The following is a 57,397-nucleotide window of genomic DNA, read 5'->3' as shown; positions in this document are numbered from 1 at the left end:
CACCCGATCCGGCGATGATCGCTGGCCCCTTTACGCTTGCCAAGGGGTGGTCGGCTATCGTGGCCGTGGGCCTGCGGCCCTGCACCGGCGCTCTGGTGGTGCTGGTCTTCGCGCTGGCGCAGGGGCTTCTATGGGCTGGCATAGCCGCGACCTTCGCCATGGCGCTCGGAACGGGGATCACCGTTTCCATCCTCGCCGCCATGGCGGTGGGCGCGAAAGGCGTTGCTCTTCGTCTTTTCGGCAGCGAGGGGCGTGCGGCGGAACGCATCCACCGCTTCGCCGAAAGCCTCGGCGCGATCCTTGTCCTGTTGCTCGGCGCGATCCTGTTTACTGCCGCCGTCGGGTACGGCGCTTGAGGAAACCTCAGGCCGGTTCGACCGGCCTTCCGTCCCGGCCAAGCTCGATCGGTTCGCCATGCGGCGTGGCGAGAGCCGCCCGCTCCCAGGCTTCCTTGCGGGCGACGAGCTTGTCATCGCTGGTCACCTGTTTCGCGGTGACCAGACGCTCAAGCGCGGCCAGCCAGTGCAGGTAATAGGTCTCGCCGAGATCGGGATCGCCTTCGGCCTGGGCCCTCGAAATTTCCGCGCCGAGCGTTTCCGCCCATTCACTCCAGGTGAAAAGACCCTGTTCATTGAGCTTGACGGCGAGGGCGAAGGCGCGCGCTTCCCATGGCTCGCGAAAGACAGCGGTTTCGCCGACCCGGGGCAGGCCAGGCAGTACCGACAGATCGGCTTCAGCGGGCATCGAGATAGGTCTCCCAAAGATCGACGCGCAGCATAAGGCCCGGGTCGCTGTCGGCCCCCCAGATATCCGTGCCCTTGAAAGCGACGGAATAGAGCCATGTCGGCGCTTCGCCCTGGTAGAGGGAATTGCTGTCGGGCAGCACGTGACAGCCATGGATGCGTTCGATAATGCCAGGGCGGCCACGGACATAACGCGGGATGCGCGTATGGCCGGCAGGATGCATGACCTTCGTCACGACGGCATCTCCGACCGCGAAACGGGCCGGCGCCGCGGGTTCCCGTTCGTAGGTACCGTTCTGGCCGAAGACGGGCGCAACAAGATCCTTCGTGATCACCCGCTTTACCGGGCGGCTCTCATGAAGGCTTCTGCCGGCGTCGAGTTCGTCGCGCGTGACGAGGCCGCGATCCTCAAGCAGCCTCTCCAGCCCTCCAAGCCAGATCTGGTAGTAGCTGCTGGCAAGGTAGGTGGCGGGATGCGCGCTTTCGCGGGCGAAGCGCGAACTGTCGATGTTCCATTCGCCGGTGCCGCCCATGGCGACCGTAAGGGCGAAAGCCCGTTCCTCCCATTCGGCGTGGAAGACGGGTTCGTTTTTCTCCGGCTCCACCGGGCCGAAGCCCATCATGCCGCCGAGATCCTGCGCGCCGTTCATTCCGCTGCCTCCTGCAATCCGGCCGGCGACAGGGCGAGGCCCGTTCCGATCATGCTGTCGCGGGTGACGAGTTTCATCAGTTGCTCCTCGCTCCAGCCTTCGGTGCCTTCCGGACGCATCGGAATGACGAGGTAGCGAATCTCGGCGGTTGAATCCCAGACCCGGATCTCGGTCCCTTCCGGCAGGCTCACACCGAAGTCGGACAGCACGCCGCGCGGATCGCGCACCGCCTTGGAGCGGTAGGGTGCGGATTTGTACCAGACCGGCGGCAGACCGAGCACGGGCCAGGGGTAGCAGGAGCAAAGGGTGCAGACGACCATGTTGTGAAGTGTCGGCGTGTTCTCCAGCGCGACCATATGTTCGCCCTGGCGCCCCGTATAGCCGAGGGAATGGATCGCCTCGCTCGCGTTCGTCATCAACCGTTCCCGGAAGGCGGGATCGCTCCAGGCCTTGGCGACCACGTGGGCGCCATTGCGGGGGCCGACCTTCGTCTCGTAGGTCTCGATGAGTTCGTCGAGCGCCGCCGGGTCCACATAGCCTTTCTCGGTCAGCACGGATTCGAGCGCGCGGACCCTGGCTTCGGTGTCGCTGAGATGGGAATGGTCATGCGCGTGGTCATGCCCCGCGCCGTGGTGATGGTCATGGTGTTGGCTCATGGAAGGTCCATCCCTGGATGCGCGCCCGCTGGCGGGGCGCTTTTCGTTCTTGTCTGCATCATTTCCGAAGAGCAGACCCTTCGCAATGCCCGCCTGAAGGCACCCGATCACCAAAACGCGATCCGGATTGCGTCGTTTGCACATAATTTGTGCTGGGTAATTCGCAAAATGCTCGCATGGGGCGGACCCGCGGAAGCGATGCGGTAGCACCATGGTGCAGAAGTGGCGCGTCAGTGCGTCCTAGTTGCTATGGAGATGGCACCTTCCTGACCGGGAACGGCATGGCGGGAAACCTCCGATGCGCGGAAATCGCGTTGCGGGCGCGCGGTTTGTCGCGGAGCGCTGCGCCGGGGGCGCTCAATCCCCGCGCACCGCGGCTGGCGCTACGTAATGTTGTGCCCCGCAGCAATCCGGCGCCGTCCCATCTGCCGCTACGTTCGGGGAAAATTTCCCGGAAACCGACCGGTTCTGCCGCGATTCCCGGCAGTTGCGGAGAATTGCGCAACGCGAAAACCTGCGATATGACCGTTGTCACCAGTTCTGGGCGGGACCGTCGTCAGGCATGTGCCGCCCAAAGCTTCGGTCAAGGTGAGGGGAGCACCTGAGGCGATCGGTCTTCGGGAGGAGGCGAGGAAGCGGAGACGCGCGCCATACGGCGCGGGCACTCCGAGGCAGGCCTTTTCCGATCGATTGGACCGGTTGCTCTAGCACCCTGATAAAGATCGCTAAAACCGTATCGGGAGCGGTGACGCTTCAAACACGGGGCGGTCTAGACATGCTCCGGATTAGGTGCAACTGTCTGCGCCCCGGGGGCAACAGTCCGAATTGGGCAAATCCGTGTTGGGAGGTAAAATACATGGATCGTCGTTCATTCCTTAAAAATGCGGGCATCGGCGTCGGCGCCACTGCGGCGGCCAGCACCCTTGCTGCTCCTGCGATCGCGCAGGGCACCAAGGAGATGGTCATCGTGTCGACCTGGCCGCGCGACATGCCGGGTCTCGGCATCAGCGCGCAGCGCCTTGCCGCCCGCATCGGCGAACTGACCGAAGGCCGCATCAATGTTCAGTATTTCGCCGCCGGCGAGCGCGTCGGCGCGTTCGACTCCTTCGACGAAGTGGCTTCGGGCAACGCCCAGGGCTACATCGGCGCCGACTACTACTGGAAGGGCAAGCACCCGGCCTGGGCTTACTTCACGGCTGTTCCGTTCGGCCTGACCTATGCCGAGTTCGACGCCTGGATAAAGTACGGCGGCGGCCAGGAGCTGTGGGACGAGCTGGCTGACGGCTTCGGCCTGAAGAACTTCAACGCCGGCAACACCGGCGTGCAGATGGGTGGCTGGTTCAACAAGGAAATCGAGACTCCGGACGACCTCAAGGGCCTGAAGATGCGTATTCCGGGCCTCGGCGGCGACGTCATGGCCAAGCTCGGCGCGTCTCCGGTTTCCCTGCCGGGCGGCCAGATCTACGAAAACCTCGTTTCCGGCGCCGTCGACGCGACCGAGTGGGTCGGCCCCTACAACGACTACTTCATGAAGTTCTACGAGGCGGCCAAGTACTACTACTACCCGGGCTTCCATGAGCCGGGTTCGGCCCTCGCGCTCGGCATGAACAAGTCCTGGTTCACCTCGCTTTCGAAGACCGACCAGGCGATCATCGAAGCCGCCTGCAACGAGGAAAACGCCCGCCAGATGGCCGAGACCAACGCCGAAAACGGCCGTTATCTCGACAAGCTGACCAAGGAGCACGGCGTCGTCCTCAAGGAATTCTCGGACGAGGTCTACGAGGCTTTCGGCGAGGCTTCCGAGGAAGTGTTCGAGGAAACCCGCGCCCACAGCGACCTGGCTGGACGCGTCCACGACAGCTTTGCCAACGCCCGGTCCCAGATCGGCCGCTGGATGCTGCTGGCCGACACCGGCTACACGGTCAAGCGCAACCGCGCTCTCGGCATCACCATCTAAGCCGACACCCGCGTTCGCTGGAGGGACGGGGCACCGCCCCGTCCCTCTGGCATATCCAGTTTTACGCCCGAAAGAGGCGCACCCGCGTCCGCCACGAGACACTCGTCCTGACCGGCACAAGGAAGCCGTGATCGGTTCCGGCAAGCTTCGCCCGGGAGCTTGCGGGAGAAGAGCGAGACAGATCGGCGAAGCGCCACGTGCCCTCCAGCCCGGAATGAGAAGCGATGCTAGTTCGCCTGTTCGGTTGGATCATGCTGGCGGTTCTCGCCGCCTTCCTCCTCAACAATTATCTGACGGTCTGGCAGGGCTTGCCCGGCATCGCGCCCGTCTTCGGCACGGGTGGACAGGCGTCTTCCACGGCCTGGCTGCAGCTCGGCATCTATTTCGCCTCGGCGCTAATCGCCGTCTTCTATGTCCGCCGCACGCCCGAACGGTCGCTGCGCTCCGACAGCCAGCGCATTTCCGCCCTCAACGCCTATCTCATCCGCGCTGCCTTCTGGGCAGTGCTGATCGTCGGTCTGGTCGATACGACGATTTCCGCCCTGCGCGTGGAAGGCATGCTCGACCCGCTGGTGGGCTCGCAGCTGGGAGCGGATCTCGGCCGGGCCCAGTTCCGCGGCCCCTACGTGCACATGCCGCTGCTCGTGGTATCGCTGATCGTTGCCGCCTTCACCCGTACGCTCGGCTTTCCCTGGCTTGCGCTGCTGGTCGTCGTCGCCGAGCTCCTGATCGTGGTGGGGCGCTTCATCTTCTCCTACGAGCAGGCCTACATGGCCGACCTGGTGCGCTTCTGGTACGCAGCGCTCTTCCTCTTCGCCAGCGCCTACACGCTGATCGAGGAAGGCCACGTCCGCGTCGACGTGCTCTATTCGAACTTCAAGACGAAAACGAAGGGCTACGTCAATTCGGTCGGTTCGATCCTTCTCGGCATGAGCCTGTGCTGGACCATCCTGATCATCGGCATGGGCGGGCGCAGCAGCATCATCAACGCACCGATCATCAGCTACGAGGTCACGCAGGCCGGCTTCGGCCTTTTCGTGAAATACCTGATGGCCGGCTTCCTGGGCATCTTCGCCATCACGATGCTGATCCAGTTCGTGAGTTACATGCTCGACGCCGTGGCCGACATCCGCGACGAGCCAGGTGGTCGCGACCACAGCTCCTCCGCCGCCCACTAAGAATAAGCACCAGCGAGACCGAAACCGATGGAACTCTTTTTCCTGATCCTTCTCATCGTGCTTATGGCAGCGGCGCTCGGCTCCGGCTATCCGGTCGCCTTCGCATTGCCGGGTTCGGCAATCCTGACCATCGGCATCGCGGCCGCGACGGGCTATTTCCTGACCGGCAACCCGGATGCCTATTTCACCATCGGCGGACCGGCGCAGTGGCTGAGCGCCGGCGTGACGAACTTCCGCGGCATCTACTGGGAGGCGGAACGAGATACGCTCATAGCGATCCCGCTGTTCGTCTTCATGGGCATCATGCTGCAGCGTTCGAAGATCGCCGAGGATCTGCTCGTCACCATGGCGCAGCTCTTCGGTCCGATCCCGGGCGGTCTCGGCATTTCCGTCGTCTTCGTGGGAGCGCTGCTTGCCGCCACGACCGGAATTGTCGGCGCGACCGTGGTGGCGATGGGCCTGATTTCGCTGCCGGCGATGCTGCGCAACAAATATTCCGTGCCACTCGCCACCGGCACGATTGCCGCCTCCGGCACGCTTGGCCAGATCATCCCGCCCTCCATCGTGCTGATCATCCTGGCCGACCAGCTGGCAAGCGCCGTCGACCAGGCGGGCACGCTGCGCCAGAACCTCTACAAGGCCAGCACCGGCGAACTGACCATGCCGTCGGACTTCGCCGTGACATCGACGAGCGCCGGCGAGATGTTCCTCGGCGCCTTCCTGCCGGGCATCGTGCTCGTCGGCCTCTACATGCTCTTCATCATGGGCTTCGCCCTGCTCAAGCCGAGCTCGGCCCCGGCGGTCCATCACGGCGGCAAGTTCGACCGGGCCTTCTTCGTGAAGGTCTTCGTCACGCTCGTTCCGCCGCTTGCCCTGATCTTCCTCGTTCTGGGCTCGATCATCGCCGGCGTGGCGACGGTGAACCAGGCCGGCGCCATCGGTGCCGTCGGCGCCATGGTGATGGCCGGTTATCGCCTGCGCGAGGGCAAGCCGCGCGCCTATATGCCGGTCACCATCGCGGTGCTGGCACTGCTGGCGATCGCGATTGCCGCAAGCTTCTACGATCTCAACATCAAGCGTGTGGCCTCCAGCGAGGAAGCGCTCGGCATCGTGGTGGCCACGATTGCGGTCTCGCTGCTGCTGCTGGCCGTGGTGTGGAGCGGCTGGCGAACGCTCAAGATCGAGGACACGCTGCGCGGCGTGATGGTGGAGACGGCCAAGACCTCGTCACTCGTCTTCATCATTCTGCTGGGCGCGGCCATGCTGACGGCCGCCTTCCGTGCCTTCGGCGGCGAGGATCTGGTGCGCCACTTCCTGCAGGGCCTGCCCGGCGGTTTCTGGACGCAGTTCCTGATCGTGATGCTGGTGATCTTCGTCCTCGGCTTCTTCCTCGACTTCATCGAGATCGCCGTGGTCGTGGTGCCGATCGTGTCGCCGATCCTGCTGGCGGATCCCCAAGCCAACGTGACGGCCGTCTGGCTCGGCGTGATGATCGGCCTCAACATCCAGACGTCGTTCCTGACGCCGCCCTTCGGCTTCGCGCTGTTCTACCTGCGCGGCGTGGCGCCGGCGATCGTCAAGACGCTCGACATCTACAAGGGCGTGATCGCCTTCATCGCCCTGCAGCTTCTGGCACTCGGCATCGTCGGTTTCTATCCGGCCCTGGTGAACTACCTGCCGAACCGCTCGTCGCTGCTGTCGGAGACGGCACCCCCGCCGCAGAACCCGCGCCTGCAATATTGCATCGAGAAATACGTCAACGACGAATTCGCGGAAAACGGCGCGACCATTCTCGATGCGATCAAAACGGCGAAGACGCTGGATCTGAGCTACCTGCCGCAGGACCTTGCCAAGGACCTGACCGAGAGCTTCGACAAGGCCGAGAACGCGATCCCGCTGATGAGCGAGATCGTGGCGGCCGAGCAGGCGGTGGATGCGGCATCCGGCGATTATCGGCCTGTGCATCGTCAGGTTCGCGCACTTGAGCGCGATGCCCGCCGCCTCGATACCGAGATAGAAGACCTGCAGCTGATCGTCTCGCGTTCGGGTCCGAACGGGATCTATTCGGAAGCCCGCGGCGAACGCGCCAGGGCCCGGGTCGAGGAACTGACGGCGGAGCGCGACGCGCTGCTGGCGAATATCCCGGCCGACTGGAAAGACAGATACGCGGCCTTCTCCAAGATCCAGAAGGCGGAGAACACGGCGCGGCTCACCTATCGCCGCAATGTTGACGACGCCTACGAGCCGCTCGGCGAAGCGATCAAGGTGATCGAGGGCTCGGCGGCGCTGGAGGCGCTCGGCGACCAGCTGCGCGGGCTCGACGCGGACCTCGACAGCATGGAACCGGCGGCCTTTGTCGAACGTTCGGCGGAAGTCCGCTCCGCATTCGGCGATGTCGAGGGCTCGTCGGATATCCGCTCGGCTATCGGCGACGCCCGGTCGGCGATGCGCAGCCGTACGCCGGACAAGGATGCCGCGCGCGCCGCGATCGCCAAGGCGGTCGAGGAGTACGAGGCGGGGCTTGCCTGGCGCAAGCGGGCCGAGACCGAGTTGCTGCCGCAGCTGCTGGCCTACGAAGCGGCGATCCGCGACACGATCGGCCTGCGCGGCCAGGTTCGCCTGCCGCGCGAGCAGGCGCTCTATGTCGCAAGCTGCAGCGCCGGCCACCGCGACGTGTCGCTGAGCTTCTGATTGAAAAAACGAAAGCCGCCCCGGTCTGCCGGGGCGGCTTTTTTCACAGCGGTTTCCCAAGCCTGCAAAAAATTTATGCGGCTTGCCATTTTCTCGACACGGGAATCGATCATAGGGCGTTATGCGCCGGATCGATGCCGGCCAAGCTACTGGAGCGGCAAGCGGAATGCGGAACCTGGCACGGCAGATCGATCGCTTCAATATTGCGTTCGGACGTTCCGTATCCTGGCTCCTGCTCGGCCTCGTCCTTGTCCAATTCGCCGTCGTCGTGATGCGCTATGTCTTCGGCGTCGGTTTCATTTGGGCGCAGGAAAGCGTCATCTACCTGCACGCCTTTCTCTTCCTGATTGCAGCCGCCTACGTGCTGGCGATCGACACCCACGTGCGCATCGATATCTTCTACCGAAACCTCCCGATCCGGCGGAAGGCGCTGGTCGATGCCGCCGGGGCGCTGCTCTTCCTGCTGCCGACCTGCGCGGTGATCTTCCAGGAAGCCTGGCCCTATGTCGCCCGCTCCTGGCAGGTGCTGGAAGGCTCGCGGGAAACCTCGGGCATCCCGGCCGTGTTCCTGCTGAAATCCGGGATCCTTCTCTTCGCAGGACTGACCGGCCTGCAGGGACTGTCGCTGCTCGTCCGTTCGGTGGGCACCTATCGCGAAGCGACAGCTTCCTGACACCGCGCCGAAGAGTCTGCTAGAAGGCGGCGAAACACCCGGGTTCGCAAACGCCGCCATGTCCGCCTATCTCGACCTCCTGATGATCGCCGCCGCCTGCCTGTGCCTCCTGGCCGGCTTTCCGGTGGCGTTCACGCTGGCGGGCTGCGCGCTGGTTTTCGCGGCACTTGGGGCCTGGTCCGGCGTTTTCCTGTCGCTCGGCGCGATCCCCTCGCGCATCTACGGGATCATGACCAATCCGGCGCTGCTGGCCGTGCCGCTTTTCGTCTTCATGGGCGTGCTGCTCGAACGCTCGCGCGTCGCCGAGGATCTGCTTGAAGCGCTCGGGCGGCTTGCCGGCCGGCTGCCGGGCGGTCTCGGCCTTGCGGTGACGCTGGTCGGCGCTCTGCTCGCCGCGTCGACCGGCATTGTCGGAGCTACGGTGGCGACAATGGGCCTGATCGCACTGCCGACCATGCTGAGGAACGGTTACGATACGAGGCTCGCCTGCGGCTCGATTGCGGCTGCCGGCACGCTCGGCCAGATCATTCCACCCTCCATCGTGCTGATCGTGCTCGGCGACCAGATTTCGGTTGCCTATCAGGCCGCTCAATTGAAGGCCGGGAACTTCTCGCCCGATGCGGTGACGGTGGCCGACCTTTTCGCCGGCGCGCTTCTGCCCGGACTGCTGCTCGCGGCAAGCTACGCGGCTTATCAACTCGCCCGCTCGCTCATCTCGCCGCAGCTTGCACCGCCCTTGCCGGCCGCAAACGGAGGGCAAAGCCCGGTTGCCGAGATTTCGAAGGCGGTCCTGCCGGCCCTTTTGCTGATCGTCGCCGTCCTCGGGTCCATCCTCGCAGGCCTCGCCACTCCGACGGAAGCGGCCGCCGTCGGTGCAATCGGAGCGCTGCTGCTGGCGGCGGGGAAGGTGGTGGCGAATCGGCGATGGAGTGTGGTTGCGCTCCTTGCCGCATTGGCCGTGATCGTGCTCGCTTCCACCTTCGATCTCAGGATCGCCCGCGACAACGTCACGGTCGGTGAAGGCGTTGCGATGGGCGCGGCGGTCGTTCTGACGATCCTGTTCGGTATCGCCGTTCTGAAGGCGGTCGCCGGACTGCATAGCGCGGATGTCCTGGCGCCTGCCTTGAGAAAGGCAACGGAAGTGACGGCGATGATCTTCACGATCGTCATTGGCGCGACGATCTTCTCACTGGTCTTCCGGGATCTCGGCGGCGAAGAGCGGATCGCTGGCCTTCTATCCGCAATTCCAGGCGGAGCGCCGGGCGCGGTATTCGCCGTCATGGTGGTGATGTTCGCCCTTGGCTTCTTTCTGGATTTTCTGGAGATCGTCTTCGTCGTGGTGCCGATCGTCGCGCCGGTGCTGCTCAACATACCCATGCCGGACGGCGGGACGCTGAGCCCGGTCTGGCTCGGCGTGCTGATGGCGGTGAACCTGCAGACGTCGTTCCTGACGCCGCCCTTCGGCTTTGCGCTGTTCTATCTGCGCGGCGTGGCGCCGGACAGCGTGCGAACCGTCGATATCTACGCCGGCGTCGTGCCTTTCGTGGCGCTCCAGCTTATGATGCTTGCCGTGCTCTGGGCTTTCCCGGCGCTCGCCACCTGGCTGCCCCATGTTCTTTATGGATGAAGGATCGGTTCGTCCCATCGTGCGGTGCAGCATGAAAAACCGTTGACCGGTGCCGGACGGGTCAGCCACTTTGACCCAAAATGTCGGACAAATGCCGTCCGGAACCCGGTTTGAACCGACGCCGGTCCGTGCCACCAGAATTCAGGCCAGCCATGACGCGCAACGCCGTCTCCCTCGATGACAAATACGACCTCTCCAAGGAGCGGATTTTCGTATCGGGCACCCAGGCCCTGATCCGCCTCACCCTGATGCAAAAGGCGCTGGACGAGGCGGCCGGGCTCAGGACGGCGGGCTATGTGACGGGTTACCGGGGCTCGCCGCTCGGAGCGCTCGACCAGCAGTTCCAGCGCGCGGCGCGGCTGCTCGGGCCCCGCGACATCCGTTTCCAGCCGGCGATCAACGAGGACCTGGCCGCGACCGCGCTGTGGGGTACGCAGCAGGTGGCGATGCGGGGCGAGGGCCGCGTCGATGGCGTCTTCGGCATCTGGTACGGCAAGGGGCCGGGCGTCGACCGTTCGGGAGACGCCTTCCGCCATGCGAACCTGGCCGGCACGTCGGCTCTTGGCGGAGTGATCGCCCTGATGGGCGACGACCATACCTGCGAAAGCTCGACGACGGCTCATCAGTCGGAATTCGCAATGGTCGACGCGATGATGCCGATCCTCAATCCGGCCGGCGTGCAGGAGATCCTCGATTTCGGCCTCTACGGCTGGGCGTTGTCGCGCTTCTCCGGCATCTGGGCCGGCGTCAAGCTGGTCAAGGACAACGTGGAATCGACGGCATCGATCGACGGGCGGCTGGGGCGCGTGACGCCGGTCCTGCCCGATTTTCCGTTTCCCCGGGGTGGGCCGCATATCCGCCCCAACGATCATCCGCTGACGCAGGAAGCGCGGCTTCACGAGGTGAAGCTGCCGGCGGCACGCGCGTTTCTTGAAGCCAACGCAATCGACAAGGTGGTGCTGTCGGGCGGCAGGAAACGGCGGATCGGCATCGTCTCGACGGGAAAGAGCTTCCTCGACTGCCTGGAAGCGCTCGACGTGCTGGGCATCGACGAGGTGCGTGCCGCCGACTTCGGACTGGCGCTCTACAAGGTCGGCTGCACCTGGCCGCTGTCGGCCGCCGGCATCCGCTCCTTTGCCGAGGGGCTGGAGCTCCTGATGGTCGTCGAGGAAAAGCGGCCGCTGATCGAGGCCCAGGCCAAGGAAATCCTGTATGGCGCGGCCAACGCACCGCGCATCATCGGCAAGACGGACGAGGAAGGCGCGCAGCTGTTCCGCACCGCAGGCGCACTGGAGGCCAACGAGATCGCGGTGGCGATCGGCGAGCGCCTGCTGGCCCGCATGCCGGACGAACGCCTGTCGTCCCGCGTCGAACACCTGAAGGCGCTGCAGCGGCGGCTGAAGGCGACGAGCGACGTTGCCACGCGCATCCCCTATTTCTGTGCCGGCTGCCCGCACAATTCCTCCACCCATATCCCCGAGGGCTCGCGCGCCTATGCCGGTATCGGCTGCCACTACATGGTGCAATGGATGGACCGGGGAACCGAGGGCTATACCCAGATGGGCGGCGAGGGCGCCAACTGGGTGGGCGAGGCGCAATTTTCCAGGCGCGGCCATGTGTTCCAGAACCTCGGCGACGGCACCTACAACCATTCGGGCGTGATGGCGATCCGCGCGGCCAAGGCGGCCGGCGTCAACATCACCTACAAGATCCTCTACAACGACGCGGTGGCGATGACCGGCGGCCAGACCCATGACGGCGGCCTGACGGTTGCGGATATCGCCCGGCAGGTCGCGGCCGAAGGCGCGGGGCGGGTCGTCATCGTCTCAGACGAGCCGGAGAAATATCCGCCGGCGACCACCTGGCCGCCGATGACCTCCATCCACCACCGCGACGAACTGATCGAGGTGGAAAAGGATCTGGCCGCTACGCCCGGCCTGACGGTGCTGATCTACGACCAGACCTGCGCGGCGGAAAAGCGACGGCGGCGCAAGCGCGGCACCTTCCCCGATCCGGATGAGCGGGTGATCATCAACGAACTGGTCTGCGAGGGCTGCGGCGATTGCGGCAGGCAATCGAATTGCGTCGCGATCCAGCCGGTGGAGACCGAGTTCGGACGCAAGCGGCAGATCGACCAGTCGTCCTGCAACAAGGATTTCTCCTGCCTGAAAGGGTTCTGCCCCTCCTTCGTCAGCGTCAAGGGCGGCAAGCTGAAGGGCCGGGCAAGCACGTTCCCGCAGGCCCCGCAGGTGGCGGAGCCGGAACTCGCCCCGCTTTCGGAGACCTGCTCGATCCTGATCACCGGCGTGGGCGGCACAGGCGTCGTCACCATCGGCGCCATTCTGGGCATGGCGGCGCATCTGGAGGGTCTCGGCTGCGGCATCATCGACATGGCGGGTCTCGCGCAAAAGGGCGGTGCGGTGACGAGCCACATCAAGCTCGCGCCCCGGCCCGAGGATATCCGCACGATCCGCGTGGGAGCCGGATCGGCCGATCTGGTGCTTGGCTGCGATATCGTGGTGGCGGGTTCGGCGAAGGTGCTGTCCTCTCTGGATCCCGCGAAGACGGTCGCCGTGGTCAACACGCATGAAACGCTGCCCGGCGATTTTGCCCGCGACCCGGATTACTCCCTGCCGTCGCGCAGGCTGGTCAGGGCGATCAGCGAGGCGTCCGACGAGGGCAGGAGTCGTTTCGTCGATGCGACGCGTCTGGCGACCGGTCTCTTCGGCGATGCGATCGCGGCGAATATGCTGATGCTGGGATTCGCCTGGCAGACGGGCACGGTGCCGCTGCCGAGGGCGATGATCGAAGAGGCGATCCGGCTGAACGGCGCATCGGTTGCCATGAATCTTGCCGCCTTTGCCTGGGGGCGGGTGGCGGCAGCCGACCCGCAAGCGGTCGAAAGCGCATTGAAGCGGGCGAAGGCGGCCGGCGGCCACCGGCGTATCTCCGAAACGCTGGACGAGGCGATCGAGCGCCGGGCCGACCATCTCACCGGCTATCAGAATTCCGCCTATGCCAAGCGCTACCGTGCGCGGGTGGCAGCATTGCGCGCCAGCGAGAAAGCAATTGGCAGGGGCGAGGAAATCACGCGCGCGGCTGCCGAGGCGCTGTTTCGCCTGATGGCGATCAAGGACGAATACGAGGTGGCGCGGCTTTACACCGACGGGAATTTCGCCAGGCAATTGCGGGAGACTTTCGAGGATTACCGTACGCTCGAATTCCATCTCGCGCCGCCGGTTCTGACCCGCATGGACGCGAAGACCGGCAGGCCGGCCAAGATCCGTTTCGGGTCCTGGATGTGGCGGGCATTCGCTCTGCTTGCAAAGACGAAGGGGCTGCGCGGCACCTTTGCCGACCCGTTCGCCCGCACGCAGGAACGGCGGGACGAACGGAGGCTGCTTGCCGAGTATGAGAATATCGTCGACGAAATCGCGGCGACGCTGAGCGCGGAAAATTACGATGCGGCGCTTGCCCTTGCCCGTTCGACCGACCGCGTGCGCGGGTTCGGGCCAGTGAAGGCGGCAGCCATGCGGGAGGCGGAACGGCAGACGGTCGATCTGCTTGCCGCATACAGGGGACAGGCCACGGTCCGGGCGGCGGCGGAGTAGGTCAGGTCAGGACCATTCCACGCTGGCCGTCAGCATGTAGCCCGAGCCGTAGATGGTACGGATGACCGGCGTGCCGTCGTCGCAGGACAGCTTCTTGCGGATACGGGAAATGCGCACGTCTATCGCCCGGTCGAGTGTGTCGTCCCGTCCGCCGTGATCCAGCAGGTAATCCCGCGACAGCACGCGTTTCGGCGCGCGCAGAAGAGCTTCGAGAAGCGCGGCCTCTCCCGTCGGTAGGAACGTTTCCTCGCCATTGGGCGCGACGAGGCGATGGGACCGAGCCTCATAGGTCCAGCCGTTGAACCGGGCCACCTCGCGCCCGCCCTCGGGCCTGGCATCGCCCTGCAGGCGGCGCAGGAGCGAGCGTATACGGGCGACGACCTCGCGCGGGTCGAACGGTTTGACCACGTAGTCGTCGGCGCCGATTTCCAGCCCCATGATCCGGTCGGACGCATGGGTGCGGGCGGAAAGCACGATGATCGGCACGGCCGTTTTCGTCCGCACCCGGTTTATCAGTTCCATGCCGTCCATGTCCGGCAGGCCGAGGTCGAGCAGGATGACGGTCGGCTGACGGCGGTCGATTGCCGATAGCAGCTCCGCACCGCTTGCGAAACACTCCGCCCGGAAGCGATAGGTGCCGAGCGTTTCGGTGAGGAGCGCGCGGATATCCGCCTCATCCTCGACGATATAGACGAGAGCGTCATCCGTCGTCGCCTTGCGGGGATCGCGCACGGGGTCAGGATGGGTCATGGGCCAGAATCTCGCTCATCGTCTGCGCCAGCATGCGTGTTGTGAAAGGTTTTTCAAGCACCGGGCATGCGATTTCTTCCAGCGCCCTGCCGCCGCCGGCCTGGCGATAGCCGCTCATCAGCGCGACCGGAAGGTCCGGGCGCAGGCTGCGCAGGGTTTCGGCGAAGGCGGTGCCGCTCGTCCGCCCCGGCATCACGATGTCGCTCAGCACGGCCCGGATCTCGTCTACCTCGCGCACCAGATCCAGGGCGTCGGCCGGGTCGTTCGAAACGAGGACGCTGAAGCCGAGCGCGCAAAGCTGGTCGCGCACCACCTCGGCAACGTCATGCTCGTCGTCGACGAGGAGTACCAGCTCGCCGGCGGCGATCGGCTCCGGCGCCTCGCTGCCGTCGCCCGAGGCGCGCGCTCCTTCCGTCGCCGGCAACAACATGCGGACTTTCGTGCCGCTATCCTTCTTGCTTTCGATATCGATGCCGCCGCCAGTGCGGGCTACGATGCCGTATACGGTAGGCAGGCCGAGGCCGCTTCCGGTGCCGAAGGCCTTTGTGGTGAAGAACGGATCGAAGGCCTGGCGCAATGTCTCCTCGTTCATGCCGCTTCCCGTGTCGCAGACGAGGATTTCCGCATAAAGGCCGGCCGAAAGGCCAAGAGAGGCCGCCTGGTTTTCATCGAGATCGCGGCGTGACAGGCAAAGCTTCAACGTGCCCCCATCCGGCATGGCGTCCCGCGCGTTGAAGGCCAGGTTGATCAGCGCGTTCTCGACTTCGGCGGCATCGATCACCGCTTCCAGGGCCGCATCGGCGATTTCGGTCTCGATGGCGACCGTACGCGGCAGTGAGGCCGAGAGAAGGCGGCCGACATTGGACAGCAGGCCGGCAAGCCTGATCCGGTCCTGCCGGCCTTCGTCGCCGCGGGCGAAGGCGAGCAGCCGGCGGGTGAGGTCCGCGCCACGTTCGGCCGCATGCAGGATCGGGTCGAGATGGACGGCAAGATCCGGCATGGCCGGTTCGTCGGCAAGCCGTTTCAGCGCCAGCGTGTTGCCGGTGACGATCGTCAGCAGGTTGTTGAAATCATGGGCGAGCCCGCCGCTCAGCTGTCCGACCGCTTCCATGCGCTGCGCCTGCGCAAGGGCAGCCTCGCTTCGCTTCTGGTCGGTGATGTCGAGGGACAGGACGAAGCAGCCGAGCGTCCGTCCGTCCAGCGTGCGGTCGGGAATGAGCGTCGAGCGCATATGCGCCAGGCGTCCCGTCGAAAGCTTGCGGGCATACTCGTAGGAAACCGCATGGCCATCGAAGGCGCGCGCAAAATGGGGCGCGAGGTCGGGAAAGAGTTCCGGGCCGGCCACCTCTTCCGCCGTGCGGCCGATGATGGAGACCGGCGTGTGGCCAAACCACTTTGCATAGGCGCGGTTGGCAAAGCGGAATACCGGGCCCGGTCCAAGATAGGCGATGAGCGCGGGTACGTTGTCGGTCACGAGCCTCAGCCAGTCCTCGCTCTGCCGCAAGGCGCGCGTGCGCTCCAGGACGGTCTGTTCGAGGTTTGCCTGGTGACGGCGTTCATGGGTGACGTCGGTGTAGGTCGTCACGAAACCGCCCTGCGGCAGGGGCGCCCCCGCGACAAGGATAACCTGGCCGTTCGGCCGCACCCGCTCGAAGGAATGGGATTCAAAAAGGGCTGCCCGTTCGAGCCGGCGCCGCACCATCGTCTCGATATCGCCGGGGCCGTATTCGCCGCGGCCGGCAATCACCCGGAAAAAGTCCTCCAGCGGCATGCCTCGCCGGGCAAGCCACAGCGGCAGGTCGAGCATCTCGAACAGACCGCGGTTCCAGGCAAGCAGGTTCAGTTCCGCGTCGAAGACGGAAAAGCCCTGGTTGATGTGATCGAGAGCAGCCTGCAGCACGTCGAGCCGGGCGTGGTCGGCATCGGTCTCACGCGCCGTCGGCAATGGATTCGAGTCCGACTGCATGGGGGGATATTAGGGAATCCAGACAAAAGGGGAAGTCGGTCATGCGAGGGAGGGGGTTACAAACGGGTGCTGGCGGGATTTCTGCATTCTTTTCGCCGCCATGCTAGAATTGCCGTGCGGGAGGGTGACATGGAACGCAGGCTCGCCGCAGTGCTTGCCGCCGATATGGCGGGCTATTCCCGGTTGATGGAGGCCGACGAGCAGGGAACGCTTGCGCGGCTGAGGACCCATCGTATCGAGCTGATCGACCCGGCCATCACCAAGAACAACGGCAATATCATCAAGACGACCGGCGACGGCATGCTGGTCGAGTTCCAGAGCGTGGCGGACGCCGTGCGCTGTGCCGCGGAAATCCAGGAACGCATGCGCCGCCGCAACGCCGACGTCCCGGAAGACCGGCGGATCCAGTTCCGGATCGGCATCAATCTCGGCGACATCATCTTCGACGACGGCGACATCTATGGCGATGGCGTGAATGTGGCGGCCCGCCTGGAGCAGCTTGCCGACATCGGCGGCATCTGCGTGACGCAGGCCGTCTACGAACAGGTCTGCGACCGGCTGGAGGTGGCTTTCGAGGACCTGGGCGACAAGGCGCTGAAGAACATCTCGCGGCCGATGCGGGTGTGGCGCGCGGTGATCGGCATGCCGGCAACGCAGCCGGGACCGGGCGGGGACACGAGGCCGCAGGCGGTCGTCAAGCCGGTGATCGCGGTGCTGCCCTTCGACAACATGAGCGGCGATCCGGAGCAGGAATTCTTCGTGGACGGCCTGACGGAAGACATCATTACCGAATTGTCGCGCCGGCATGAGCTTTTCGTCATCTCGCGCAATTCGAGCTTCGTCTACAAGGGCCAGCCGGTGAACATCCGCGACGTGGCGAAGACGCTGGGCGCACAGTTCCTCGTCGAAGGCAGCGTGCGCAAGGCGGGCAGCCAGCTTCGCGTGACCGTCCAGCTCATCGACACCTCTGTCGACAGGCATATCTGGGCGGAAAAATACGACCGCAAGCTCGACGACGTCTTCGCGATCCAGGACGAGGTGACCTCGGCGATCGTCGCCACCTTGCCGGGGCGGGTGGAAGCGGCCCAGCAGGACCGGCTCGTGCGCAAACATCCCGCCAGCATGGCCGCCTACGAATGCGTGCTCGCCGCCAAGGTGCGGCATCACCGCAGCAGCAAGGAAGAGAACCTGGAGGCGCAAACGCTGATTGAACGGGCCCTGAAACTCGATCCGGACTATGCCCATGCCCACGCATGGCGCGGCTGCATCCTGGGACAGTCATGGGTCTATGGCTGGTGCGAGAACAAGGAGGCGACCTTCGCCGAGGTCGTCTCGGAACTGGAAAAGGCGCTGGCCCTCGACGACGACGACGCCGACGTCCATCGCATCCTGGCGGCCATCAACGTCAACCGGAACGACCTGACCAAGGCCCGCTATCACCAGGAACGGGCCCTGGCCCTCAATCCCAATTACGACCTCGTCGTGGTGCAGCAGGGCGAGTTGCTGACCTGGCTCGGCCAGCCGGACGACGGGGTGCACTGGATCAGGAAGGCAATGCGTCTCAATCCGCACCACCCGGAGAGGTTCTGGAGCCATCTCGGCAAGGCTCATTTCGCCGGGCGTCGCCATGGCGAGGCGATCGAGGCCTTCCTGCACATGACGGCGATGGACGTGATGCAGCATGCCTTCGTCGCCGCCGCCTATTCCCATCTGGGCGACCGTACGGCGGCGGAGGCCCATGCCGCCCGAATCCGCGCGCTCGATCCCGCCTTCCGCATCGGGGACTTCCTGGAGACGCTCCACTATGCCCGGCAGGAGGATGTGGAGCATCTCCGCGAAGGTTTGCAAGGAGCCGGATTCGCCGCGTGACACGGCGCTCGATTGACATTTTCTGCTGAAACAATTCGTTGCAATTGGCACATACTGGCGCAACGACGGCTGGCTAACGTTATCATCCTGACAAAAACGCTACGTCAAATCGGCGGGAAAAACGCCCTTGTAAAAAGGGCTTGATCCGCGGCCAAAAGCGGGCGTTTGATACGTCACCGAAAACGACCCCGATAACGGGGCGGCAATGAGGGGAAGAAACGTTATGGCAGGGTCGCCCGTCGTCGAGCGCCTCGACGAGGACACCTTTCCCAAAATCCTTCTTCGCAACGCCCGTGTCTTCGCCGACCGGCCGTCGATCCGCGAGAAGGACCTCGGAATCTGGCAAACGTGGACGTGGGCGGAAGTGCTCGACGAAATCCGCGCCTTCTCGATCGGCCTGAAGCAGAGCGGCTTCAAGTCCGGCGACAAGATCGCGATCGTCGGCGCCAATCGGCCGCGTCTTTACTGGACGATGGTTGCGGCACAGGCCCTGGGCGGCGTGCCGGTGCCCGTCTATGCGGATTCCGTGGCCGAGGAAATGGTCTACGTCCTACAGCATGCGGAAGTGCGTTTCGCCGCCGTCGAGGATCAGGAGCAGGTGGACAAGCTGCTTTCGATCGCCGACCGGCTGCCGCTTCTGGAGCATATCGTCTACGACGATACGAGGGGCCTGCGCGACTACGACCATACGCGCCTGCACAGCTTCGAAGGCATCCAGGACGAGGGCCGCAAGGCCGTCGCGGCCGACAGCGGCGCGATCAAGGCCTGGGAGGCCGGGATCGCCGAGACGAAGGGCTCCGACCTTGCGGTCATGCTCTATACGTCCGGCACCACCGGTCAGCCGAAGGGCGTGATGCTTTCCTTCGACAACCTGGTCATTTCGGCGCGCAACGGCAACACCTTCGACAAGCTCGACGAGCATGAGGAGATCATTGCCTACCTGCCCATGGCCTGGATCGGCGACCATGTCTTCTCGCTCGCCCAGGCCTATACGGCGGGATACTGCGTCAACTGCCCCGAAAGCGTCGAGACGGTGCTGTCCGACCGACGCGAGATCGCGCCGACCTATTTCTTCGCTCCGCCGCGCGTCTTCGAAGGCCTGCTCACCCATATCATGGTGCGCATGGAAGACGCCGGGAAGCTGAAGCGGAAGCTTTTCGACTACTTCCTCGACGTTGCCCGCGAGGTGGGCGAGCCGATCCTGAACGGCGAGCAGGTCTCCTTCGGCGACAGGCTGAAATACCGGCTCGGCGAGCTTCTGGTCTATGGGCCGCTGAAGAACCAGATGGGCTTCAACAGGCTCAAGGTCGGCTACACGGCCGGCGAGGCGATCGGACCGGAAATCTTCCGCTTCTACCGGGCGCTGGGGCTGAATCTGAAGCAGCTCTACGGCCAGACGGAAGCGTCGGTCTACATCACGATGCAGCCCGACGGGCAGATCTTCGGCGATACGGTGGGCACGCCCGCTCCAGACGTCGAGATCAAGATCGCCGACAGCGGCGAGGTGCTCTATCGCTCGCCAGGCGTGTTCGTCGGCTACTACAAGAACGAAGAGGCGACGAGTTCGACCAAGACCGCCGAGGGCTGGGTCCATACGGGCGACGCCGGCTTCATCGACGATCGGGGCCACCTGAAGATCATCGACCGGGCCAAGGATGTCGGCAAGCTCCAGTCCGGCTCGCTTTTCGCTCCGAAATATATCGAGAACAAGCTCAAGTTCTTCCCGAATGTGAAGGAAGTGGTGGCGTTCGGCGATGGACGGGAGTTCAGCGGCGTCTTCGTCAATATCGACCTGACGGCGGTGGGTTCCTGGGCCGAGCGGAACAACGTCAACTACGCCTCCTACCAGGAACTGGCCGCGCATCCTCAGGTCTACAAGATGATCGAGGAGCATGTGGACCAGGTGAACCGCGATCTGGCTTCCGAGCCCATGATGGCCGGCGCGCAGATCAAGCGGTTCCTCATCCTTCACAAGGAACTCGATGCCGACGACGGCGAACTGACGCGTACGCAGAAGGTGCGCCGCTCCTTCATCGCCGAGCGCTATGCGCCGCTCATCGAGGCGCTCTACGACGGTTCGAAGACGTGCCATGTGCGAACGGAAGTCACCTTCGAGGACGGCCGCAAGGGCGCGATCGAAGCGAATATCCAGATCCGCGACATGAAGACTTACGAGCCGGTTGGCGGTATCACCAGGGAGGCCGCCGAATGAACGCCCATGTTCAACCGCAACCCGTGCCGGGCAGCGGCATCGCCAGGGGCGACGTGCTGCTGCAGGTCGACAACGTCTCGCTGTCCTTCGGCGGCGTGAAGGCGATCACCAACATCTCTTTCGACATCCGCAAGGGCGAGATCCGCGCGATCATCGGCCCGAACGGCGCGGGCAAGACGTCGATGCTGAATGTCATCAACGGCTTCTACCATCCGCAGGAAGGCACGATCACCTGGCGCGGTGAAAAGCGGCGCAAGATGAAACCCTACGAGGCGGCGAGCCAGGGCATCGCCCGCACCTTCCAGAACGTTGCGCTCTTCAGGGGCATGACCACGCTCGACAACATCATGACCGGGCGCGGGCTGAAGATGAAGAAGAGCTTCTTCTGGCAGTGCCTGCACTGGGGGCCGGCGCTGACGGAGGAAATCGAACACCGCCGCAGGGTCGAGGAGATCATCGACTTCCTGGAAATCCAGGCAATCCGAAAGACGCCGGTCGGCCGGCTGCCCTACGGACTGCAAAAGCGCGTGGAACTTGCCCGCGCGCTTGCCATGGAACCCGATCTTCTGCTGCTCGACGAGCCGATGGCCGGCATGAACCTCGAAGAAAAAGAGGACATGAGCCGGTTCATTCTCGACGTGAACCAGCAGTTCGGCACGACGATCGCGCTGATCGAGCATGATATGGGCGTGGTGATGGACCTGTCCGACCGGGTGGTCGTGCTCGACTACGGGCGCAAGATCGCCGACGGCCCGCCCGAGGAGGTTCAGGCGAACCAGGACGTGATCGACGCCTATCTTGGCGTTCCCCACGGCTGAGAGGATAGGGCGGCAGTATGACATTCTTTATCGAGACCGTACTTTCCGGCCTGATGGCGGGCGTGATGTATTCGCTCGTGGCGCTCGGCTTCGTGCTGATCTTCAAGGCTTCGGGAATCTTCAATTTCGCGCAGGGCGTCATGTGCCTCTTCGCGGCGCTGACTTTTGTCGGCATCATGGAAAAGACCGGTGTTCCCTGGCCCGTTTCCTTCGTGCTGACGGTAGGCGTGATGGTGGCTCTGGCCTGGGTGATCGAGCGCTTCGTGCTCAGCCATCTGGTGAACCAGGAACCGATCATCCTGTTCATGGCAACGATCGGCCTGGCCTATTTCCTGGAAGGTTTCGGCGACCTGCTGTGGGGCTCCGACGTCAAGGTGCTCAACATCGGCCTGCCTTCGGGTGCCTCCGACTGGATGCTCGACAGTTTCGACATCTATGTCGAGAAGCTCGAGGTGGTTGCCGCCGTTACCGCGGCGCTGCTGGTGACGGTGCTTGCGGTCTTCTTCCAGAAGACGCGCGTGGGACGGGCGCTGCGCGCGGTGGCCGACGATCACCAGGCGGCCCTTTCGGTCGGCATCTCGCTGCGTTCCATCTGGGTCATCGTGTGGTCGGTCGCGGGCATCGTCGCCCTCGTCGCCGGCATCATGTGGGGCTCGAAGTCCGGCGTGCAGTTCTCCCTGTCGCTGATCGCGCTGAAGGCACTGCCGGTGCTGATCCTGGGCGGCTTCACCTCGATCCCCGGCGCCATCGTCGGCGGCCTGATCATCGGCGTCGGCGAAAAGGTCGCCGAGATCTATGTGGGTCCGATGGTCGGCGGGGCGATCGAAAACTGGTTCGCCTACATGCTGGCGCTCGCCTTCCTGCTGGTCCGTCCGCAGGGTCTCTTCGGCGAACGCATCATCGAACGCGTGTAACAGGGCAAGGTAAGGAAAACGCTCATGCTCTATCGTGAGGCCGGTCAATTCAAGACGACCTACGCGGCCGACCAGGCGATCTTCCCGATTGCCCAGGATAAATGGGTGGTGATCGCATTCGCCGCGATTGCCTTCATCGCCGTCCCCTTTCTGGTCAACGACTACTGGACGAACGCGGTATTCCTGCCGCTGCTGATCTACGGTCTTGCCGCGCTCGGCCTGAATATCCTCGTCGGGTATTGCGGGCAGATCTCGCTCGGCACCGGCGGCTTCATGGCGGTGGGAGCCTTTGCCTCCTACAAGCTCATGACGTCGTTCCCGGAACTCAATATCGTGTTCGTGGTGCTGCTCTCGGGCGGGATCACGGCCCTGGTGGGTGTGATGTTCGGTCTGCCGAGCCTGCGCATCAAGGGCTTCTATCTCGCGGTGGCCACGCTTGCGGCGCAGTTCTTCCTGATCTGGCTCTTCAACAAGGTCGGCTGGTTCTACAATTATTCGGCGACCGGCCAGATCAGCGCTCCCGACCGCGCGATCTTCGGGTTGACGGTCACCGGTCCCACGGCGCTTCCCTGGGTCAAGTACCTGTTCTGCCTCGGCTTCCTCGCGTTCTTCGCGCTGGTTGCCAAGAACGTGGTTCGCGGGCGGATCGGGCGCAACTGGATGGCCATTCGCGACATGGACATCGCCGCCGAACTGATCGGCGTGCGGCCGCTGCAGACGAAGCTTTCCGCCTTCGCCTTCTCGTCCTTCTATGTAGGCATGGCCGGTTCCCTGCTGTTCGCCGTCTATCTCGGCGCGGTGGAAGTGACGGAAGCCTTTTCGATCAACGTCTCGTTCCTCGTGCTCTTCATGGTGATCATCGGCGGCCTTGGATCCATCCTCGGCTCGTTCCTCGGCGCGACGTTCCTGGTGCTGATGCCGATCATGCTGAAGAACGCGATGGTCGACGGCATGGGACTGCTGCCTGTCTTCGCCAAGCACGTCGAAATCATGCTGATGGGGCTTCTCATCATCTTCTTCCTGATCGTCGAGCCGCACGGGCTTGCGCGACTTTGGCAGATCACCAAGGAGAAGCTCCGGCTCTGGCCCTTCCCGTACTGAGTTGCGCGAAAACACAAACCCCACAAGCCGCGACTTGGAACTCATTCACCTGACAGACTGAACCCTAGGGAGGAAATTAGGGATGAAACTCAGGAATTTGGCGACTGGCCTTGCCGCATTGGCGGTAGCTGCGCCGCTGGCGATCTCCGCCGTCTCGGCCTATGAGCTGACCGTTCCCTCGCTCGTCTACCGCACGGGCCCCTATGCCCCCAGCGGCATTCCCTTTGCCAACGGCTATGCGGATTACTTCACGCTGCTGAACGAGCGGGACGGCGGCATCAACGGCGCGCATGTCAACCTGATCGAATGCGAAACCGCCTACAACACCCAGCAGGGCGTTGAATGCTACGAAAACACCAAGGGTCAGGGCGAGTCCGGCGCTCTCGTCTACCAGCCGCTTTCGACGGGTATCTCCTATCAGCTGATCCCGAAGGCAGCCGTTGACGAAATCCCGATCTTCACCATGGGCTATGGCCGCACATCGGCCGCCGACGGCAAGGTCTTCCCGTGGATCTTCAATCCTCCGGGAACCTACTGGGACGTTGCCTCGGGCATGGTGAACTACGCCGGTGCGATCGAGGGCGGCCTCGACAAGCTCAGCGGCAAGACGATCGCGCTCGTCTATCACAACTCCGCTTACGGCAAGGAGCCGATCCGCACGCTCGAGGAACTCGGAAAGAAGCACGGCTTCAAGCTTGAGCTCCTGCCTGTCGATCATCCCGGCCAGGAACAGAAGGCGACCTGGCTGCAGGTCCGGCGCCTGCGTCCGGACTGGGTCTTCATGTGGGGCTGGGGCGTGATGAACCAGGTGGCGATCAAGGAAGCCGCCTCCATCCGCTTCCCGATGGATCGTTTCATCGGCGTGTGGTGGTCCGGTTCCGAACAGGACGTGCTGCCGGCCGGTGCCGACGCGAACGGCTACCTCTCCGCGGGCTTCCATGCGCCGGGCGCGGACTTCCCGCTGCATCAGGAAATCCTTTCCAAGGTCTATGACGCCGGCAAGGGTGCGGGTGACCGCGATCGCGTCGGCGAGGTGCTCTACAACCGCGGCCTGATCGCGGCTGTCTGGACCGTGGAAGCCATTCGCAAGGCGATGGAAATCAAGGGTTCGAACGAGATCCGCGGCAAGGACGTGCGTGACGGCCTCGAAGCTCTCGACGTGTCCGAGGAACGCCTCGCCGAACTCGGCCTGCCGAACTTCACCTATCCGGTGAAGCTGTCCTGCGCCACCCACTCCAATCCGGGTACCTCGCTGATCCAGCAGTGGGATGCGGGTGCCGGGCAGTGGAAGGTGATCGCGACCGGCATCGAGCCCGACCGCAGCATCATCGATCCGCTGATCGCGGAAGATGCCGCAGCCTACGCGAAGGAAAACAACATCACCCCGCGTGAGTGCAACTAAGCGGTTCGGCGCGGCCCGACAAAGGGCCGCGCCAGCCCACCGGATTCAGCCGGACCGGCCCCAGCAAGGGTCGGCGGCGACAATGAAGAAAAGCAACGATCCGGCCGGTCCCGATACCGGAGAGCCTGGAGCTGACAATGAGTGAGACGTCCGCGCAGCCGATCCTGTCGGTGAACAACATCGAAGTGATCTACGATCATGTCATCCTGGTGTTGAAAGGTGTCTCGCTCACCGTTCCGGCAGGCGGCATCGTGGCCCTGCTCGGCGCGAACGGTGCCGGAAAGACGACAACCCTGAAGGCCGTGTCCAACCTGCTTGGCGCCGAACGCGGCGAAGTGACCAAGGGGTCGATCGTCTTCAAGGAGGAGCAGGTAGAGGCGCTCTCGCCGAACGATCTCGTTCGCCGTGGCTGCATCCAGGTGATGGAGGGACGCCACTGCTTCGGCCACCTGACCGTCGAGGAAAACCTGATGACCGGCGCCTATACCCGCAAGGACGGAGCGGGCGCGGTCAAGGCCGACCTCGAGATGGTCTATGACTATTTCCCGCGCCTGCGCGAGCGGCGCTCCAGCCTGGCGGGCTATACGTCGGGCGGAGAGCAGCAGATGTGCGCGATCGGCCGGGCGCTGATGAGCCGTCCGAACATGATCCTGCTCGACGAGCCGTCGATGGGCCTGGCACCGCAGCTGGTCGAGGAGATCTTCGAGATCGTCAAGGTTCTGAACGAGAAGGAGGGCGTTTCGTTCCTTCTTGCCGAGCAGAACACGAATGTCGCGCTCCGCTACGCCACCTATGGCTATATCCTGGAAGCCGGGCGCATCGTGCTCGACGGCGACGCCAAGGCGCTGCGGGAGAACGAGGACGTCAAGGAGTTCTATCTCGGCGTCGGCGGCGAGGGACGCAAGTCGTTCCGCGAAGTCAAGCACTACAAGCGGCGCAAGCGCTGGCTGGCCTGACCGACCGTCGCAGCCGGGACATCAGAAAGAGTATCTGCCATCGAGAGGACGCTCGTAGCGCGGGCGAAGCATCAGTCATGACCGGCGAGCACTTCGATAGCCTGGAAACCAGGAGCCAAGACGAGCGCGAGGCCGATCTTTTCCGTCGTCTTCCGGGCCTGGTCGCGCATGCCGCAGCCAATGCCGAAGGCTGGGAGCGGCATCTTGCCGGCGTCAATCCGGAAACGTTGACGTCGCGCTCGGCCCTTGCGCACCTGCCGGTGATCCGGAAACCGGAATTGCTTGAAGCGCAGGCGGAAATGCCGCCATTCGGCGGTTTCGTGGCTGGCGAGCCGGCAAGTTTCGGGCGAGTGTTCCTGTCGCCGGGGCCGCTGTTCGAGCCGCAAGGCGAGGGCGCCGATCCGTGGAATGGGGCGCGAGCGCTCTTTGCCGCCGGGTTCCGGCGCGGCGATATCGTTCACAACACGTTCTCCTATCACCTGACACCGGGCGGCTTCATCCTCGACCACGGCGCGCGGGCTCTTGGCTGCGCGGTTTTTCCAGCCGGCGTCGGCAACACGGAGATGCAGCTTGAAGCGATCAGCCGCCTCCGGCCGACGGGCTACACAGGCACGCCCGACTACCTCAAGGTGCTGCTCGACAAGGGTGACGAGGCGGGCATGGATGTGTCTTCCATCACCAAGGGCCTTGTCTCGGGCGGAGCGCTGTTTCCCTCGCTCAGGGCCGAATATGCCGAACGAGGCGTAACGGTGCGCCAGTGCTATGCCGTGGCCGAACTTGGTGTCATCGCCTATGAAACGGCGATCGACGAAGGCATGGTCGTCAATGAGGAATACATCGTCGAAATCGTGCGGCCCGGCACGGGCGATCCGGTGCCGGACGGCGAGGTGGGCGAGATCGTCGTCACCGGCTTCAACCGGACCTATCCGATGATCCGCCTGGGAACCGGCGATCTCTCCGCGGTCGTATCGGGCGCTTCGCCCTGCGGGCGCACCAACATGCGCCTCAAGGGCTGGCTCGGCAGGGCGGATCAGCGCACCAAGATCAAGGGCATGTTCGTCGATCCGAAGCAGGTCGCGGAAATAATCCGCCGCCACCCGGAAATCGCGAAAGCGCGCCTGATCGTGGAACGGTCGGGCGAGCAGGACGTGATGCGGCTGCGCTATGAAAGCAATGCGGAAGATAGCGGGCTCGGCGCGGCCATCGCCGATACCCTTCGCGATATCACCAAGCTCAAGGGCGCGGTGGAAAGAGTGACGCCTGGCACCTTGCCGAACGACGGCAAGGTCATCGCCGATGAGCGGAAATACGACTGAGGCCGATTGGTCCTAGGCAGCGCCGCTGCGCAGCAGGTCGTGCAGATGGATGATGCCGACGGGCTTGCGGTCCTCGACCACGAAAACGGCGGTAATCGACGCGGCGTTGATGAATTCCACCGCCGACGCAAGCAGCATGTCCGGCCCGATCGTCCTTGGCGCTTTGGTCATGACATCGGTTGTCTTCATATCGAGCAGGTTGGAGCGCAGGTGGCGGCGCAGGTCGCCGTCCGTGATGATGCCGACAAGCTCGCCCGCAGTATCCAGAATGCCAAGGACGCCGAAGCCCTTTTGTGTCATCAGCACGATGGCATCGCCCATGGCCGTATCCTCGCCGGCGAGCGGCATCATGTCGTTCCGATGCATGATATCGCGGGCATGCTTGAGGCTGGCGCCGAGTTTGCCGCCCGGATGAAACACGCCGAAGTCCTGGGCCGTGAAGCCGCGGGATTCAAGCAGGGCGATTGCCAGGGCATCGCCGAGAGACATCTGGATGATCGTCGAGGCAGTGGGCGCCAGACCATGCGGGCAAGCTTCCGTGACGCGCGGAAGTTCCAGCACCAGGTCGGCGGCCGACCCGAGCGAGCTTTCGCGCCGCGACGTCAGCGCGATGAGCGGCACCTTGAAGCGGCGCGTATAGGCGATAATGCTCGCCAGTTCCTGGGTCTCGCCGGACCAGGAAATCGCGATGACCGCATCGTCCGGGGTGACCATGCCGAGATCGCCGTGGCTCGCTTCGGAAGCATGAACGAAGAACGCGGGTGTACCCGTTGAAGCGAGCGTTGCCGCCAGCTTGACGCCGATATGGCCGCTCTTGCCGATGCCGGTGACGATGACGCGGCCTTTGAGGTTCAGGATCAGATCGACTGCTGTCCGGAACGGGCCGCCCAGACCGTTGGTCAATGCCGTCTGGAGGGCTTGCAGACCCGCGAATTCCGTGGAAACGGTCCGCAAGGCGGAGGCGATCGGCAGGTCATCCTGTTCGCTTCCAGACCCCGATACGACAGCCGATCCTTGGGTTTCCATTCTCGTTTTCCTGCATCTTGCCGTGCCCGACGGCGAATGCGCCTCAATAGACCAGGGTTCCGACATCGACAACCCTCTATACGGGAGGCAATGATGTCCGAACGCTCAGTCCAGGTTGCATCGCGTCATCGAAGTTGGCTCCTCGAAAGGGTGTATTAACCCTAACGATCGATGATCGAGCTGTGCTTGCGGGTCGGCCCGCATGGTCCGGTTCGATTGGTCAGGCGATGTTCCGTCTTCGCAATCATTTTCTATTCCTCGCACTGAGCCTGCCTTTGGCGGGCTTGCCGCCGCTTGCCGCGCGGGCGCAGGATGCCGGCCTGCGCGGAGCCATTGATGCAGGCGATACGGGCCTTATTGCGGCGGGCGAAGAGCCCTTTGACGCCATAGACCCCGCGTCGGATGTCGGTACGACCGATAGCGGCGGACCGAATGGCGGAAGCTCTTCCGCCTTGCCGCTCGCTTCGACCGGCGAGGCCGTGGAGCAATTGGCCCCTGGCGGGCGAACGCGGCCTGTCCAGCCGTTTTCGGAGAGATTGCGTGCGCTGAACCGACAGCTCCCGACAGCAGGGGAAAGCACTCCGGAGCAGGACGGCGTATTTGGGGGCGATACCATTCGCGACCAGGCGCAAGGACTGAGAGCGGGGACGTTCCTGCTCTATTCGGAACTCTTTACCGGGCTTGGATGGACGGACAATGCCGCCGGGGCGGCTGGCGGTTCGCCTGGCGGCTACTATCGCGTCGCTCCAAGCCTCAGGGCGACCTCCAACTGGTCGCGGCATGAACTCGGCGTTTCGCTGCGCGGCAGTTTCACCGGGTTCCCGCAGGAACCCTCGGACAACGACCCGTTCTTCAATGCCAACGCCGATCTCCGGCTCGATCTCAGCGACGAGACCGTTGCCGACGTGATCGGTCGCTACACGTTCTCGACCGAGGAGCGCGGAACCGCGGAAGCGAGCGGCACGAATCAGGACGTGCACGAACTCGGCCTCGGCCTCCGGCTCAGCCGCGACGTCGGCCTTGTCGGTGTAACGGCGGGTGCCGACGCCGACTATACGACCTATGTGGGCGTCGACGTGCCGGGTTCGGTCGGCGACCGAGACAACGTGGTGGCCGCCGCAAGCCTTCGACTGGACGGGTTGAGCGGGGCAACGGCTGCGCCCTTCGTCGAGGGCTCGCTGCTTGGCCGACACTATGTCGAAGGCTGCACCGGGGTGCCCGGCTGCGAGGATCGCGATTCGACCGGCTATGCCCTGCGCGGCGGCCTGACGCTCGATGCCGGCCCCAAGCTTCGTGGCGAACTGGGCGCCGGCTGGCGCGTCGAATACCTGGAAGAGCAAGGCCTCGACAACCTGCAGGGCCTTCTGGTCGACGGCTCGCTGATCTGGTCGCCGACACGCCTGACCACCGTTACGGCCAGCGTCGATACGACGTTCGAAGGAACGACAATCGTTGGTGCGTCGGGTTCGATCATCTATTCGGGAGATCTCGTTCTCTCGCATTCCCTGTCCGACGATCTCGCCGTGGAGGCGGGTGTCGGATATTCGCTGCGCCGCTACGAAGGGATCTTCCTCGAAGAGCGCGACACGACAGCTACCGCCGCCCTTACCTGGGCGTTCGCCAGCAACATTGCGCTGCAGACGCGCTACACCTTCCACCGCTTCGACACGACGCAGGCAGGCGGTGACTACGACGCGAACACGATAGAGGCCGGATTGCGATTCCGGCATTGAAACAGGAACTTCCGCCGGGCGGATCGCCGCACTGGAGGAAGAGGACAGATTTTGAACGGCCACGCTTCGGACACGATGTGCTGCTTGAGAAAAGCGAGCGGATCGTGGGCGCGGCCCCTGGAGGGGAAGATTGGATCATGATGGTATCTGCCAGCGACAAGCGCGCCCGGCGGAACGGGCGGATGGCATCACTTCTTTTCGGCGCGGTGCTGGCGCTTGGAGCAGCCTTTCCAGGCAAGGCGCTCGCCGACCGCAGCTTTGAGCGATGGGTAGCCAGTTTCTGGCCGACCGCGCATGCCGCCGGCGTGTCGCGCGCGACATATGACGCCGCCCTATCCGGTCTGACACCGGACGCCGATACGATCCGGCTGATGGAAAAGCAGTCGGAGTTCGTGAAGCCGATCTGGGATTACCTGGGTTCGGCAGTCTCCGATACCCGCGTGGAGACCGGCCGGCAGATGCTGAAGGACTATGCCGAGGTTCTCTCCCGCATCGAACGCCGGTTCGGCGTCGACAAGGAAGTGGTGCTGGCCGTCTGGGGCATGGAAACCAACTATGGCAGCTTCAAGGGCGAGCACTATGTCGTTCGCGCGCTCGCCACGCTTGCCTACGCCGCGCCGCGCCGCCAGTCCTTCTGGCAGCAGGAACTGGTGACTGCTCTTCTCATCATCCAGGCGGGGCATGTGAGGCCCGCGGACATGGAGGGGTCCTGGGCCGGCGCCATGGGGCATACGCAGTTCATGCCGACGAGCTGGAAGCGCTTTTCCGCCGATTATGACGGCGATGGCCGCCACGATATCTGGACGAACGTGCCGGACGCTCTTGCCTCGACAGCCAACTACCTGAAACAGCATGGCTGGGTTTCGGGCAAGACCTGGGGCTATGAGGTTACGCTGCCGCGTGGCTTCAATTACGGTCTCGCCGACGGCGAAACGACATTGTCCCTGGCCGAATGGGCAAGGCATGGCGTGACGCGAACCGGGGGCCGCAGTTTTCCGCGTCCGGATGATCGTGCCGAGCTGATACTGCCCGCAGGAGCCAACGGGCCTGCCTTCCTGATGCTGAAGAATTTCTTCGTCATCAAGCGCTACAACAACGCGAATGCCTATGCGCTGGCCGTCGGCCATCTCGCGGACCGTATCCGTGGCGGCGAGCCGCTGCGCACCGCCTGGCCACTCAATGCATTGCCGCTATCGCGGGAGCAGACGGTTGACCTGCAGAACCTCCTGAACCGGAGGGGGTTTTCCGTGGGTGAGGCCGACGGCATGGTAGGTCCCGCAACCCGGCGTGGGATCATGGCCTATCAGCGCGCGGTCGGTCTCGTGCCCGATGGCTATGCGTCGGTTATCCTGCTTCAGGCGATCCGCTCGGACGGCTGAAGCCGGTCCCACCACCGGGATTTCTTCGAATAGCGGCGGCTGGATGTTTTCGTCCGGCCGCCGGACGTTTTATGATAGTGCGCTGTCGGCAGGAGGACATTCCTGTCCTTCAGGTGATCCCACCTGAAGGAAATACACTCCAAGCGGACTGAGGGAGACGGGCGTGAGCAGGTTTGCGAGGCATATTTGCGGAGGAGCTTTGACCTTCGTGCTCGCGCTGATGCTGAGCCTGCCCGTGACGCTCACCGTCATGCCTGAGCCCGCCTATGCCCAGCAGGGGCAAAGGGAATCGTCGGGCTTCAATCCGTTGCGCCCGCTTTTCCGCCTGTTCGGGATCGATGGTGGCAGCCGCAAGCGCGAACGGCCGCAGCAGGAAGAACCGGCAAAGCGCAAACAGCAAGCCAGGCGGGAACCGGCCAAGCCCGTGGTCGTGGAAGACCCCAAGGACGAGGATGCCCGTACTGTTCTGGTGGTCGGCGATTTTCTTGCCGACGGTCTGAACGACGGGCTCGTTGCCGCCTATGCGAAAACGCCGTCGATCAAGGTCGATAAGCTGATCTTCGCGAATAACGGCCTGTCGGACCAGCCGGAGCCCGATTATCCGACCCGCGTGACGCAGGCGCTCCAGGGGCGGGACATCTCGGTCGTGGTGATCTTCACCGGCGCGGGCGATGCCCGCGATCTCGTGGAAGGCGGCGCGACGCTCGAATTCAAGACACCCGCCTGGGAGGAGGCCTATAAGCGGCGCATCGACAAGCTTGCCAAGGCGGTCCGCTTCCAGAAACGCCCTCTCATCTGGGTAAGCCTGCCGCCGACCAAGGGGCCGCAGAACCGCGTCAATCTCGTTTATCTCAACGAACTGACCAAGGCGCGGGTGGAGGCGGCCGACGGCATATTCGTCGATATCTGGGACGTCTTCATGGGGGAGGACGGCAAATACACGTCGTACGGGCCGGATGTGGAGGGAACGCGGCGCCAGCTGCGGCCGAAGAGCGGCGTCGGCTTCACCTGGCCCGGCAATCGCAAGGTAGCGTTCTTCTGCGAGCGAGAAATTGCCCGTGTCATCGGTCCATCCGGTGCCTTCGCTTTCGATGGCGTGGAGGATGATCCGAATTTCATCGTGCTCACCGGCCGCACCACATCGCCGGAAACCGAGCTTGCCGGCGGCGAGGAAGGTTTGCCGCCCCCCGTGGCGGACACCGTCCAGCACCGCTTGATCGTGAAAGGCGAAGCTTTGGCGCCGGTGATTGGCCGTATCGACGATTACCGGCTGCGCTGAACCGCGACATTTGCCGGAAAGCCCGGAAAATTGGGCATCGCGGGATCAAAGCTACTTAATATTCACTATTAAGAATTCAAATAGCTCCGTTCTGTGCACATGGGGACGGACAATGGGTGAAGTGCGGTGGACGATGTCCATCCTCGGCCGGTTTCTTGTGATGGTCGCAAGCGCCGCCGTTATCATGCTGGCGGGCAGCGGTTACGCTCTGTTCATGTTTCGCGAACTGCTCGCCGAGCGACTGTCCGACCCGGCTCAGGCAGCCCTGCTGACCGGCGCCCGGGCTTCGTCCCACATCGATTCATTGATTCTGGAGGAAGTCGTCCAGATCGCATTGGTCTGCCTCCCGGTCGGGGCGTTGTTCCTGGCGGGTGCGGTGTATCTGGGTCTCGGGATCAAGCGCCCGTTGTCCGCTCTGCAAAAGGGACTCGACCGCTTGTCGGAAGGCGATCTCGAGGTTGCGATCGCTGGTGCCGACAGGAGCGACGAGATCGGTTCGATCGCGCGTTCGGTCGTGAATTTCCGTGCCAACCTCGTCCGCAAGGCGGAAGAGGATGCAAGCATGCAGCTTCGCCACCAGAGCCAGATGGAGGGGCAGCGAAAGGAAGCGCTGAAGGAAGTCGCCGACAGGTTCGAAGCATCCGTGATGGGCGTGGTGCGCACGCTTGCGAGTGCCGCGGGCAAGGTCGGCGACAACGCCAATGCGCTGGGCAAGGCGGTGAACGCCTCGACGCAGGTTGCGGGAAATGCCAGCGAGGCTGCGGTAGAAGCCTCCAGTTCCGTCGAAATGGCTTCGGACGCCGCCGAGGCGATGGCAACGTCCATCGGCGAGATTGGCCGGGAAATGCGGCTGGCCGCGGAGATGGCGTCCAAAGCCGTCGAAGAGGCCCGCTCAACGGATGCGATCGTCGGCAGGCTGGCGGAGTCCGGCAGAGCCATTGGCGAGGTGGTCGAGTTGATCAATCAGATCGCCGACCAGACCAACCTCCTTGCGCTCAATGCGACGATCGAGGCGGCTCGCGCGGGCGAGATGGGCAAGGGCTTTGCCGTCGTCGCGAACGAGGTGAAGGTCCTGGCCGGCCAGACCTCCAAGGCGACGGAAGAAATCGCGGGCCAGGTGGCATCCGTGCAGACGGTTGCCGATCAGGCAGTCGAAGCGATCCGCACGATTGCGGCGACGATCGAGCGCATCAACGAGATTTCCGACACGATCCTCGGCGCGGTGCAGAAGCAGATGGCCGCAACGGGCGAGATCTCCCAGAGCGTGGAATTTGCAACGCAGAGCACGCGCAGCGTCACATCCAACATGGAAGAACTCAGTCGTACTTCCGATACGACCCGGGCCGCTTCCGAACTGATGCGGGAAGCGTCCGGAGAACTGGCGGCGCTTTCCGGCGACCTTCAGCAACAGGTCAGCGGGTTCCTGTCGAACATCCGGGCCGCGTGACCCTCGCACCCATTGTGAAAGCAAGGAAACGGCCGGAGGATTTCTCAGGCCGTTTCCGTGACACCATACACCGCCGCGGATCTTACCGCGGCAGGTTCGACGATCCGGTGAGCTGGATGTCGATGGAACGTGCCGCCTGCCTTCCCTCACGGATCGCCCATACGACCAGCGACTGACCGCGGCGGATGTCGCCGGCGGCGAAGACCTTGTCGACGGAGGTCATGTAGTCGTCCGTGTTGGCGGCTATGTTGGTGCGGGCGTCGCTCTTCAATCCGTCGCCCAACTCCTTGATGAAGGTGGTCTGATCGGGCCCGGCGAAACCGATGGCGATCAGCACCAGATCCGCGCGCAGGATGAATTCCGTTCCCGGGATCGGCTTGCGCCTTTCATCGACGCGGGCGCATTTGACGCCCGTCACATGCCCGTCCTCACCCACGATCTCAAGCGTTGCGGCCGAGAATTCGCGCTCCGCGCCTTCCGCCTGCGAGGAGGAAGTGCGGAACTTCGTCGGCCAGTAGGGCCAGATTGTCAGCTTGTCTTCCTTCAGCGGCGGCATCGGGCGGATGTCGAGCTGGGTGACGGAGAGGGCTCCCTGGCGGAACGAGGTGCCGATGCAGTCCGATGCCGTGTCGCCGCCGCCGATCACCACCACGTGCTTGCCGCCGGCCCATAGCGGCGCTTCCCGTGAAACGTCCTCGCCGCCGACGCGGCGGTTCTGCTGCACCAGGAAGGGCATCGCCCAATGGCATCCCTGCAGATCCATGCCGCCCAGGCCCGGATCGCGCGGCCGCTCGGCGCCGGCCGTGAGCAACACGGCGTCGTGACGCTCGCGCAGTTCCCCGATCGTCACCGTGACGCCGACATTGACGCCGTAATGAAAGGTGACGCCTTCGCCCTCCATCTGCTTCACGCGGCGGTCGATAAAGTGCTTTTCCATCTTGAAGTCGGGAATGCCGTAGCGAAGCAGGCCGCCCGCCTTCGGCTCCCGCTCGTAGACATGCACGGTATGGCCTGCGCGGGCGAGCTGTTGGGCAGCCGCCATTCCGGCCGGGCCGGAGCCGACGACGGCAACCGTCTTGCCGGTGCGCTCGCGCGCGGGCTCGGGCTTGATCCAGCCTTCGGCCCAGGCTTTGTCGGCGATCGCCTGCTCGACCGTCTTGATGGCAACCGGCACGTCCTCCAGGTTCAGCGTGCAGGCTTCCTCGCAGGGCGCGGGGCAGATGCGGCCGGTGAATTCAGGGAAATTGTTGGTGGAATGCAGGTTGCGCGCGGCCAGTTCCCAGTCGCCGTTATAGACGAGGTCGTTCCAGTCCGGGATCTGGTTATGGACCGGGCAACCCGTCGGCCCGTGGCAATAGGGGATGCCGCAATCCATGCAGCGCGCGGCCTGCCGCTCCACGTCCTTGTCGGCGAGCGGCAGCGTGAATTCGCGGAAATGGCGAATGCGGTCGGACGCCGGCTGATACTTCTGATCCTGCCGGTCGATTTCGAGAAATCCGGTGACCTTACCCATAAAGCTTACGTCCCCTTATTCCGCCGCCGCCATGCCAAGGCGCTTTTCTTCCATCTCGCGGAGAGCCCGGCGATATTCGACCGGCATCACCTTCACGAATTTCGGCCGGAAGGTCTCCCAGTTGGCGAGAATTTCCTTCGCCCAGGCCGAATCCGTGTAGCGGATGTGGTTCGAGATCAGCTGCCGGAGCCGCTCGTCGTCATGGCGCGACATGTCGGCCGTCAGGTCGACGCGACCCTTGTGCTCGATATCGCCGCCATGGTGATGGAGCTTCTCCAGAAGGTCGTCTTCTTCCGGCACCGGCTCAATATCGACCATCGCCAGATTGCAGCGATTGCGGAACGTGCCGTCCTCGTCCAGCACATAGGCCACACCGCCCGACATGCCGGCCGCGAAGTTGCGGCCTGTCCAGCCAAGCACGACCACCACGCCGCCGGTCATATATTCGCAGCCGTGATCGCCCACACCCTCCACGACGGCGAGGGCGCCGGAATTGCGGACCGCGAAGCGCTCGCCCGCGATGCCGCGGATGTAGCATTCGCCTTCGGTTGCCCCGTAGAGAACGGTATTGCCGGCGATGATCGAGTAGTCGGGATCGGCCGCACAGGCCGGGTTCGGCCGGATGACCACGCGCCCGCCGGCAAGGCCCTTGCCGACATAGTCGTTGGCGTCGCCGACCAGGTCCATCGTCACGCCGCGCGCCACGAAGGCGCCGAAGCTCTGGCCGGCGGTGCCGGTCAGCTTCACGGTAATGGTGTCGGGCTTCAGGCCCTTGTGGCCGAAGCGCCTGGCGACCTCGCCCGACAGCATCGCACCGGCGGAGCGGTCGATGTTGCGGATCTCCTCCTCGATGACGACCGGCGTCTTGCTTTCGAGCGCGGGCCCGGCTTTCGCGATCAGCCTGCGGTCGAGAATGTCGTCGATCGGGTGCTTCTGCAGCTCGGTCCAGCGGATCTCGCTGTCCTCCGCCTCCGGGCGGAAGAAGATGCGGCTGAAGTCCAGGCCACGCGCCTTCCAGTGGTCGATTGCCGCCTGCTTGTCGAGATAGTCGGAGCGGCCGACCAATTCGTCCAGCTTGCGGATGCCGAGGCTGGCCATCAGCTCGCGCACTTCTTCCGCCACGAAGAAGAAGAAGTTGATGACGTGCTCGGGCGCGCCCTTGAAGCGTTTGCGAAGGACCGGGTCCTGCGTGGCGATGCCCACCGGACAGGTATTGAGATGGCACTTGCGCATCATCAGGCAGCCTGCCGCAATCAGCGGCGCGGTGGCGAAGCCGAACTCGTCCGCGCCCAGCATCGCGCCGATGATGACGTCGCGGCCTGTCCGCAGCCCGCCATCGACCTGAAGGGCGACGCGAGACCGCAATCCGTTCAGCACCAGGGTCTGCTGGGTTTCGGCGAGACCCATCTCCCAGGGGCTGCCGGCGTGCTTGATGGAGGTCAGTGGCGAGGCGCCCGTTCCCCCGTCGTAGCCGGAGATGGTGATGTGATCGGCGCGCGCCTTGGCAACGCCAGCGGCAACCGTTCCCACGCCGACTTCCGAGACGAGCTTCACGGAAATATCGGCGGAGGAATTGACGTTCTTCAGGTCGAAGATCAGCTGGGCCAGATCCTCGATGGAATAGATGTCATGATGCGGCGGGGGCGAAATCAGGCCGACGCCCGGCGTGGAATGGCGCACCTTGGCGATGACCGCGTCAACCTTGTGGCCGGGCAACTGACCGCCTTCGCCGGGCTTTGCACCTTGCGCCACCTTGATCTGGATCATATCGGAATTGACGAGATATTCCGTCGTCACGCCGAAGCGGCCGGAGGCAACCTGCTTGATCGCCGAGCGCTCCGGATTCATCGAGCCGTTGAGCAACGGCTTGAAGCGTTCCGCCTCCTCGCCGCCCTCACCGGTATTCGACTTGCCGCCGATCCGGTTCATGGCGATTGCCAGGGTGGTATGCGCCTCCCGCGAGATCGAGCCGAAGGACATGGCGCCGGTCGCGAACCGCTTCACGATATCGGCTGCAGGCTCCACCTCGTCGATGGAGACGGGAGCCTTGCCGATCTCCTCCGCCGATTTGATGCGGAAAAGGCCGCGGATCGAATAGCGTCCCTGCTCTTCGTTCACCTCGCGGGAATATTCCCGGTAGGTGTCGGGCAGGTTGGCGCGCACCGCGTGCTGGAGCAATGCGATATTGTCCGGCGTCCACATGTGGTCTTCGCCGCGCATGCGATAGGCATACTCGCCGCCGACCTCAAGCGAACGGCGCAGCACCGGCACGTCGGAAAAAGCAGTCTGATGGCGAAGGACGGTCTCTTCCGCCACTTCGCCAAGGCCGATACCCTCGATCGTGGTCGCCGTACCGAAGAAGTATTTCTCGACGAATGCGCTCGACAGGCCGACCGCGTCGAAGATCTGGGCACCGCAATAGGACTGGTAGGTGGAGATGCCCATCTTGGACATCACCTTCAGGATGCCCTTGTCGATCGACTTGATGTAGCGATGGACGATTTCGTGCTCGTCGACCTCGGCCGGGAACTCCATCTCCTGATGCATCGCAAGGAGCGTCTCGAAGGCGAGATAGGGGTTGATCGCTTCCGCGCCATAGCCGGCAAGCACGCAGAAATGATGCACCTCGCGCGCTTCGCCCGTCTCGACGACGAGACCGACCGAGGTGCGAAGACCCTTGCGGATCAGGTAGTTGTGCACCGCTGCCGTGGCCAGCAGCGCCGGGATGGCGATACGGGCGCGGCTGATCAGCCGGTCGGACAGGATGATGATGTTATAGCCGTTCTTCACCGCCTTTTCCGCGTTTTCGCAAAGGGTCTTCACCGCCGGCTCCATGCCGTCGGCCCCCTTGTCGGCGGAATAGGTGATGTCCAGCGTCTTGGCGGAGAACTGGTTGTCGGCAATGTCCCCGATGGCGCGGATCTTTTCCAGGTCTTCGTTGGTGAGGATCGGCTGGCGCACTTCCAGACGCTTGTGGGTGGAAATGCCCTCAAGGTCGAAGAGGTTCGGGCGCGGGCCGATGAAGGAGACGAGGCTCATGACGAGTTCCTCGCGGATCGGGTCGATCGGCGGGTTCGTCACCTGGGCAAAATTCTGCTTGAAGTAAGTGTAGAGCAGCTTCGACTTGTCTGAGAGCGCCGAGATCGGCGTATCGGTGCCCATCGAGCCGATGGCTTCCTGGCCGACGGTCGCCATCGGCTGCATCAGGAGCTTGATGTCTTCCTGCGTGTAGCCGAAGGCCTGCTGGCGATCGAGCAGGCTTTCCGCCGCCACCGGCGCGCGCTGGCGCACGGCCGGCATATCCTCCAGTACGATCTGCGAGCGGTGCAGCCAGTCCTTGTAGGGATTGGCCGTGGAGAGCTGGCGCTTGATCTCGTCGTCGGAAATGATGCGCCCTTCTTCAAGGTCGATGAGCAGCATCTTGCCCGGCTGCAGGCGCCACTTGCGGACGATCTTCTCTTCCGCGATCGGCAGGACGCCGACTTCCGAGGCCATGATGACCAGGTCGTCGTCGGTCACGACGTAGCGTGCCGGACGCAGGCCGTTTCGGTCGAGGGTCGCGCCGATCTGGCGACCGTCCGTGAAGGCGACCGCCGCCGGGCCGTCCCACGGCTCCATGATCGCGGCATGATACTCGTAGAAGGAGCGGCGGTTTTCGTCCATCAGCGGGTTGCCGGCCCAGGCTTCCGGGATGAGCATCATCGCGGCGTGAGCCAGCGAGTAACCGCCCTGCACAAGGAATTCGAGCGCATTGTCGAAGCAGGCCGTGTCCGATTGCCCCTCGTAGGAGATCGGCCACAGCTTGTCGATGTCGCCGCCAAACAGCGGCGAGGAAACGGATGCCTGCCGGGCGGCCATCCAGTTGACGTTGCCGCGCAGCGTGTTGATCTCGCCGTTATGGGCGACCATCCGGTAGGGATGGGACAGTTCCCAGGACGGGAAGGTGTTGGTGGAAAAGCGCTGGTGGACGAGCGCCAGGGCGGACGCGAAGCGCGGATCCGTCAGGTCGCGATAATAGGCGCCGAGCTGATAGGCGAGGAACATGCCCTTGTAGACGATGGTCCGGCTCGACAGCGAGACGACGTAGAAGCCGTGGCTGGTTGCGTCCGTCTCTGCGCGAATGGCGTTGGAAATCACCTTGCGAAGAACGTACAGGCGCCGCTCGAACGCCGTCTGATCCGCTAACCCCTCGGCGGCGATGAACACCTGCCGCGAGCGCGGCTCAGTCGCCACGATATCGGGCGACTTGGACAGGGAGGAATTGTCGGTCGGCACGTCGCGCCAGCCAAGCAGCTTCTGCCCTTCGGCGGCGATCACCCGCTCGACGATCGCTTCGCATTTCGCGCGCAGCGCGTCGTCCTGCGGCAGGAAAAGAAAGCCGACGCCGTAAGATCCCGGCTCGGGAAGCTCGAACCCGGCCGCCCGCGCTTCCTCCGCGAAGAAGGCATGCGGGATCTGGGTCAGCATGCCCGCACCGTCGCCCATCAGCGGATCGGCGCCGACGGCGCCGCGATGCGTCAGGTTCTCGAGAATCCGCAGGCCGTCCGTGATGATGCGGTGGGACTGCTCGCCCTTCATATGGGCAATGAAGCCGACGCCGCAGGCATCATGTTCCTTGGATGGATTGTAAAGGCCGTTTCGGGCGGCAAGGCGGGTTCGATCGGCAACGCCGCGCGTTTTCGTGGTCGCGGTCTTGGAAACCCCGTCAAACCCACCCGCCTGCGTCGTCCTGTCGATCCTGCTCATTGCGCCCTCACTTTCGAGCCTCCGGCGAAGCGTCCGTCCGCGCATCGGAAGCCGACCGCAACCGTCCAAACCCCGCACTTCCCATTGCCGAAGCATAAAGCCGCCGGAGAAATCGTGCCATTCCGCCGCCGGCCCACCCTCGATCTCCGTCCGGCAGCTCGCCGCGGTCGCGATCCTCCTGGAACCGTACCCTGTGGCGCCATCCTCACGGATTTGTCGGGTGACTTCAAGATAGGACAGCAATCCTGTCCTATCTAATCGCGCGAACAATGCCAGATTTCCCTTACAGGGGCAAGTCGCTTCCGGGTACTTTATAATATATTTCTTTCGTGCCGAGCGCCGGAATTGTCACTTTCGATCGCCCGCGGCTCTTCGGCGGGCAATAAAATGTCCGTCGTGTCCCGATCCTGCCGGCGAAAGAGGTCATGACGGAAAAGTCAAAGAAGGATCGATATGCCGTCACGGCGCTTTGATTTCCTATTGAGGCGGCAAGTCCGGCAAAGTCCAAGGCGGCGATGACGTCAGGTAATTTTCTTGCCGTCGTCCGCTTTGTTGCAAAACTTCTCCGCTCGGCAGTCGAGTGAACAGGAGATCGGAATGAACCAGAAGACCCTTTCCGCAGTCATTGTTGCCGGCGCTGTCGCAACCGCACTTGCCGGCATCGCCGCGCCGACCGGAGCGCAGGCCGAGGCAAAAGAGAAGTGCTACGGCGTCTCGCTCGCCGGCAAGAACGATTGCGCTGCGGGGCCGGGCACGTCCTGCGCCGGCACGTCCAAGATCGACTATCAGGGCAATGCCTGGACGCTCGTTCCGAAGGGAACATGCGCCTCGATCGAACTGCCGGACGGTCGCGTGGGCTCGCTGGAGCCGCTCGACCGGGATCTGCCGCAAGGCTGATCGGCAAGTTCATTCGCCCGGCCTGCGCCGGAGCCGGGAGGCGCAAGCCGTGTGCCTTCCGGTTATTCTTCGTGGTGAGGCAGCATCGTCGGCGACGCCTGACAACAGACGGAACGGAGCAGGGAATGGCAGGTAACGGCAGGGCTTGGCTTGTCGAGGCTGGATTGCCCGCGAGGGCGGGTGTCGGCCTGAAGGCGGAACATTACCACGCCATCCTGGATCAGCGGCCCGATATCGGTTTCTTCGAGATCCACGCCGAAAACTATATGGGAGCCGGCGGGCCGCCGCACGCTTACCTGTCGGCCATCCGCGACGCCTATCCGATCTCCCTGCACGGCGTCGGCCTGTCGATCGGCGCGCTGGGGCCGCTGGACGGCGCGCACCTCTCCCGCCTGAGGCAAGTGGCGGAGCGATACGAGCCCGGCCTCTTTTCCGAGCATCTCGCCTGGTCGACGCATGACACGGCCTATTACAACGACCTGCTGCCCGTTCCCTACGACCGGGAAACGCTCGATCGGGTCTGTGACCATATAGACCAGGTGCAGGAAGCGCTTGGCCGGCGGATGCTGCTGGAGAATCCCTCGACCTATGTCGCCTTCGAGCAGAGTTCGATGAGCGAGCTCGATTTCCTGCGGGAAGTGGTCTCGCGTACCGGCTGCGGCCTGCTGCTTGACGTCAACAATGTCTACGTATCCGCGGTCAATCACCAGACCTCTCCGGAAGCCTATCTTGATGCCTTTCCGTTCGAGGCCGTCGGTGAAATCCATCTTGGCGGCCATGCGCCCGACACCGACGATGAGGGCGGCCCTTTGTTGATCGATGCGCATGACCGGGCTGTCGATGAGGCGGTTTGGGCGCTCTACGAACGCGTGATCGAGCGCGTCGGCCAAGTGCCGACCCTGGTGGAATGGGACAACGATGTTCCCGAATGGTCTGTCCTTTACGGACAGGCACAGGCCGCGGAGGCCATCATGGCGTCCGTGTCGCGGAGCAGGCGACATGCAGCGTCCGCCTGAATTGCAGGAAGAGTTCGCCGAAGCCTTGCTGCAACCCGGCAATCCAGTGCCGGCCGGCGTGGTCGGCCCGAATGGCAAGGCGGCGGAAAAGCGCTTCGCGGTTTATCGCAACAACGTGGCGGTCAGTCTCACGGCGGCGCTGAAATCCATTTTTCCGGCGATCTCCGCGCTCGTCGGCGAGGAATATTTCGCCGCACTTGCGCGTGAGTTCATCCGCCGGCATCCGCCGTCTTCTTCAATCCTGGCCGATTATGGCCGCGACTTCGGCGATTTCCTCGACGCCTTCCCGCCATTGGCCAATTATCCCTATCTCGGCGACGCCGCCCGTCTCGAGCGGGCCTGGCTGGACGCCTATCACGCGGCCGACGCAACTCCCCTTGATGCCGGCGAGCTTGGATCTGTTCCGCAAGAGCGGCTCGGATCGACGCGGATCGACCTGCATCCGTCCGCGCGGATCGTCCGTTCACGCTGGCCGGTCGCCACGATCGTCGAGGCGAATCGCTCTGGTGGCGCCATGCCGAACCTTTCCGCCGCCGGCGGCGAGGACGTGCTGGTAAGCCGGCCGGCGCTGGACGTCATTGTGACGCGCCTGGCGCCGGGAGAAGCGGCTTTCCTGGCAGCGCTTGGGGCCGGCGAAGCGCTGGAAAGCGCAATCGCGTCGGCATTCGACGGCGCCGCCAGCTTCGATCTTGCGTCCTGCCTGCAGCGGTGCCTTTCTACCGGTGCCTTTCTGCGCCTTCTGCCTCCTGCCTGAATCCTTCCTGGCTTACAGCAATCCATCTCTTTCCGTCAGAACGGAGAATCATCTCGCCATGACCCTCGTCATTTCCTTCTTCGTCCGCCTCTACATGGGCTTCTTCAGCGTGATCCAAAGGATGACGGAAGGCTGGCTTCTCGGCCTGGCGGCAAGGTTCGTCTTCGCCGCCGTGCTTCTGGTCTATTTCGTGAGGTCGGCGCTGACCAAATTCGGACCCGGTATCGCCGGCTTGTTCGAGCCGACGGCGGGCGCCTACGCACAGATCCTCCCCGCAATGATGGAAGCCGTCAGCTACGATACGAGCCAGATTCCCTTCATGCCCTACGGCCTTGTCGTGCTTGTCGGGAGTTGGGCGGAGATCCTGCTGCCGGTCATGATCGTGCTGGGCGTTTTCACGCGGGCGGCAAGCCTCGGCTTCATCATCTTCGTCGGCGCAATGACCTATGTGGACATAACGGGGCATCATCTCGACGCGGCGACCATCGGAACGATCTTCGACGGGGATCCCACCGGCCTGATCGCGGACCAGCGCCTGCTCTGGGTATTCCTGCTGCTGGTGCTGGTGTTGCGCGGCGCGGGCAAGATCTCGCTCGATTACCTGCTCGTCCGCTGGTGGTATGCGCGCCAGTATTGAGCCGCTTCCCGCTTGCTACGACGCGGCGCGTCTTCTAACTCTTTGAGCCATGATATTCGCTAGCGACAATTGGGCAGGTGCGTCGGACGCCGTGATGGCGGCCCTGACGCGCCATAACTCGGGTTTCGCGCCCGCCTACGGCAACGACCCGCTTACCGAAGCCGTGACGCAACGGTTCTGCGATCTCTTCGAAAGGGAGGTTGCGGTCTTCTTCGTGGCGACCGGCACGGCGGCGAATTCACTGGCCCTGTCGGCTTATGCGAAGCCGGGCGGCACCATTTTCTGTCACGCCGAATCTCATGTGGCCGTCGACGAGTGCGGCGCGCCGGAGTTCTTCTCGGGTGGGGCAAAGCTTGTCGCCCTTGCCGGCCCGCATGGCAAATTCAGTCCGAAATCTCTGAGCGCGGCGCTTGCGAGACACGACTCCGGTGACGTGCACCATGGCCAACCGGTTGCGGTGACTATTTCCCAGGCGACTGAGGCCGGTACGATCTACAGCCCCGAGGAAATCCGGGCGATCAAGGAAGTTGCTGCGTCCCGCGGCTTGCCGCTTCACATGGATGGCGCGCGCTTTGCCAATGCGTTGGCACATCTCGACATAAGCCCGGCGGAAATGACCTGGAAGGCCGGCGTCGACGTCTTGTCCTTCGGCGCGACCAAGAACGGCTGCTGGTGCGCGGAAGCGGTGGTGTTCTTCAATCCGCAGGATGCGGCGCAATTCGGTTATCTGAGAATGCGAGGAGGGCAGAATCTATCCAAAAACCGTTTCGCGGCAGCTCAATTCGAGGGCTATCTCGCCGACGGTCATTGGCTGGATTTGGCGCGCCACGCCAATGCGATGGCTTCCAGGCTCGCCGATGGCATCCATGTAAGCGAAAGCGGCAGGCTTGCAATCGCCCCGCAGGCAAATGAAGTCTTTGCTGTCTTCTCCAGCGAGAAGATAGCCGCGCTTCGGGCTGCGGGCGCCGTCATGCACGAATGGCCAAGTGACGGACTGGAGGCAGGGGAAAGCATGGTGCGGCTTGTCGCCAGCTTCCGTACCAGCAGGGAAGACGTGGACGCCTTTCTGGCGCTCTTGTGAAAAAGCGCGCTGCGTGGGGCAGCGCGCTATCGTCTTCAGCTTGCTGTTTGCGGCTTCGCGGGTCGAAGTCTACGTCAGTTTACACTGCCTTCAATCTGCGGCGCATTGGACGAGCCGGCAGTAATTTCGATCTTGCGCGGCTTCATCGCTTCCGGGATCTCCCGCAACAGGTCGATATGGAGCAGGCCGTTTTCGAGGCTCGCGCCCTTCACCTCAAGGAAATCCGCAAGCTGGAAGCGCCGCTCGAACGAACGGGACGCGATGCCGCGATAGAGCACTTCCCGCTCTTCCTTTTCCTGCGCTCGCTCGCCTTTCACCGTGAGCGTGCCTTCCTTGGCTTCGATCGTGAGGTCGGCCTCGGAGAAGCCGGCAACGGCCATGGTGATGCGATAGGTGTTCTCGCCGGTCCGCTCGATATTGTAGGGCGGATAGGCGGGGGCATCGTTGTTCACGCCGTCGAGCAGCGAAAAGAGACGGTCGAAGCCGACGGTGGAACGGTAAAGCGGGCTGTAGTCGAAATGACGCATGACATGTCCTCCTGTTGAGCAACATTCGTTTGATCCGGGCCCGATAAGTCCCCCTGTTCAGGCGGGACGAGCATGGCCCTTTTCCGCAGGCCCGGGACTTCATTCCCTGCTGGCGCCTGCACTTCGAGAGTTGGGAATTCGCCCGGAGGGTTTCAAGGCCTGCCGTCTTGGTGGCTGAACGGCAGATGAACGCGGCCTTCCGGATTGGTTCAAAGGCAATTGCGCATTCTCCTCTCCATCAGCCGGCGAGACATGCCGGCGTCCAGCGAGGAGTGAAGATCATGTTCAAGTCGTCTGTTGTTGCCGCTGCGCTTGCCATCGTCATGTCTGTCGGCGCAGCCGAAGCCGCCAGCGCACATGGAGTGCAGAAGGGGATCGCCATCGGCAATTCCACGATCACGATCGACTGGCGCGGGCCGGGCCGGCACGATCATGGCCGCCGCTGGGAGCGCCTTGCTCCCCGTCAGGTTGCTCGCCGCCTGCATCGCCAGGGCTATCGGGACATCCGCGATATCCGTCCGCGCGGAAATGTCTATGTGGTCCATGCCTCCGGGCGTCGCGATCTCCCGGTGCGTCTTGTCGTCGACGCCTTTTCCGGGGAGGTACTGGGGCGCACCTTCCTTCGCTACGGTCGCGGCCATGGTCATGGATGGGGGCGCGGCTGGTAATTGTCGCCATTGTCGAGCATGAGGGGAGGGCATCGAATTAGGATGCCCGCTCCCTCGGCTGTTGTCCGCCACTACAGGCTCTTGTATCACCAGCAGGAATCCGCCATCGCGGGCTTCCCTGTTAACGAGGGCCGTCCATGCAGCTTGTTGATCTTCCCGGCAATCCGATTCCCGATGGGGCGACCGTCGGTGCGTGCCGGGTCCCGGGCGGTTCCCATATCCGCTTTGCATACTGGAAAGCCTCGGCGACGCCATTGAAAGGCACCATCACGCTGCTGCAGGGGCGGGCGGAATTCATCGAGAAATATTTCGAGACGATCGAGGATCTGCGAGCAAGAGGTTATGCGGTCGTCACATTCGATTGGCGCGGTCAGGGCGGTTCCGATCGCCTGCTGACCAATCCGCGCCGTGGCCATATAGACGACTTCTCGGACTACCTGAGTGACCTGGAAACGATCCTGAGCGAGATTTCGCTGGCCGAGCTGCCCGGCCCGCACTACGCGCTTGCCCATTCGACCGGCGGCGCTGTTCTGCTCTATGGCGCCGAGCGTCTGCGCACGCGTTTCGAAAGGGCGGTTCTCACTTCGCCGCTGATCGGCCTTGGCAAGGTGGGCTGGCCGCCGGCAATCATCTCGCCGCTTTCCCACGCGCTTTCGAGTATCGGATTGGGCACAGCATTTGTGCCTGGCGGCAAGCCGTCGATCCGCGAGCCCTTCAAGGGAAACTTCCTGACATCGGACGAGCGCCGTTTTTCGCGGACCTTCGAGATCCTGGATGCATCGCCCGTATTGGAAATCGGAGCGCCGACGATCGATTGGCTGGCGGCCGCCTGCCGGGTGATCAAGCGGTTCAACGCGCCCGACTTCGGCCCCTCGCTCAATCTGCCGGTGTTGATGATTGCAGCTGGCGAGGACCGTATCGTTTCAACCCGTGCGACCGAGCATTTTTCCCGCCGTACCCGTTCCGCCCGCTTCGTGGAATTGCCCGGTGCGCGGCACGAAATCCTGATGGAAAAGGACTTCCATCGCGATCAGGCGCTGACCGCGATGGATGCCTTTTTCGCCGCTCGATGAAGTCGGGCGATTCCGTCACGATGGATGTCGGAACATCATTTCGACGGACGGGTTTGTCGTATCGAAGGCAATGCAATCGCGGATTTGCGCCACTTCATCAAAGGCGTCCGGATAGGCCCAGATGAGGTTTTCGTGGACGTTGCCAGCGGCAGCCACGGTGAAGTAGGAAGCCTGTCCCTTCCATTTGCAGGTCGTTTTCAGTTCGGAAGGACCGAGATGGCCTTCCTGCCTGACATCCGTCATCGGTATGTAGAAGACGTCCGCTCGTGTACCTTCCGAAAAGCGGATCGCACGCCTGCTGCGGGCGATCTCGACGCCATCGACTTTAACGATGACTTCGGCCGGTTCGCGCGACATGCGGATATGTCCTTTCCAGGCAACGATGATTTCGTCTGGTGCCATTGGAGGCTCCTCGGTTTCAGGATTTGACGGAGGTCGCGATGGCATCGCAGGCCTTGTCGATTTCATCCGCCGTGTTGAAGGCGTGCGGAGAGAGCCGATTGATCGCGTTCCAGCCACGGGCGGCCATGTAGAGAGGTCCATAGCGTGTCGTTGGCGCTGAAATGTTTATGCGACTTTGCCTGAGGTCGGCGGCAATTTTGGCCGGAGCCACGCCGTCCGCCAGGAAGGTAACCAGCCCGCAAGAGCCTTCGTTGCCCTCAAGCACCGTTATGCCTTCGGTACTCGAAAGCCTTGCCCGGGCTTGCGCGGCCAATTCCTTGATTACTGTGAAATCGGCCGAAATATCTCGTGTGAGGATCAGCTCAAGCGCCGACAGGAGGCCAAGCCTGGCTGCGTAGTTGCTTTCCCCGGTTTCGAAGCGTCGCGCATCACCGCGCAGATGCGGAGCATCGTTTTCCCAGGGAGCCGCAAACTGGTCTACGCCAAGCGGTTTGTATTCGTTAAGAAACCGCTTGCTGATCCAGGCGAAGCCCGTCCCGCGCGGGCCGCGCACGAACTTGCGCGCGCTTACGGTCAAGAGGTCGCAATTAAGGTTGCGGATGTCGACAGGGAATTGGCCGATCGCCTGTGCTCCGTCGACGAAATGAAGCGCTTCGGTCTGCCGCATCAACTCGCCGATTTCTTCGACCGGGTTGACTTGCCCGGAAGTCGCCGCAACCCAGGTGGTGCAGACGAGCTTGACCCGCTTATCCTTCAGTGCGGATTCGAATGTCCGCAGATCCATGCGCCCCGACGCATCATCCGGAACGACCTTATAGCTTGCTCCTGTGCGTCGGCAGGTGTGATGGATCATCGAAAGGTTGCCGCCCCACTCTGACGATCCCACGAGCACGACATCGCCGGGTTTCAGGTCGACGGCGAGAAAAGGCCTCTGCCAGGCATTGGTATGGCTGTCGGCAACAAGCATCTGATCAGCGGTGCCACCGACGAACGCCGCAACGGCGGAGTAGAGCTGCTCCAGTTTGCTGGAAACCGCATTCATCGCCTCCGTCGAGCCGCTTCTCGCCTCTAGCTCGAGATGGGCTTTGATGGCGTCATGAACTCGCTGATCCGCAAGAGAGCCCGCAGCGTTGTTGAGGTGGATGAAGTCATCGACATGGGGTATGCCCTGTCGCATCGTATTGGTGCTCACGAGTAGGATCTCACCGAAAAGACGTTGAGCCTGCCACTGGAATTGGTGGAACAAGCTCCTATATAGAGCATCACCTATATAGGAATTATATTATATAGGATGGTGATTATATAATGGAGGATGAGGAGTCAATCACCGCTGCGCTCAAGGCTCTGTCGAGTCCTGTGCGACTGCAGATCATGGAATGGCTTCGCGATCCACGCGCTCATTTCCCGCCGCAGCGGGATGGGGATCTGGTCGAGGATGGAGTTTGCGTGAATTTCATTACCGCAAAGCTCGGCCTCAGCCAGCCGAGTGCGAGCGTGCACATGAAGATGCTGGCGGGCGCCAACCTTGTGCGGCCGAAGCGGATCAAGCAGAGCGTCTTCTACAAACGCAATGAGGAGGCGATCCGCTCCTTGCAGGAAGAACTCGCCAAGCGCGTCTGAATTTTCCGGCTTGTCAGGCCGTTGCCAATTCGCGCAGCACCTTCTCATGCAGACGCGGGTCGCCGGAGGCTACCACTTGTCCGCCCTGTTCCGCGCGGCCGCCGCTCCAGTCGGTCACGACACCGCCCGCGCCTTCGATGATCGGGATGAGGGCAACGATGTCATAGGGTTTCAGCCCCGTCTCGATGACCAGGTCGACCTGGCCGGCCGCGACCATGCTGAAGCCGTAACAATCCGTCCCGTAGCGCGTGTTTCGCGTCGCCTGCTCGATGCGCTTGAAGACCGGCTGCTCGCCGCCCATGAACAGGCGGGGGTCCGTGGTGCACATCAGCGCGTCCTCGATCCGGCTGCACGCTCTCGTGCGGAGTTGGCGCCGGGCGCCCTGGAACTGCAGCCAGGCTTCCTTGCCATCGCCATGGAAACGCTCGCCGATAAATGGCTGCGCCATCATGCCCAGGCTTGCCCGCCCGTTCTCGTTGAGGCCAATCAGCGTGCCCCAGGTCGGCAGGCCGGTGATGAAGGCCCGGGTTCCGTCGATCGGGTCGAGCACCCAGATATGAGACGCATCGAGTTGATGGTTGCCGTGTTCCTCACCCAGGACACCGTGGCTCGGATAGGTCTTCAATATCAGGTCGCGCATTGCTTCTTCGCCCGCGCGATCGGCAATCGTCACCGGATCGAAGCCCTTGGCCTCCTTGTTCTCCACGTCCACTGCTGCCCGGAAATGCGGCATGATCGCTGCCGTCGCAGCGTCGGCAAGGTCATGCATGAATGCGGTGAGATCGGTGCGGTCAGCCATTCATCGAGCTTTTCATGAGGGCAGGGCGTTCCCTGCCCGGAGTGAGAGGCGGAAGATGTTTCGATAGCCACGACCCAGCGAAAAGGCAATCGGATCGCCGCAAGTGCGTCGATTCGCTGTGCAGTCGCCACCTTGCGGGTTATTCCACTTCGAATGTGTGGCAATTTCAACATTTTTGCGCGCAATCATGTGGTATATTTACCACTCTAACGCGGTTGTTTTGAAATCCACTTGACCTTTGTGCAGTGCGATGAGAGATTATTGCAGCGCGATATGACGCTTTGCGTCTGAGCGCCGCCCTCCTTGGGCGTTTCCTCCCTAGACTCGGGCCGCCTCGAAAGAGTGCGGCCTCTTTTTTTGGGGCTTGGCCGGGAAGAGGCTATTCCGCTGCAATGGCGCCGAGATCCATGCCCGAGGCCGGCAGGCTTGTGAACTCGGCTACGAAGCAGGCGATGTCATTGGCAAGTCGCTGAAAGCCCTCGCTTTTTTCCATCGATTGCTCGTCCATGTAGAGGCCGCGATTGACCTCGATCTGAAGGGCGTGCAGCCCTTTGGCGGGGCGTCCGTAATGCTCCGTGATGAAGCCGCCCGCATAAGGCTTGTTGCGGCTGACCGCATAACCCATGGCGTTCAGGCTCTCAAAGGCCGCATCGACAAGCGAGGCCGAGCAGCTTGTGCCATAGCGGTCGCCGAGAATGAAATCAGGCCGCCGTCCTCCATCGGCATTGCGGATCGTCGACGGCATGGAATGGCAATCTATCAGCACCGCGTAGCCGAAGGTCACGTGCGTTTCAGCGAGAAGCCTGCGCAGCGTGCGGTGATAAGGCTTGTAGATCGTCTCGATGCGCGACAGCACTTCATTGATGCACAGCCGGCCGCGATAGATCTCCTGCGCCTCGCCCACGATGCGGGCGATCGTTCCGAGCCCTCCCGCAACGCGGATCGAGCGTATGTTGGCATAAGCCGGCAACCGATCCTCGAACATCTTGGGGTCGAGTTCGTAAGGTTCGCGGTTCACGTCGAGGAAGGCGCGGGGAAAATGCGCCCGCACCAGGGGAGCGCCCCTGGCGACGGCGGGCATGAACAACTCGTCGACATAGGCATCTTCCGAACGTCGGATTGCCGGTGCCTCCAGCTTCGACGCATTGAGGAAGTTCAGCGGATAACAGCGTCCGGAATGAGGAGAATTGAAAACGAAAGGCAGCCGCAATCGGGACGGAGCGAGAATTTCGTAGGCGGGCGTATCTTCAAAGCCGGTGACAACCTTCATTTCGCCTCGTCCCGCCTTCCTCTCTGCTTCTTGCCGACCGCTTGTCATCCTATCGGGAAGGCGCTGCCCGCCGCGAAACAGAAGTGTGCCTGCTTCGCCGCCCCAATGTCCACAGCCAAACGCGCTTCACTGGATGTTTACGGTGTTGCGGCCTTATAAGACTAAGTGAGTCTGTGCCAAAATGGGAAGCGGGACCATCAGGCACGCATCGGGAAATGGAAATCAGGATGGCACGGATCCTTCTGGCGGAAGATGATAATGACATGCGCCGGTTTCTGGCCAAGGCGCTGCAGAATGCCGGCTACGATGTCGTCTCTTTCGATAACGGCAAAAGCGCCTATGAACGCCTTCGCGAGGAGCCCTTTTCGCTGCTCCTGACGGATATCGTGATGCCTGAGATGGATGGCATCGAGCTGGCGCGGCGGGCGACGCAACTCGATCCGGACCTGAAGGTCATGTTCATTACGGGATTTGCGGCCGTGGCTCTCAATCCGGACTCCAATGCGCCAAAGGATGCCAAGGTGCTGTCGAAACCCTTTCATCTGCGCGACCTGGTGCAGGAAGTGGAGCGGATGCTCGCGGCCTGATATCCGCTGGCGGCAAGACCCGGCGGGAGATGTTTTCCACCGCTCCCGCAGGTCGCTCGCAAAGGCTGAAGAAGTTTGGCAAGAGGGCTTGCGTGCCGTGCTGAAGCCCGTTATATCGCTTGCCACTGCGGCGGTTGCGCCGCGATCCGAACGAGTTTCGGGCGTGTAGCTCAGCGGGAGAGCACTACGTTGACATCGTAGGGGTCACAGGTTCAATCCCTGTCACGCCCACCATTTTCGCGAAACTTCGCTCAGGTGAAGCTTCGCAACCTGCCTGGAAACGGAGCGAGACGCAGCAGCCTTGTCGTTGCGCGAACGATCCCCGGGCTGGATCACTTGGGCGCCTCGGCGCCCGCTTCGTTTAACGGATGCCAGGGGTAGCCAGAGGCGGCCATGGCTCCCAGCCCGATCCGGGGACGTGTGACATGAAGATCAAGAACTCGCTCAAGTCGCTGATGGGCCGGCACCGCGAGAACCGCATGGTTCGCCGCAAGGGCCGTATCTACATCATCAACAAGAAGAATCCGCGCTTCAAGGCTCGCCAGGGCTGATCGCTCTCGTCCGGCATTTGCCGTCGGGCGCCGAGTGAAGAGTGCACGTCTTCCTCAAGTCTTTTTGAGCATGCTTGACCGCCGCATCGTGGAGGCCATAATCCTTCCGATGCGACGGTTTCTTGCGTTTTCAACTCTTCTGTCACTGCTCGGCTGCCTGGCCCTCCCGATCAATCCCGGTATGGCGCAGGACCAACTGCTTCCGCCCGAGCTTAGTCCTCCTTCGCTCGAGGATCTGCCCGCGCCTCCGGAAAACGACGCGATTACGGACCCGGCGCCTGCCCTGGAGCCGGAGCAGTCGGCGGAAAAGGAGCTGGACAAGCTCTTTGCCGAACTGCAGGCGACGACAGACGACAAGGCCGCACAAGGCATTGCAACCAAGATTCAGCTGATCTGGCTCAGGTCCGGGAGCCCGACCATCGATCTGTTGATGGCGCGCTCCGCCGCGGCTATGGAAGCGAAGAATTATGGCCTTGCGCTTGATCTTCTCGACACCGTCACCGTCCTCGCGCCGGACTATGCGGAGGGATGGAACAGGCGCGCGACGATCTTCTACCTCCAGGAGGATTTCGGCCGATCGTTGATCGATATCGAAAAAACCTTGTCCCTTGAGCCGCGCCACTGGGGCGCAATCTCCGGCTTTGCAATCATCATGCGCCGCCTCGAGCGGCCGAGCGACGCCCTCCAGGCCTTCAAGCGGGTGCTGGAACTCAATCCAAACAGCCCGAATGCCCGTAAAGCGGTAGAGGATCTGGAAAAGGAAACTGCCGGTCAGCCGATCTGAGAGGCGCTCGAACCGGCGACCGCAGGGCAAAGATATGAAGACGGCCGTCGTCAGCTTTACAGTCTTGCTTGCGGCGGCGCTTTTCGCGGCCGCCCTTTATACCGAATACCGTCGCCGGCATATTCAGGCGGAATTTGAGCCCTCCGGCCAGTTCCACGATGTCGCCGGCGTGCGGCTTCATGTGGTCGACATGGTTCCGGACGGATGGCGGACCGGCGATCCGACGCTGGTATTCCTGCATGGGGCCAGCGGAAATCTTCTCGATCAGAAGCTTGCCTTTTCCGATGCCCTTGGCGACCGATACCGGCTGGTCTTCGTCGATCGGCCAGGGCATGGCTTCTCCGACCGTGGTGGCGAAAAGGCGCATTCACCGCGCCTGCAGGCAGGCCTTGTCGCGGAGTTGCTGCGGAAACTTGGAGCCGACCACGTCGTCGCGGTGGGGCATTCCTGGGGCGGATCCGTTGCGGTGGAGCTGGGCCTTAATCATTTTGATATCGTCAAAGGCATCGTCTTCGTGGCGCCGGCCACACATCCCTGGGAAGGTGGCGTTACCTGGTACTACGAAGTCGCGGCGGCGCCTTTCATCGGCAAGCTCTTTACCCGGACCCTGACCTTGCCGGTGGGCGAACTCCTGGCGCCGCGCACCATCGACTCGGTCTTCGCACCCGACAAAGCGCCTCCGGATTATTTGGAGAAGATTGCTCTGCCACTTCTGTTCAGGCCGGAAACGTTCCGGGCCAATGCGCGGGACGTGACGAGGCTCCACGCGCATGTGAGCGAGGCCGCCCGGCAATATCCCTCAATACCGGTGCCCGCGATCGTATTGACTGGCGATCGTGACGGGATCGTCTATGCCCATATCCATTCGGCTGGCCTTGCCAGAGATCTTCCCCATGCCGAACTGCGGGAATTGCCAGGAGCCGGGCATATGCCTCATCACAGCCGTACCGCCGAAGTGGTCGCCGCCATTGAGGACGTCGTGGAAAGATCGCGGACTCCGGAGCGCAAGGAGCTTGTGCAGGCATCCGAACCGGCCGCGTGAGCCCTACCAAGGCTGCCGCCGCCGGATTGCGCCGATCGGAAGAGGTCAGATGCCGCCCCGGCCGTCGCTTCCCACGAATGCGATCCGCAGCATGTTGGTCGAACCCGGCGTGCCGAAGGGGACGCCAGCGGTGATGATGATGCGCTGGCCGGGCTTCGCGAAATGCTCCGAATAGGAGATGCGGCAGGCGCGATCGACCATGTCTTCCTCGTCATGGGCATCTTCACTGACAACGCAATGCAGGCCCCAGGCAAGGGACAGGCGGCGCGCAGTCCCAACGACCGGGGAAAGCGCGATGACCGGCACCGACGGTCTCTCGCGCGACGCGCGCAGGCCCGTGGCGCCCGAGGAGGTGTAGCAAACCACGGCGGCGAGGCTCAGCGTCTCGGCGATCTGCCGGGCAGCAGCGGAGATGGCATCGGCGCCGGTTGCCTCAGGCTCGGCGCGCTGGGCGTGGATGATCGCCCTGTAATTCGGATCGCGCTCCACTTCCTGCGCGATGCGGTCCATCGTCTCGACCGCTTCGACGGGGAACTCGCCAGCTGCCGACTCCGCCGACAACATCACGGCATCCGCGCCTTCGAAGACGGCCGTGGCCACGTCGGACACTTCGGCACGCGTCGGAACAGGAGCTGAAATCATCGATTCCAGCATCTGGGTGGCGACGACGACCGGCTTGCCGGCCCTGCGCGCAGCCCGCGTGATCTGCTTTTGCAGGCCCGGAACGCGCTCAAGCGGCATTTCGACGCCCAGGTCGCCGCGTGCCACCATCAGGGCGTCCGAGAGTTCCAGGATTTCGGGAAGGCGGTCGATGGCCTGCGGCTTTTCGATCTTTGCCAGGACACCTGCGCGACCGCGGGTAATCTTGCGGACCTCGGCAAGGTCGTCGGGTCGCTGGATGAAGGAAAGCGCGATCCAGTCGACCTTCGCGTCGAGCGCGGCCTCGAGATCCTTGCGATCCTTCGGCGTAAGCGCGCCAACGGGGATCTCGGTATCCGGAACGCTGACGCCCTTGCGGTTGGAAAGCTTGCCGCCCACTTCGACAATGCAGTTCGCCCTCGTCGCACTTGCCTGCTGGACGACCAGGCGGATCTTGCCGTCGTCGAGCAACAGGCGGTGACCGGGCTGCAGGGCTTCCAGTATTTCGCGATGAGGCAGGTGGACCCGGTCGATGGTGCCAGGCGCGGCGTCGGCATCGAGGATAAACGGAGCGCCGTTTTCCAGCATGACCGAGCCATCGGCGAAGGTACCGACACGCAGCTTTGGCCCCTGCAGGTCCGCAAGGATGCCGATCGGCCGGCCGACGGATTCTTCAACGGCACGGATGCGTCCGACCAGCGTATTCAGCAACGCGTGATCGGTGTGGCTCATGTTGATGCGGAAGACGTCGGCACCTGCGCGATAGAGCTTCTCGATCGTCTCTTGATCGGAAGACGACGGGCCCAAAGTTGCCAGGATCTTGACCCGTCTGTTCCGCCTCATCGCCCACCTGTTCCTTCCTGTACCGGTTCGGTCAGCTGGACGGTCCAACTCGATTGCTCGCCGGTATCGATTTCAAAAAAACCTGTCCGTTCATATCCGCGAGCGACGCAGTCCTCAATGCCTTGAATGGTAAATTCCTTTTCGCGCGTACACATATAGGCGCGTCCGCCCCATTCGCCGAACTGGTCGTAATCGACGGCATAGATATAGTAATAGCGTGATACGAGCCGGCCGGGCACCAGTGTCTCACAGCTGTTGGCGGGCAAGTTCCACCAACCTTCCGTCACCCAGTCGGCCTTCTCCCTATATCCGATAGCAACGCCGACCTGGCTCTCGGTCTTGTTGCAAAGGCGCAGGTCAGCCTTCGCATCAGAGCTGGAGGACGCGATGAAGACCAGTGATATAATTATCGCGGCAGCAGCAGATGCTGAAAATTTCATCAGTCCGTCTACTGCCGTGTCTTGGCGTTCATCGCCATTATTCATCATTCGGTCACTCGTGCCACGGCTTTCGCGAGAAATCTTATTGCTGAGTGCTGACAGGATTGTCAATCACGACCGGGTGATGTGCGTTCGCATTGGTCAATGTAAGGTTGGCGGAATTCTGCCACTCTGCGCCTGCGTAGACAGCGCTACTGTCGTATCGCGACGAAAATACGGCAAAAAGCAATGACATCGACAGATATCCAACCCTTCCGATCAGTCGCCGGACGCCTGCGGAGTGCCAAGCGAGCCTGTTTGGGAGGCAGAGGTTCGCGCCCGCATGCGTGATCGCGGACGGGCTACGAATATGCCGGCGAGAATCACCAATCCACCCAGTGCCTGCAAACCGGAAAGAGCTTCGCCAAGAAGCAGCCAGCCGGCTGCGGCTGCGGCAATCGCTTCCAGGAAGATGACAAGCGCGGAAAAGCCGGCCGACAGATGACCAAGCGCAAAGGTCAGAAGGCCCTGGCCGGCGGTCTGGCTGAAAAAGGCAATTGCCACGAGCGCCGCGACCCCCTTCCAGCTGTTCGGCAGGAAGCCGTCGTCGAGCGCGAGAGCGACGAAGAACAACACGATGGCGGTGATGATCGTGGAGCGATAAAGCAGCAGCCCGGGAGTACTGGCACCTTCGCCGCGTCGGGCAAAGCGCATGGCGAGAAAATAGCCGCCGAAGAATATCGATGTCAGGAAGCCATAGGCGTCGCCGGCCAGCCGTTCGGGCGCGAAACCGAGACTTGATCCGACAAGAGCGCCAGCGCCCAAAAGGCACAGCCCAAGCCCGATCACCATCGATCGCGTGACAGGTTCGCGGATCAGCGCGCCGGATCCGAGCATCACCCAGAGCGGCGCCATGGTGGCAAGGAAAGTCGCGTTGGCGATCGTGGTGTTGAGGATGCCGAGGTGCCAGAAGAACAGGTCGCCGGCAAACACGGCCCCCGCGATAACGGTCGCGCGATTCCACGGGGCTGCCGGCTTGCCATCCCGCAGTTCCAGTCTAGCCCACACGGCAAGCAGCGGCAGCGACAGGGCAACGCGCCAGAACGCGCTGGCGAACGGACCGACTTCGGCAAAGCGGACGAAAACCGGCGAGACGCCCATGGCGATCGCACCGCCGACAAGGGCGGCAAGGGCAAGCGCGACTTGCGGATCGACCGAAGCCGGCGCGGAAGAACTCGGCGGAGAAGACATCAAAGACGGTTGGTCCGGAGGCAAAGCTCGTTTATTCGTAACGCTCACTTCAAGCACGCTGCCCGGTCAAGCGCAATCTGATCAACAGCCGGCGCTCTTTCCAAGGGATAGACCGATTTGGCGCCGCCGCGAGCGCCCGAAGGTGACGATCGAAAACATGCCAAAAGCCTTTACCTCCGCCGCCTCGCCCGATACCGCGGTCTTCGAAACGCGGCCAGGCAGCCTGGAAAGCGGGCTCATCCTGATCTGCGACCATGCCTCTAATGCAATGCCGTCGGACTACGGCGATCTTGGCCTGCCGCAGTCGGAATTCGAGCGCCATAT

General features: G+C 63.2%; 48 protein-coding genes and 1 tRNA gene (2 of these 49 cut by a window edge). 33 read left to right on the top strand and 16 right to left on the bottom strand.

Going from position 1 to position 57,397, the window contains the following annotated elements; genetic code table 11:
• Positions 1–356: the end of a nickel/cobalt transporter gene (locus H2509_RS09525; RefSeq protein ID WP_182164677.1), read on the top strand. The gene continues 667 nt to the left of window position 1, outside the view; only the last 356 of its 1,023 coding nucleotides appear in the window; its start codon lies off the left edge, out of view; it ends in the stop codon at positions 354–356.
• Between the two features lie 7 nt (positions 357–363).
• On the opposite strand, the gene H2509_RS09520 is transcribed toward H2509_RS09525, so the two are convergent.
• The 3 genes from H2509_RS09520 to nthA are packed head-to-tail and all read right to left on the bottom strand — an operon-like array spanning position 364 to position 2,049.
• A complete protein-coding gene (locus tag H2509_RS09520; protein WP_182164675.1) occupies positions 364–744 on the bottom strand; it encodes a nitrile hydratase accessory protein in 381 nt (126 codons plus the stop codon).
• Positions 734–1,393, bottom strand: coding sequence for a nitrile hydratase subunit beta (gene nthB, locus H2509_RS09515; RefSeq protein ID WP_182164673.1), 660 nt, complete (start codon positions 1,391–1,393; stop codon positions 734–736). The genes H2509_RS09520 and nthB overlap by 11 nt, the downstream gene beginning before the upstream one ends.
• Positions 1,390–2,049, bottom strand: a complete 660-nt coding sequence (gene nthA / locus H2509_RS09510) for a nitrile hydratase subunit alpha (protein ID WP_182164671.1) — start codon at positions 2,047–2,049, stop codon at positions 1,390–1,392. The genes nthB and nthA overlap by 4 nt, the downstream gene beginning before the upstream one ends.
• Positions 2,050–2,905: 856 nt before the next feature.
• Between nthA and H2509_RS09505 the strand changes: the two genes are divergently transcribed.
• The 6 genes from H2509_RS09505 (at position 2,906) to H2509_RS09480 (ending at position 13,786) form a co-directional block, all read left to right on the top strand.
• Positions 2,906–4,006, top strand: coding sequence for a TRAP transporter substrate-binding protein (locus tag H2509_RS09505; RefSeq protein WP_182164669.1), 1,101 nt, complete (start codon positions 2,906–2,908; stop codon positions 4,004–4,006).
• 224 nt (positions 4,007–4,230) lie between these two features.
• Positions 4,231–5,184, top strand: a complete 954-nt coding sequence (locus H2509_RS09500; protein WP_182164667.1) for a TRAP transporter small permease subunit — start codon at positions 4,231–4,233, stop codon at positions 5,182–5,184.
• A 27-nt stretch (positions 5,185–5,211) separates the two neighbouring features.
• A complete protein-coding gene (locus H2509_RS09495) occupies positions 5,212–7,875 on the top strand; it encodes a TRAP transporter large permease subunit (protein WP_182164665.1) in 2,664 nt (887 codons plus the stop codon).
• A gap of 166 nt (positions 7,876–8,041) precedes the next feature.
• Positions 8,042–8,548 (top strand): TRAP transporter small permease subunit, encoded by a 507-nt coding sequence (locus H2509_RS09490; RefSeq protein WP_182164663.1) that lies wholly within the window; start codon positions 8,042–8,044, stop codon positions 8,546–8,548.
• 58 nt (positions 8,549–8,606) lie between these two features.
• Entirely contained in the window at positions 8,607–10,175 is a 1,569-nt protein-coding gene (locus H2509_RS09485) for a TRAP transporter large permease (protein ID WP_182164661.1), read from the top strand.
• 152 nt (positions 10,176–10,327) lie between these two features.
• Entirely contained in the window at positions 10,328–13,786 is a 3,459-nt protein-coding gene (locus H2509_RS09480) for an indolepyruvate ferredoxin oxidoreductase family protein (protein WP_182164659.1), read from the top strand.
• Positions 13,787–13,792: 6 nt separating this feature from the next.
• On the opposite strand, the gene H2509_RS09475 is transcribed toward H2509_RS09480, so the two are convergent.
• Positions 13,793–14,536: a response regulator transcription factor gene (locus tag H2509_RS09475; RefSeq protein ID WP_182164657.1), complete on the bottom strand. Its 744-nt coding sequence runs from the start codon at positions 14,534–14,536 to the stop codon at positions 13,793–13,795.
• A complete protein-coding gene (locus H2509_RS09470; protein ID WP_209001887.1) occupies positions 14,523–16,481 on the bottom strand; it encodes a PAS-domain containing protein in 1,959 nt (652 codons plus the stop codon). Before H2509_RS09470 ends, H2509_RS09475 begins: the two co-directional genes overlap by 14 nt.
• 150 nt (positions 16,482–16,631) lie before the next feature.
• Here H2509_RS09470 and H2509_RS09465 point away from each other — a divergent pair, with 150 nt between their 5' ends.
• From H2509_RS09465 to H2509_RS09430, 8 genes are all read left to right on the top strand, one after another.
• On the top strand, positions 16,632–18,371 hold the full coding sequence (locus H2509_RS09465) for an adenylate/guanylate cyclase domain-containing protein (protein ID WP_182164653.1): 1,740 nt from the start codon (positions 16,632–16,634) through the stop codon (positions 18,369–18,371).
• Positions 18,372–18,594: 223 nt separating this feature from the next.
• Positions 18,595–20,583, top strand: a complete 1,989-nt coding sequence (locus H2509_RS09460; protein ID WP_182164651.1) for an AMP-binding protein — start codon at positions 18,595–18,597, stop codon at positions 20,581–20,583.
• Positions 20,580–21,401, top strand: coding sequence for an ABC transporter ATP-binding protein (locus tag H2509_RS09455; RefSeq protein ID WP_182164649.1), 822 nt, complete (start codon positions 20,580–20,582; stop codon positions 21,399–21,401). Before H2509_RS09460 ends, H2509_RS09455 begins: the two co-directional genes overlap by 4 nt.
• Before the next feature lie 17 nt (positions 21,402–21,418).
• Entirely contained in the window at positions 21,419–22,315 is an 897-nt protein-coding gene (locus H2509_RS09450; RefSeq protein ID WP_182164647.1) for a branched-chain amino acid ABC transporter permease, read from the top strand.
• 24 nt (positions 22,316–22,339) lie between these two features.
• Positions 22,340–23,416 (top strand): branched-chain amino acid ABC transporter permease, encoded by a 1,077-nt coding sequence (locus tag H2509_RS09445; RefSeq protein ID WP_182164645.1) that lies wholly within the window; start codon positions 22,340–22,342, stop codon positions 23,414–23,416.
• An 82-nt stretch (positions 23,417–23,498) separates the two neighbouring features.
• Complete coding sequence (locus tag H2509_RS09440) at positions 23,499–24,818, top strand: ABC transporter substrate-binding protein (protein WP_182164643.1); 1,320 nt, start codon at positions 23,499–23,501, stop codon at positions 24,816–24,818.
• Between the two features lie 137 nt (positions 24,819–24,955).
• Positions 24,956–25,774 (top strand): ABC transporter ATP-binding protein, encoded by an 819-nt coding sequence (locus H2509_RS09435; RefSeq protein ID WP_182164641.1) that lies wholly within the window; start codon positions 24,956–24,958, stop codon positions 25,772–25,774.
• A gap of 77 nt (positions 25,775–25,851) precedes the next feature.
• Positions 25,852–27,090, top strand: a complete 1,239-nt coding sequence (locus tag H2509_RS09430; RefSeq protein WP_182164639.1) for a phenylacetate--CoA ligase family protein — start codon at positions 25,852–25,854, stop codon at positions 27,088–27,090.
• Between the two features lie 12 nt (positions 27,091–27,102).
• Here H2509_RS09430 and H2509_RS09425 read toward each other — a convergent pair whose 3' ends face one another.
• Positions 27,103–28,116 (bottom strand): KpsF/GutQ family sugar-phosphate isomerase, encoded by a 1,014-nt coding sequence (locus H2509_RS09425; protein WP_182164637.1) that lies wholly within the window; start codon positions 28,114–28,116, stop codon positions 27,103–27,105.
• A 227-nt stretch (positions 28,117–28,343) separates the two neighbouring features.
• Between H2509_RS09425 and H2509_RS09420 the strand changes: the two genes are divergently transcribed.
• From H2509_RS09420 to H2509_RS09405, 4 genes are all read left to right on the top strand, one after another.
• Positions 28,344–29,849 carry an outer membrane beta-barrel protein gene (locus H2509_RS09420; protein WP_182164635.1) on the top strand — a complete coding sequence of 502 codons (1,506 nt, stop codon included), beginning with the start codon at positions 28,344–28,346 and terminating at the stop codon, positions 29,847–29,849.
• Positions 29,850–30,031: 182 nt separating this feature from the next.
• Positions 30,032–31,228 (top strand): lytic murein transglycosylase, encoded by a 1,197-nt coding sequence (locus H2509_RS09415; RefSeq protein WP_235974825.1) that lies wholly within the window; start codon positions 30,032–30,034, stop codon positions 31,226–31,228.
• 208 nt (positions 31,229–31,436) lie between these two features.
• Positions 31,437–32,507: an SGNH/GDSL hydrolase family protein gene (locus H2509_RS09410; protein ID WP_456243048.1), complete on the top strand. Its 1,071-nt coding sequence runs from the start codon at positions 31,437–31,439 to the stop codon at positions 32,505–32,507.
• Positions 32,508–32,619: 112 nt separating this feature from the next.
• Positions 32,620–33,954, top strand: a complete 1,335-nt coding sequence (locus tag H2509_RS09405; RefSeq protein ID WP_182164629.1) for a methyl-accepting chemotaxis protein — start codon at positions 32,620–32,622, stop codon at positions 33,952–33,954.
• Positions 33,955–34,036: 82 nt separating this feature from the next.
• Here H2509_RS09405 and H2509_RS09400 read toward each other — a convergent pair whose 3' ends face one another.
• Positions 34,037–35,467, bottom strand: coding sequence for a glutamate synthase subunit beta (locus tag H2509_RS09400; RefSeq protein WP_182164627.1), 1,431 nt, complete (start codon positions 35,465–35,467; stop codon positions 34,037–34,039).
• Positions 35,468–35,482: 15 nt separating this feature from the next.
• The gene (gene gltB, locus H2509_RS09395) at positions 35,483–40,213 is read right to left on the bottom strand and encodes a glutamate synthase large subunit (RefSeq protein ID WP_182164625.1); all 4,731 of its coding nucleotides are present in this window, start codon (positions 40,211–40,213) and stop codon (positions 35,483–35,485) included.
• A gap of 597 nt (positions 40,214–40,810) precedes the next feature.
• Between gltB and H2509_RS09390 the strand changes: the two genes are divergently transcribed.
• The 5 genes from H2509_RS09390 to H2509_RS09370 all read left to right on the top strand — a co-directional run bounded on the left by H2509_RS09390 (position 40,811) and on the right by H2509_RS09370 (position 44,598).
• Complete coding sequence (locus H2509_RS09390) at positions 40,811–41,110, top strand: BufA1 family periplasmic bufferin-type metallophore (RefSeq protein ID WP_182164623.1); 300 nt, start codon at positions 40,811–40,813, stop codon at positions 41,108–41,110.
• A gap of 125 nt (positions 41,111–41,235) precedes the next feature.
• On the top strand, positions 41,236–42,126 hold the full coding sequence (gene bufB / locus H2509_RS09385) for an MNIO family bufferin maturase (RefSeq protein WP_182164621.1): 891 nt from the start codon (positions 41,236–41,238) through the stop codon (positions 42,124–42,126).
• A complete protein-coding gene (locus H2509_RS09380; protein WP_182164619.1) occupies positions 42,110–42,880 on the top strand; it encodes an HvfC/BufC N-terminal domain-containing protein in 771 nt (256 codons plus the stop codon). Before bufB ends, H2509_RS09380 begins: the two co-directional genes overlap by 17 nt.
• Positions 42,881–42,938: 58 nt before the next feature.
• Complete coding sequence (locus tag H2509_RS09375) at positions 42,939–43,517, top strand: DoxX family membrane protein (protein WP_182164617.1); 579 nt, start codon at positions 42,939–42,941, stop codon at positions 43,515–43,517.
• Positions 43,518–43,566: 49 nt separating this feature from the next.
• A complete protein-coding gene (locus H2509_RS09370) occupies positions 43,567–44,598 on the top strand; it encodes a threonine aldolase family protein (RefSeq protein ID WP_182164615.1) in 1,032 nt (343 codons plus the stop codon).
• Between the two features lie 74 nt (positions 44,599–44,672).
• Here H2509_RS09370 and H2509_RS09365 read toward each other — a convergent pair whose 3' ends face one another.
• Positions 44,673–45,125, bottom strand: a complete 453-nt coding sequence (locus tag H2509_RS09365; RefSeq protein WP_182164613.1) for an Hsp20 family protein — start codon at positions 45,123–45,125, stop codon at positions 44,673–44,675.
• A 281-nt stretch (positions 45,126–45,406) separates the two neighbouring features.
• Between H2509_RS09365 and H2509_RS09360 the strand changes: the two genes are divergently transcribed.
• Both H2509_RS09360 and H2509_RS09355 read left to right on the top strand, forming a co-directional pair.
• A complete protein-coding gene (locus H2509_RS09360; protein WP_182164611.1) occupies positions 45,407–45,793 on the top strand; it encodes a hypothetical protein in 387 nt (128 codons plus the stop codon).
• Between the two features lie 137 nt (positions 45,794–45,930).
• On the top strand, positions 45,931–46,866 hold the full coding sequence (locus H2509_RS09355; protein ID WP_182164609.1) for an alpha/beta fold hydrolase: 936 nt from the start codon (positions 45,931–45,933) through the stop codon (positions 46,864–46,866).
• 15 nt (positions 46,867–46,881) lie between these two features.
• Here H2509_RS09355 and H2509_RS09350 read toward each other — a convergent pair whose 3' ends face one another.
• The gene (locus tag H2509_RS09350) at positions 46,882–47,268 is read right to left on the bottom strand and encodes a DUF427 domain-containing protein (protein ID WP_182164607.1); all 387 of its coding nucleotides are present in this window, start codon (positions 47,266–47,268) and stop codon (positions 46,882–46,884) included.
• Between the two features lie 16 nt (positions 47,269–47,284).
• Positions 47,285–48,460, bottom strand: coding sequence for an aminotransferase class V-fold PLP-dependent enzyme (locus H2509_RS09345; protein ID WP_182164605.1), 1,176 nt, complete (start codon positions 48,458–48,460; stop codon positions 47,285–47,287).
• A 113-nt stretch (positions 48,461–48,573) separates the two neighbouring features.
• Here H2509_RS09345 and H2509_RS09340 point away from each other — a divergent pair, with 113 nt between their 5' ends.
• On the top strand, positions 48,574–48,888 hold the full coding sequence (locus H2509_RS09340) for an ArsR/SmtB family transcription factor (RefSeq protein ID WP_182164603.1): 315 nt from the start codon (positions 48,574–48,576) through the stop codon (positions 48,886–48,888).
• Positions 48,889–48,901: 13 nt separating this feature from the next.
• On the opposite strand, the gene hisN is transcribed toward H2509_RS09340, so the two are convergent.
• Positions 48,902–49,687, bottom strand: a complete 786-nt coding sequence (gene hisN, locus H2509_RS09335; RefSeq protein ID WP_182164601.1) for a histidinol-phosphatase — start codon at positions 49,685–49,687, stop codon at positions 48,902–48,904.
• 379 nt (positions 49,688–50,066) lie between these two features.
• On the bottom strand, positions 50,067–50,957 hold the full coding sequence (locus H2509_RS09330; protein WP_182164599.1) for an N-formylglutamate amidohydrolase: 891 nt from the start codon (positions 50,955–50,957) through the stop codon (positions 50,067–50,069).
• Between the two features lie 227 nt (positions 50,958–51,184).
• On the opposite strand from H2509_RS09330, the gene cpdR reads away from it, so the two are divergent.
• The 5 genes from cpdR (at position 51,185) to H2509_RS09305 (ending at position 53,921) form a co-directional block, all read left to right on the top strand.
• On the top strand, positions 51,185–51,544 hold the full coding sequence (cpdR, locus tag H2509_RS09325; RefSeq protein WP_182164597.1) for a cell cycle two-component system response regulator CpdR: 360 nt from the start codon (positions 51,185–51,187) through the stop codon (positions 51,542–51,544).
• Positions 51,545–51,703: 159 nt separating this feature from the next.
• Positions 51,704–51,778: transfer RNA gene (locus H2509_RS09320), tRNA-Val, on the top strand.
• Between the two features lie 191 nt (positions 51,779–51,969).
• A complete protein-coding gene (ykgO, locus tag H2509_RS09315) occupies positions 51,970–52,095 on the top strand; it encodes a type B 50S ribosomal protein L36 (protein WP_182164595.1) in 126 nt (41 codons plus the stop codon).
• A gap of 109 nt (positions 52,096–52,204) precedes the next feature.
• A complete protein-coding gene (locus H2509_RS09310; protein WP_182164593.1) occupies positions 52,205–52,879 on the top strand; it encodes a tetratricopeptide repeat protein in 675 nt (224 codons plus the stop codon).
• A 34-nt stretch (positions 52,880–52,913) separates the two neighbouring features.
• Positions 52,914–53,921, top strand: a complete 1,008-nt coding sequence (locus H2509_RS09305) for an alpha/beta fold hydrolase (RefSeq protein ID WP_182164591.1) — start codon at positions 52,914–52,916, stop codon at positions 53,919–53,921.
• Between the two features lie 45 nt (positions 53,922–53,966).
• Here the strand turns inward: H2509_RS09305 and pyk are convergent, their stop codons facing one another.
• The 3 genes from pyk to H2509_RS09290 all read right to left on the bottom strand — a co-directional run bounded on the left by pyk (position 53,967) and on the right by H2509_RS09290 (position 57,073).
• Positions 53,967–55,403, bottom strand: coding sequence for a pyruvate kinase (pyk, locus tag H2509_RS09300; protein WP_182164589.1), 1,437 nt, complete (start codon positions 55,401–55,403; stop codon positions 53,967–53,969).
• The gene (locus H2509_RS09295; protein ID WP_408022669.1) at positions 55,400–55,891 is read right to left on the bottom strand and encodes a DUF1036 domain-containing protein; all 492 of its coding nucleotides are present in this window, start codon (positions 55,889–55,891) and stop codon (positions 55,400–55,402) included. The genes pyk and H2509_RS09295 overlap by 4 nt, the downstream gene beginning before the upstream one ends.
• A gap of 210 nt (positions 55,892–56,101) precedes the next feature.
• On the bottom strand, positions 56,102–57,073 hold the full coding sequence (locus H2509_RS09290) for a DMT family transporter (protein WP_182164587.1): 972 nt from the start codon (positions 57,071–57,073) through the stop codon (positions 56,102–56,104).
• A 157-nt stretch (positions 57,074–57,230) separates the two neighbouring features.
• On the opposite strand from H2509_RS09290, the gene H2509_RS09285 reads away from it, so the two are divergent.
• Positions 57,231–57,397 carry the 5' end (the start) of an N-formylglutamate amidohydrolase gene (locus tag H2509_RS09285; protein WP_182164828.1) on the top strand. It continues 649 nt past the right edge of the window, so the window shows 167 of its 816 coding nt (coding positions 1–167); its start codon is at positions 57,231–57,233; the stop codon falls past the right edge of the window.

This window comes from Stappia albiluteola (assembly GCF_014050225.1).
GTDB classification, from domain to species: domain Bacteria; phylum Pseudomonadota; class Alphaproteobacteria; order Rhizobiales; family Stappiaceae; genus Hongsoonwoonella; species Hongsoonwoonella albiluteola.
The sequence above is the reverse complement of the archived record's forward strand: the minus strand, read 5'-3'. Positions and strand labels throughout refer to the sequence as shown.

What these genes read in the sequence shown, in the direction of transcription:
- bufB (WP_182164621.1), top strand. Translation starts at nt 41,236, where the DNA reads ATGGCAGGTAACGGCAGGGCTTGGCTTGTCGAGGCTGGATTGCCCGCG.
- H2509_RS09360 (WP_182164611.1), top strand. Translation starts at nt 45,407, where the DNA reads ATGTTCAAGTCGTCTGTTGTTGCCGCTGCGCTTGCCATCGTCATGTCT.
- H2509_RS09390 (WP_182164623.1), top strand. Translation starts at nt 40,811, where the DNA reads ATGAACCAGAAGACCCTTTCCGCAGTCATTGTTGCCGGCGCTGTCGCA.
- H2509_RS09450 (WP_182164647.1), top strand. Translation starts at nt 21,419, where the DNA reads ATGACATTCTTTATCGAGACCGTACTTTCCGGCCTGATGGCGGGCGTG.
- nthA (WP_182164671.1), bottom strand. Translation starts at nt 2,049, where the DNA reads ATGAGCCAACACCATGACCATCACCACGGCGCGGGGCATGACCACGCG.
- gltB (WP_182164625.1), bottom strand. Translation starts at nt 40,213, where the DNA reads ATGAGCAGGATCGACAGGACGACGCAGGCGGGTGGGTTTGACGGGGTT.
- pyk (WP_182164589.1), bottom strand. Translation starts at nt 55,403, where the DNA reads ATGAGGCGGAACAGACGGGTCAAGATCCTGGCAACTTTGGGCCCGTCG.
- H2509_RS09365 (WP_182164613.1), bottom strand. Translation starts at nt 45,125, where the DNA reads ATGCGTCATTTCGACTACAGCCCGCTTTACCGTTCCACCGTCGGCTTC.
- H2509_RS09490 (WP_182164663.1), top strand. Translation starts at nt 8,042, where the DNA reads ATGCGGAACCTGGCACGGCAGATCGATCGCTTCAATATTGCGTTCGGA.
- H2509_RS09520 (WP_182164675.1), bottom strand. Translation starts at nt 744, where the DNA reads ATGCCCGCTGAAGCCGATCTGTCGGTACTGCCTGGCCTGCCCCGGGTC.
- H2509_RS09295 (WP_408022669.1), bottom strand. Translation starts at nt 55,891, where the DNA reads ATGATGAATAATGGCGATGAACGCCAAGACACGGCAGTAGACGGACTG.
- H2509_RS09290 (WP_182164587.1), bottom strand. Translation starts at nt 57,073, where the DNA reads ATGTCTTCTCCGCCGAGTTCTTCCGCGCCGGCTTCGGTCGATCCGCAA.
- H2509_RS09355 (WP_182164609.1), top strand. Translation starts at nt 45,931, where the DNA reads ATGCAGCTTGTTGATCTTCCCGGCAATCCGATTCCCGATGGGGCGACC.
- H2509_RS09475 (WP_182164657.1), bottom strand. Translation starts at nt 14,536, where the DNA reads ATGACCCATCCTGACCCCGTGCGCGATCCCCGCAAGGCGACGACGGAT.
- H2509_RS09500 (WP_182164667.1), top strand. Translation starts at nt 4,231, where the DNA reads ATGCTAGTTCGCCTGTTCGGTTGGATCATGCTGGCGGTTCTCGCCGCC.
- H2509_RS09305 (WP_182164591.1), top strand. Translation starts at nt 52,914, where the DNA reads ATGAAGACGGCCGTCGTCAGCTTTACAGTCTTGCTTGCGGCGGCGCTT.
- H2509_RS09415 (WP_235974825.1), top strand. Translation starts at nt 30,032, where the DNA reads ATGGCATCACTTCTTTTCGGCGCGGTGCTGGCGCTTGGAGCAGCCTTT.
- H2509_RS09435 (WP_182164641.1), top strand. Translation starts at nt 24,956, where the DNA reads ATGAGTGAGACGTCCGCGCAGCCGATCCTGTCGGTGAACAACATCGAA.
- H2509_RS09375 (WP_182164617.1), top strand. Translation starts at nt 42,939, where the DNA reads ATGACCCTCGTCATTTCCTTCTTCGTCCGCCTCTACATGGGCTTCTTC.
- H2509_RS09400 (WP_182164627.1), bottom strand. Translation starts at nt 35,467, where the DNA reads ATGGGTAAGGTCACCGGATTTCTCGAAATCGACCGGCAGGATCAGAAG.
- H2509_RS09495 (WP_182164665.1), top strand. Translation starts at nt 5,212, where the DNA reads ATGGAACTCTTTTTCCTGATCCTTCTCATCGTGCTTATGGCAGCGGCG.
- H2509_RS09370 (WP_182164615.1), top strand. Translation starts at nt 43,567, where the DNA reads ATGATATTCGCTAGCGACAATTGGGCAGGTGCGTCGGACGCCGTGATG.
- hisN (WP_182164601.1), bottom strand. Translation starts at nt 49,687, where the DNA reads ATGGCTGACCGCACCGATCTCACCGCATTCATGCATGACCTTGCCGAC.
- H2509_RS09445 (WP_182164645.1), top strand. Translation starts at nt 22,340, where the DNA reads ATGCTCTATCGTGAGGCCGGTCAATTCAAGACGACCTACGCGGCCGAC.
- nthB (WP_182164673.1), bottom strand. Translation starts at nt 1,393, where the DNA reads ATGAACGGCGCGCAGGATCTCGGCGGCATGATGGGCTTCGGCCCGGTG.
- H2509_RS09425 (WP_182164637.1), bottom strand. Translation starts at nt 28,116, where the DNA reads ATGGAAACCCAAGGATCGGCTGTCGTATCGGGGTCTGGAAGCGAACAG.
- H2509_RS09310 (WP_182164593.1), top strand. Translation starts at nt 52,205, where the DNA reads ATGCGACGGTTTCTTGCGTTTTCAACTCTTCTGTCACTGCTCGGCTGC.
- H2509_RS09420 (WP_182164635.1), top strand. Translation starts at nt 28,344, where the DNA reads ATGTTCCGTCTTCGCAATCATTTTCTATTCCTCGCACTGAGCCTGCCT.
- H2509_RS09465 (WP_182164653.1), top strand. Translation starts at nt 16,632, where the DNA reads ATGGAACGCAGGCTCGCCGCAGTGCTTGCCGCCGATATGGCGGGCTAT.
- H2509_RS09350 (WP_182164607.1), bottom strand. Translation starts at nt 47,268, where the DNA reads ATGGCACCAGACGAAATCATCGTTGCCTGGAAAGGACATATCCGCATG.
- H2509_RS09380 (WP_182164619.1), top strand. Translation starts at nt 42,110, where the DNA reads ATGCAGCGTCCGCCTGAATTGCAGGAAGAGTTCGCCGAAGCCTTGCTG.
- H2509_RS09330 (WP_182164599.1), bottom strand. Translation starts at nt 50,957, where the DNA reads ATGAAGGTTGTCACCGGCTTTGAAGATACGCCCGCCTACGAAATTCTC.
- H2509_RS09340 (WP_182164603.1), top strand. Translation starts at nt 48,574, where the DNA reads ATGGAGGATGAGGAGTCAATCACCGCTGCGCTCAAGGCTCTGTCGAGT.
- H2509_RS09505 (WP_182164669.1), top strand. Translation starts at nt 2,906, where the DNA reads ATGGATCGTCGTTCATTCCTTAAAAATGCGGGCATCGGCGTCGGCGCC.
- cpdR (WP_182164597.1), top strand. Translation starts at nt 51,185, where the DNA reads ATGGCACGGATCCTTCTGGCGGAAGATGATAATGACATGCGCCGGTTT.
- ykgO (WP_182164595.1), top strand. Translation starts at nt 51,970, where the DNA reads ATGAAGATCAAGAACTCGCTCAAGTCGCTGATGGGCCGGCACCGCGAG.
- H2509_RS09440 (WP_182164643.1), top strand. Translation starts at nt 23,499, where the DNA reads ATGAAACTCAGGAATTTGGCGACTGGCCTTGCCGCATTGGCGGTAGCT.
- H2509_RS09460 (WP_182164651.1), top strand. Translation starts at nt 18,595, where the DNA reads ATGGCAGGGTCGCCCGTCGTCGAGCGCCTCGACGAGGACACCTTTCCC.
- H2509_RS09405 (WP_182164629.1), top strand. Translation starts at nt 32,620, where the DNA reads ATGGGTGAAGTGCGGTGGACGATGTCCATCCTCGGCCGGTTTCTTGTG.
- H2509_RS09455 (WP_182164649.1), top strand. Translation starts at nt 20,580, where the DNA reads ATGAACGCCCATGTTCAACCGCAACCCGTGCCGGGCAGCGGCATCGCC.
- H2509_RS09430 (WP_182164639.1), top strand. Translation starts at nt 25,852, where the DNA reads ATGACCGGCGAGCACTTCGATAGCCTGGAAACCAGGAGCCAAGACGAG.
- H2509_RS09480 (WP_182164659.1), top strand. Translation starts at nt 10,328, where the DNA reads ATGACGCGCAACGCCGTCTCCCTCGATGACAAATACGACCTCTCCAAG.
- H2509_RS09485 (WP_182164661.1), top strand. Translation starts at nt 8,607, where the DNA reads ATGTCCGCCTATCTCGACCTCCTGATGATCGCCGCCGCCTGCCTGTGC.